Here is a 54,257-nt window from a genome sequence, read left to right as displayed (position 1 = left end):
CGGTCCCTATCCGTCGCGGGCGTAGGAAATTTGAGAGGAGCTGTCCTTAGTACGAGAGGACCGGGATGGACGAACCTCTGGTGCACCAGTTGTCACGCCAGTGGCACAGCTGGGTAGCCATGTTCGGAAGGGATAAGCGCTGAAGGCATCTAAGCGCGAAGCCCACCTCAAGATGAGATTTCCCACCGTAAGGGTAAGACCCCTTGAAGAACACAAGGTTGATAGGTCAGAGGTGTAAGCGTCGTGAGGCGTTAAGCTGACTGATACTAATAGGTCGAGGGCTTGATCAATAATTTGCTGTGCAGCTTTCAAAGAACTACATTAAATAGTTGGGATTTTTAATATTTTACGACGAAGCATTATGATTTATTCGTATTAGTTCTTGCCGAGTCTGACGCAGAAAATCTTAGAACTTTTGCTTGTTTGAGAGAAGCGAGTTTGCAAAAGTTCTTAATTTTCAAGGAAGCGAGGCTTAGAACTAAAGAAGAAATCAGATAGCAAGGAGAAAAATATTAAAACAAATATCTGGTGGTTAGGCATCTATGGTAACACCCGTTCCCATTCCGAACACGAAGGTTAAGCATAGGTGCGCCGATGATACTGAGCTGGAGACGGCTTGGAAAAGTAGGTGGCTGCCAGTTTTTATAATACATGGCCCCTTGGTCAAGTGGTTAAGACATCGCCCTTTCACGGCGGTAACATGGGTTCGAATCCCGTAGGGGTCACCAAATTGAATAAATTAGAAAGGCTATTGGAAAAACCAATAGCCTTTTTTGCATGCATATGTTATACTTTTTATGTCATAGATGGAGGTACTATATACATATATAAATTAAATAATGTTTATAAAAATGCCGGATTTGAAGGCAAATTATCAAAAACATGTATTAAAAGCGGGGATTAAATATGGTTCAAAAATATTACCTTGTGGATGAGAGAGCAGTTCCAGAAATATTTGTAAAGGTTATTAAAGTTAAGGAGCTTTTAAGAACAGGAAAGGCAAAGGATATCTCTGATGCAGTATGTCAGATTGGAATAAGCAGAAGTACATATTATAAATATAAGGATTATATATTTTCAGTATCCGATGGTATGATGGGGCATAAGGCTACTTTTTCCTTTCTTATACATCATAAACCGGGAGCTTTATCTGTAATATTAAATGAAATTGCGGAAAACAAAGGGAATATACTTACCATAAATCAGGACATACCTATTAATAAGGTTGCAAACGTAACAATTACTGTTGATATGTCTAATATGGATATAGAAATTGATGATTTTATAAAAAAAATAAAAAATATAGATTATGTGATAGATGTTAATATAGCAGCTATGGAATAATATAAAAAATGAAGACATATTTATCTTCATAAAGTGGCATGATGATAAATATGATTAAACGATTATAGCGGCATTTTAAGGCTTTTTTAAAGATTATATAAGGTTAGTGTTTTTACTGTCTTCATTATATAATTACTATGTTCTAAATATGCAGATAGAGGAGATATATATGGGCATTTTATATAGGGAGATAGTAGATTATAAGCACAGATTCTTAGCAAAACTTACATTCATACTAACGCTTATTATAATTTCTGTTGATGTAGTTGTTCTCGTTTCAAATCCTAAGGAATTTTATAATGAACTAATATATGCGGGATATGCAATGCTCCCTGTAGCACTACTTATATCTTTGATATTATGGCAAAAATGCAGGATAAGGTATAAATACTGTATTATAGACAATGAACTTATAATAGAGAGAATTAAAGGCACCAAAAGGAAGGTAGAGCTTAATCTTAATGTTAAAAATATAGTTTCAATAGATAAAAACAGCGAAAAGAGAAGCGATATAGAAAAGGTATATAATTTTACCTGCGGATGTAAAAGAAAGGATATATATAGATGCCTTTTTAAAAAAGAAGGAAAGCTATACAGTTTTTATTTTGCACCAAGCGGTAACATGCTTAGCAGGATTGAAGAGATGAGAAGTAAAAATAGTTTTGCTTCATAAAAAAATTTTCATAAAAATTAAATCCCCTACTAATACAGTAAGGGATTTTTATTTTTTATTCTTTTAATATTTCCGGCTTTTGAATTATATCTACACCGGTTATTGACAGCGCAGAGGCAGCCTTTAACATCTGCTCCTTTGCATAGGCAGTTATAGTGCAGTCTGAAAACTCCTTAGAATAATATTTTACAGGAGAGGAGCATATTCCAATGTAGGGATGTATCGTTGGAATTTTATAACTTATATTTCCTAAATCAAGGCTTGCCATTATGTTTAAAGGCCCGTGGATTTCTATGATTCCGCATTCTTTTAAGTTATGGCATGTAAGGGTTGAGAGCTTTTCATTAGTTTTTAATGGCATATATTTATCCTCAAGGTAGCTTATTTCTGCGCTGCAGTTGTAAAGTTTTGATGAAAAGTTTGCGCAGTCTTCAATCTCTTTACACAAAATATCGAGATTTTTAATGTCAACAGCTTTTATCATAATATTGCAAATAATATCATCGGGTATGAGGTTTATATCCTCTCCTCCATTTTTAATAATATAATTTATGAATGTAGAATCAATATGTTTAGATTTAATGCTTTCAATAAGGTTAAAAAAGGTTATGCAGGGGGATAGAGCGCTTATTCCTTCATTGAAATTGATTGATGTATGGGCGGACTTTCCTTTAAATTCTATTTCCATCAAAGCCATCCCAAGGGATGAACCGCTCTCACAGGTTTTATCCATAGCATGACCGCATAGCACCGCATCTATATCATCAAATATGCCCTTTTTCATCATTTCTATTTTAACAGGAGCTCTGCTCTCGGAAGGACAGCCTATTACAGAAACGCTTCCTCCTATCTTATCTAAAACCTCTCTAAGGGCTATTGCAGCGCCAAGGTTTATAGCAGATGTTATGTTGTGGCCGTATACATGCCCTGATTCTTTTGCGTCGTATTCGCAGATATATGCAATCCTTGGTTTCCCTGAGCCGCATACGGCTTTAAATGAGTTTTCTATACCAGCAATGTCAATATCAACTTCAAAGCCTTCTTCTTTTAAAAGGTTTACGAGCATAGATGAAGATTTTTCTTCAAAATAGGCTTTTTCTGGATTTTTATACATAAAATCTACTACATATTCGAGTTTTTCTTTTTTAGAGTCTATAATCTTTCTTATAGAATATCTTATACTGTTTTCCATAGAATCACTCCTAAATCCTTATTAATATTATTATTTACTTAGAAAAATTTTTTAAACTAAATGATTTTCTTTAGATTAAAGATAAAGTCAAAATTGAAGCTCCTAATACTGCACGGTAATATAAGAGGAAGATTGACTGTGCAGTATATTCACTTTATAACCATAAAATATTCATATAAAAGTAGGCTATATTTCAAAGATTTTTAATATAATAAGTAACCTAATTATAGGGATGATGAATGAAGTGATTTTTATTTATCACAGCTTGTTTATAAAAATCTTTAAAGCAGTATTCTTTCGATTAAAGGAAAGCCCATAATACTGCTAAGGGCAATATAAAACGAGTTTTAGAAGCTCTTGCCTCACTGACGCAGAAAACATTAGAACTTTTGGTTGTTTGAGAGAAGCGAGTTTCCAAAAGTTCTTTGTTTTCAAGGAAGTGAGGTATAGAGCTTCTTAATGAGTGAAAGAGATTGACCATGCAGTATATGGGCTTTATATGTTTGATAAAAATATGCCAATTATCTAAGAAGTATTATTAAAAGACTCTTGTGTTTATAATTGCAAAATAAAAATTTTAAAAAACTATGATATAATAAAAATATACAAAAATAGGAGATGATAGAATTGAGCGATATGCCTATAATTGACGGGCTTTTAAAATACATAGAAGAAAAAAATGTATCCTTTCATATGCCGGGGCATAAAAACAACAAAAAAAATTTTAAAGAACTCAGTATAATAAGGGATAACCTTTATAATATGGACAATACAGAAGTTTTTGGACTTGATAACCTTCACATACCGGAGGGAATGATATTAGAGGCACAAAAAAAGGCTGCGGCATGCTATGGAGCAAAGGAGAGCTTCTTTTTAGTAAATGGAAGCACCTGCGGAATATACAGCATGATAATGGGGCTTACAAAGCCGAAGGACAAAATAATAATACAGAGAAACTGCCACCGTTCTGTTTATATGGCATGTTTTCTTGGAGATTTAAATATAGTTTATATAAACCCAACGATTCTTGAAGGATTTGATATACCTGTATCTATTGATAAAGAAGAAATAATAGATTTGATGGATAAAAATCTTGATGCAAAGGCAATAGTTTTAACTTGTCCTACATATTACGGTACCTTATGCGACCTTGAAAGCATTATAAAGGAGGCGGGAAAAAGAAATATAAAAGTTTTAATTGATGAGGCCCATGGAGCCCACCTTTATTTTAATAAAAGGCTTCCTAAAGGAGCAATTCAGTGCGGCGCTGATGCCTCGGTTGTAAGTCTTCATAAAACTACTCCATCCCTGACCCAGACGGCCATTTTAAACATAGGAGAAAACGTTGACAGCGAGGGAATAAAGTTTATGCTAAGGGCTCATCAGAGTACGAGTCCTTCCTATGTTCTTATGGCATCATTAGACAGCGCAAGGCATATAATGCAGGAAAAAGGAGAGGCTATGTTAGATGAGCTTATAGATAACATTGAAGAGTTTAAAAAGAAGATGGAAGGTATAGAAGGATATAATATAATAGATGCTTCTTTAAAGGGCAGTGCAGGTATATATGATATAGATGCAACAAGGCTTACTATATCATCCAAAATAGGAGGAAGGCAGCTTGAAAAAATATTGCGAGAAAAATATCATATACAGGTTGAAATGTCGGATACAAAAAATATAGTTCTTATATGCACCGTTGGGAATTTAAGAGAGGATTTTGAAAGATTATATAATGCATTAAAAGAAATTTCATATCTTGAGAGTGAAAAAAATTATGATGATATAGACTATAAATTTATAAATTATAAGCCTGTTATGAGCTTAAGGGATGCCTATTATAATAAAGGAAGAAAAGTTAAATTAGAGAATGCACAAAACCTTATAAGCAAAGAGATGGTAGTACCCTATCCTCCAGGAATTCCAATTCTTGTTCCCGGTGAGATTATAACTTATGATATAATAGAATATATAAAATATTTAAGGAGGAAGGGTATTGCATTAAACGGAATATCGGATAATACAGCAGAATATATTGACATTGTTGAATTTTAAGGTTATTGTATAGAAAACTAATTGTTGCGGGGGAGAGCATGAAGGGATTATTTATAACTTTTGAAGGACCTGACGGTTCAGGGAAAACTACTCAGATAAATCTTTTAAATGACTACTTAACAAAATGCGGATATGATGTGGTTTTAACGAGGGAGCCTGGAGGAACGCAAATCAGTGAAAAAATAAGGGATGTAATATTAAACCCTGAAAACAAAGGAATGTCACCGGTATGTGAAGCCCTTTTATATGCAGCATCGAGGGCACAGCATGTATATGAGGTTATACTACCATCACTAAAATGCGGCAAGATTGTAATCTGCGATAGATTTGTAGATTCTTCCGTTGTATATCAGGGATATGCAAGAGGGCTTGGAGAGGATTTAATTGAAAACATAAATAACTATGCAACATTGGGTATTGAACCGGATATTACATTTTTGCTTAATTTGCCTGCTGAAATAGGAATAAAAAGAAAAAAAGAGAGCAAAAAACTCGATAGATTAGAGCAGGAGAGCATCATATTCCATGAGAAGGTAAGCGAAGGCTACAATAGGATGAAGGACAGGCACAAAAGAATATTTGAGATAGATGCAGCTATGGAGGTTGACGTGATTCATTCCGTAATAATAGAAAAAATTAAAAATATTTTATAGGAGGTCTTTTTATGAAGCTTATATTTGCCATTGTCCATGACGATGATGCTATTGAGCTTGTTAATACTCTTACCGATGAAGGTTTTGGAGTTACAAAGCTTGCAACTACAGGAGGATTTTTAAAGGCAGGAAATACAACCCTTTTAATAGGAGTTGAAAAGGAAAAACTTGATGATGTAATGAATATAATACAAGATGTGTGCAAGACAAGAAAAGGAGTAATATCTCCTCCATCACCAGTTCTTGGGGCAACAGGAGTTTACATCCCAACACCAGTTGAAGTTACAATAGGCGGTGCAACCGTGTTTGTAGTTGATGTTGACAGATTCGAAAAGATATAATTTTTGAGGTGGTTTTATTGTTTGAAGTTTTAGGGCAGGAATATGCAAAGAATGCAATAAAAAGCATGTATGATAATAATAAAATGTCTCATGCCTTTATAATACAAGGTCCGGATGGCATTGGCAAAAGTATCTTTGCAGATTATATTGCATCAATGATACTGTGCAGAGGCTCTAAAAAACCCTGCAGTGAATGTACCTCCTGCAAAAAAATACAAAGCGGAATCCACCCAGATTATAAAATAATATCATCTTCAAAGAGCATAGGCATAGATGTTATAAGAAAACTTATTGATGATGTGAATATAAAGCCCTATGAAGGGGATAAAAAGGTTATAGTTATAAAGGGAGCAGATAAAATAACAATAGAAGGCCAGAATGCCCTCTTAAAAACCCTCGAAGAACCTTTGAAGGATACTACTATTATAATCCTTTTAGAAAACATAAACTCAATACTTGATACTATAATTTCAAGGTGTCAGGTTTTACGCCTTGGAAGGGTTGAAAGGGATAAAATACAAGAATATTTAATAAAACGTGGAGTTGAATATAAAAAAGCAAAAACTGCTGCATGCCTTAGCGATGGAATTCTTGGCAATGCTTTAAAATATCTTGATGATAAATACGCAGCGCTAAGGATGGAGACTTTAAAAACTTTAAGGGATATAATAAGAGCTGATGAGGTAAAAATATTAGACAGTGTAGATTTTTTTCTATCACAAAAGGAAAATATAGATTCAGTGTTTGATATTATGCTGTCTATTCTAAGGGATATTTCTGTGCTTAAAATTACAAAAAACGAAGATATAGTTATGAACAGTGATATATATGAAATACTAAATGAAGAATGTAAAGTATTATCCATAGATAGAATAAATAAAATCATTAATATAATAAATTCTGCAAGAAAAAATATAGATAATTATTTAAACTATCAGCTGACTATTGAGGATATGCTTTTAAATATACAGGAGGTTTAATATGATAACAGTTGTTGGCATAAGATTTAAGAAGGCAGGAAAAATATACTATTTTGATCCTGATATATATGATTTAAAAACTGGAGATTTTGTTATAGTTGAAACAGCAAGAGGCCTCGAATTTGGAGAGGTTGTTATAGGCCCAAGGCAGGTAGATGATTCTTCTATTGTTTCTCCTTTAAAGAAGGTAATAAGGATAGCAGATGATGAGGATAAACAGAAGAATTTAGAAAACAAAGCAAAGGAAAGGGAAGCCTTTTCTATATGCCTTAAAAAGATTGAAGAACATGATCTTCCTATGAAGCTCATAGATGTTGAATATACCTTTGACAACAACAAAATAATATTCTACTTTGTTGCAGATGGAAGAATCGACTTTAGAGAGCTTGTTAAGGACCTTGCTGCTATATTCAGAACGAGAATTGAACTAAGACAAATAGGCGTCAGGGATGAATCGAAGATGGTTGGAGGTCTTGGCCCCTGCGGAAGGCCTATGTGCTGCTCAACATTTCTTGGGGATTTTGAGCCGGTTTCAATAAAGATGGCAAAGGAACAAAACCTTTCACTGAATCCAACAAAGATTTCTGGAGTCTGCGGAAGGCTTATGTGCTGTCTTAACTATGAGCAGTGTACCTATGAGTGCATAAGGAAAAAGACTCCTATGGTAGGCTCAAAGGTTAAAACCTGCGATGGAGAGGGAGAGGTTGTTGAAAACAATATCTTAAGAGAATGCGTAAAGGTTAAAATAACCTCTGAAGATGAAGCTGAAGTTAGAAACTATCCTATATACGATGTAGAGCTTATATCTGGAGACTATGAGCATAATACTATTTCTGAAGAGGAAATAGAAAAGGAAATAAAACAGGTAAGCGAAGATGAGGATATAGAGTTAATACTTGAAGAAAACATTTCAAAGGATAAATAAAATAAATCTTTTCATAAATAGCATATAGTGTTAAAATGATATAGGAAACACCTTTATAAAATAAAAGGGGGGTGAACAGTGTGGCATATAAGATTACAGACGCTTGCGTAAGCTGTGGTGCGTGCGCTCCAGAGTGCCCTGTAAATGCAATCAGTCAGGGAGATACTCAATATGTTATTGATGCAGCAACATGCATTGATTGCGGAAACTGCGCAAATGTTTGCCCAGTTGGAGCTCCAGTTCAAGAATAATTTGCGATAGTGTTAAAAAAGGCCTAAGGCCTTTTTTAATTTTTTGATATTTTGTTTTTATGATATAATTATCATAACCTGATTATAAGGAGAGGTTTTTGTGCTGAAAGATGGAGAAAGAATAGACGATCTTGAAATAAAAGGGCTTAAAATAATTCAAAACCCTGAGTGGTTCTGCTTTGGAATAGATGCAGTTTTGCTATCGGATTTTGCCTATGCAAGAAAAAAGGAGAAGGTTGTTGACCTTGGCAGCGGCAGCGGAATTATTCCTCTATTGATATATGCAAAATATGAGCCTTCAGAGATTATAGGAATTGAGATTCAAGAGGAAGTTTCCGATATGGCAAGGAGAAGTATTTTATTAAACAACCTTGAGGATAAAATTAAAATTTATAAAGGAGATATTAAGGATTGTTTTAAGGATATAGGTATTAACTGCTATGATGTTGTAGTTTCAAATCCTCCATATAAAAAGGGCAGTACAGGTATAATAAATCCAAAGGATAAAAAGGCAATCTCAAGACATGAGGTTCTTATTACCCTTGATGAGCTTATATTTTCTGCTTCAAGGCTTTTAAAAGGAGGAGGCAGATTCTATATGATTCACAGGCCTGAAAGATTGAATGATATATTTTTAACCCTAAACAAAAACAAATTCTCCCCTAAAAGGCTAAGGTTTGTTCATCCCTATATAGGTAAAGCTCCGAGAATGGTTTTAGTTGAGGCTTTAAAATCAGGAGGAGATTTTTTGAAAATTGAAGAGCCTCTTTATGTATATAATGAAGATGGAAGCTATACCGATGAAATATTAAAAATTTACGGAAGGTGTTAAAATGACAGGTACAATATATCTTGTTGCAACTCCAATTGGAAATCTTGAAGATATATCAATAAGAGCTTTAAATACCTTAAAAAGCGTTGATATAATCGCTGCAGAGGATACAAGGCAGACTTTAAAGCTTTTAAATCATTTTGAAATTAAAAAGCCTCTTATAAGCTATCATGAACATAACAAGATAGAGAGCGGTGAAAAACTAATTAAGGAGGCTTTGAGCGGAAAAAACATAGCCCTTGTTACTGATGCGGGAACTCCGGGAATATCAGACCCAGGGGAGGGACTTGTAAAATTAGCCATTGAAAATGAAATAAAAGTATATCTTATACCAGGGCCTGCTGCGCTTATATATGGTCTTGTTGTATCGGGCATTTCAACGGCAAGATTCGTATTTGAAGGATTTCTTCCAACGGATAAGAAGGGAAGGAGAGAAAGGCTTTCAAATCTTTTAGATGAGGAGAGGACAATAATATTCTACGAGGCTCCCCATAAGCTTATAAGAACCCTCGAGGATTTGTATTCAAATTTCGGAGACAGAAGGATTGCCCTTTGCAGGGAGCTTACTAAAAAGTATGAGGAGATAATAAGATGCACTTTAAGCGAGGCAATTGAAATATATAAAGAAAAAAAGCCCCTCGGAGAATATGTAATAGTTCTTGAGGGAAAGAGCAAAAAAGAAATGGAAATGGAAAAAATGCAGGAGTTTGAAAAAATATCAGTGGAAGAACATATAATGATGTATATTAATGAAGGACTTTCAAAGAAGGACGCAGTAAAAAGGGTTGCAAAGGAGAGAAACCTTCCAAAATCAGAGGTTTATAAATACAGCATAGATATAGAATAAAAAAACTGTGCACTAATTATTTAGTGCACAGCCTTTTATGTAGATTAGTCTTCTTTTAATTCAGCAAGACAAGCTTTGCATATATTCTTGCCTTTGAAGTTTATAACGTCTCTTGCATCTCCGCAGAAAATGCATGCTGGCTGATATTTCTTTAATATTATCTGTTCGCCATCAACGTAGATTTCAAGGGCGTCCTTTTCACCAATTTCAAGAGTTCTTCTAAGTTCGATTGGAATAACAACTCTTCCAAGTTCATCTACTCTTCTTACTATACCTGTTGATTTCATTTTTTCCCCTCCTTCAACATGCTTCGACATATTCTATTAAGATAATAACAAAACTACCAATTAAAGTCAATATCAAAAATGAAAATTTCTATAAAAATTAACATTTTTAAATAAATATACAGACTATTTAGAAAATGGCAATGTTAATTGCAATAAGAGAAAAAATTCTTTTACAAAGGCTGTAAAAAATTGCATTACTAAAAATAAGCCTTCAAATTTCTGACAATATGTGTTAAAATTTCTTAATTAATAGTATAAAATCCAAAAAACTTTAATTTTATTAACAAAAATATACTTAATGAAATTATTAATTTTTTGTATTAAAATGTTGTTATGGGGTGAGAAGATGGATTATTCATTGCTAAAGCAGAAACTTTCTTCAATAGATTATAAATTTAAAGAAAGATATGAGAAAATAGATAAAGAAAAAATTAAAAATGTTTTGTTTGATATAACAGGAAATCCAATAAAGCTTAAAAAGCTTCATGAGGACGAAATAGAAAAGCAGACCTTAGGCTGCGGGATAGTGGGGGTTGACGGCTCTATTAACAGCTATGGAGGACTTTATCCCCATTACATCTCAATAATTCAGGCTCTGTCAAAATCAACTAAGGAAAAGGAAGATATAATTCTGCAGGATGTTTATGTTCCTTTATTTGAAGAGGATGATGGGCAGATAGGGGATGAGGCAAGAAGAAGGGCTATGATGTCGAGGCTCGAGATTGAAGCAGCAACAATTGCTATTGATAAGTTTCAATCTAAGGTTATACTTATGGATGGCTCTTTAATGCACTACAGCATTGACTGCAGCAGCGAATGGGAAAAATTTAAGAGAAAGGCTGTAATAAAAAATAAAATAATAATAGGAGTTACTGAAGAAGTTAAAACAAAGGATATTATAAATATAATAGGAAGCAAAATTAATATAGGCTGCGAAACCTTTTATGACAGGGATTTGCTCTTTGGGCTTTTAAATATGGGAGAGATGCTTTTGCTTGAGGGGAATATAAAAACTAAAAAAACAGAGAGCGGAATAAAATCCTGTTATATAAGGTTATCTGAAGATCCTCAGGTTGCAGGGCTTGACTTTATTGAGGAGCAGTATGAGGAGGCACTTTCCTACTGCGATTTAATATACACCTTAACTCCTCTAAAGGGAAGGGGCATTCCCTTTTGGCTGGATGTTGTGGATAAGGAAGTAAAAATAACCGATGATATGGTAAAATCTTTAGTTGAGAGTGCAATAAGCAGGGATATAAGAGAAAGAATTCTAAATCCTAAGAGGAGCAAAAGATAAGGAGGGATTTTATGAAGGTTGCAGGTATTACAAACCAGCAGGAAGTTTATGTTGTATCAGATAGTAAACCTTTTAAAATAAATCAGATACTTATAATTGAGGATGAAAATTTGGGAAGTCTTTTGGGGGAGGTTGTTGAAACTTCTTCCTATAACAAATATATTCCCTTTAATATAAACGGTGAAATGGGAGACAACAATGTTTTAGAATCCCTCAGGGCCCTTGGGTATAATATAGATGAAAACACTATATATATTGCGAGGCTGAATTTGATAGTTGAGGCTCAATACCCTGTAACTGTCGGCTCTAAGGTCAGATATCCTTCCTTTGATGAGGTAAAGGACCTTTTGGTAAAATCCTCTCCTGAAAGAGGTCTTGTACTTGGGGTTGTAAAAAGTACTGAGGAGCTTGATGATACTATTGATAATAAATACAGGGATTTGCTATGCCTTCTTCAAAATGGGAAAGTAAAAAATCAAAGCGGCATTCCTTTTATATTCGATATAAAATCTATGCAGCAGTATCCCCACATTGGAATATTCGGGGGCTCAGGCTCTGGAAAATCCTTTGGAATGAGGGTAATACTTGAGGAGATTATGAAACTTTCTATTCCTACAATAGTTCTCGATCCCCACTATGAAATGGATTTTTCAACTCCCTTTGACAAATTAGAATCTAAGTATAGAACGGATTTTAAGGATAAATTTAAATGTCTTCAGATAGGCCGCCATGTTGGCATTAAATTTTCAAACCTAAGCGTAAGGGACCTTTCGGCAATACTATCAGCAGCATCCCCTGGAAGCTTTACTGAGCCTATGATGTCGGTGGTAGAGCAGCTCCACAAGAAGGGTGATACTTACTACAGCTTTGAAGAGAGGCTTATGATACTAAAAGAGGCACAGGAAATAGGAAACGAGAGAAGAATAGTAGAACTTTTAAATAATGCTGTGGACAGCGTTGAGCAGGATAGATATAAAAGGATGGTTGATATTTATAAAAAATACGGTACCCTTCCAGCACAGTCGGTAAACGGAATACTTTGGAGGCTTCAAAGGCTTAACAAGGAAGGCCTTTTTACCAATGATATAAGGGAGATAGAAAACTGTCTTATGCAGGGCAAAACTGCTGTGGTGCAGGGGCCGCTTAAAATAATGAATGTATTCTCATCCTATGTTATAACCTCCCTTTATCATAAAAGAAGGGATTACAGGGATGGGCTTCAGCTCGGGGAGTCTCTCGATTATTTTCCTCCTTTTATAATAGCCTTTGATGAGTGCCACAACTTTGTCCCAAAGGGCTATGATACATCGGCAAAATCAGTGATTAAGGAAATCGCTCAGGAGGGGAGAAAGTACGGTGTGTTTTTAATACTTGCAACCCAAAGGCCTGCGCTTTTAGATGAAACCGTTACGGCACAGCTGAATACAAAGCTCGTATTCAGGACCGTCAGGGCTTCGGATATAGATACTATAAAGGAGGAGACGGACATTACATCTGAGGAGGCAAAGCGTCTTCCTTACTTACAATCCGGAGATACTTTTATTTCCTCGGCAATATTCGGAAGAACTGTTGCGGTTAGAATAAGGATGGCAAAAACCACAAGCGTTCATACTGAAAACCCCTTTGATGAGCTTTTAAACATGAATAGCAAAAAGTATGAGGAACTTTTTAAAGATATTAAAGATCATCTGCCTATCTATCCTAATGACCTTTTAAGCGTTCTTAAAAATCTAAATTCGGCAGGAATTAGGGATATTGAAGATTTAAAAAGCAGCCTTGAGGCTTTAGTTGATATGGGCTATATAAGAAAAAGCAGCACTATTTTTGGACAGTGCTATGAAAGTGCGGTATAAAGAATTTCTTTATACCGCTTTTTTGATTTTGCTCTCATTTTTAATTGATATGTTTATAGTAAAATCAGTTTCACTTTTTATGATTTGAAAATTTGAAAGGGTATTTTCTGTATCTGATACAAAATCATAATAATCGATTTCAATATCTTCGTATTTATCTGTCCTTATAAGGGATACCTTTCCATATTCCTGAAACCATTTTAATAAATCCTTAATAGATGATGACTCTGCTATTGAATATATATCCAGCCTTTGACGGGATAGATTGTATAAAGGGAATTTCTTTTTTAAGGAGCCGTATCTGTTTTTAAACAGGTTTAAGTCTTCGAAGTATTCAATTCTTTTATTGTTGTTTTTATGATAAAGCTCATAAACTCCGCAATAATTTCTTCTTAAAATTCTTACATCTCCTTCCTTAATCTCGACATATATTTGCTTGCCCTTTTTTAAGTTAGAGACTTCGTCGGGTTTATAAATCATCATAACACCTCCAAAAAAGATGCCCTCTTTATTACATTACCCTTTTGTTTTTATTGTAACACATAAAATGTTTAGAAACATTAATCAATTGTAAATTGCATATTAATTAAAAAATTTCTACCTATAATATTATATCGTCCTATTACATAAAAATAATTAGAAAGGTGCCACCCAGTTGACAAGTGACAAACTAATTGATTACAGATTTCGTTAAAAATTAGGAGGTTAGGAGGGACAGTTACTTATTATAAATATTTTACAGACAAATTATATATCCGAGTATCCGAGGGACAGTTACTTATTTTATATAAATCATACGTAAATTAGGGGAGATATTTTTTACTCTTTTATTCATCTATGGTTATAGGAACCAAAAAAGGAGAAGAAACATTTTCACACTAATTGTCTACTAAAAATGTATATATATTATCTAAAATAAGTAACTGTCCCTCAAATCAATATAAATTAGGAGGCAAGTGATGATAAACATTATATGGTTTGTGATATTATCGGCAGGGATCTTAACCTTTATGATAAAGGGAGATACGAAAGGTTTATTGCAGGCGATGACCGATTCTGCACAAAACTCTATTGAGCTTTTAATGGCCCTTCTTGGAATTATGGCTGTATGGTCGGGAATTATGAAACTTTGTGAAAAATCTGGAATTGTAGATGCTTTGGCAAAGATTCTCTCACCAGTTATGAGGATTTTATTTCCTAATCTTGAGAAGAAAAACAAAAAAGCCCTCGGAAGCATAGTAATGAATATTGCTACTAATATGATGGGGCTTTCGAATGCTGCAACTCCCTTTGGAATAAAGGCAATGAAGGAGCTTCAAAGCATAAACCCTGTAAAGGAGAGGGCTTCTGATTATATGATAACCTTCATAATAATAAACGGTGCGTGTGTTCAGCTTCTGCCTGCAACCGTAATTTCAATAAGGGCAGGCCTTAATGCAAAGGATCCATCGGATATAATACTCCCGACGATAATCACTACGCTAATAGCCCTTATAGCTGGTCTTGTTTCTAATGCTATATTTAGAAGCAGAAAAGTGCCACATAGTTGACAAGTGACAAACTTTTTCATTCCGTCGTTGTGGCTATTTTTTAGTCATGCACTGTTACTTATTATATTTTATATATGAAAAGATTATAAACTTTTCTCCGACTTTCTTGAAGGACAGCTGCTTATTTCGCATAAATAATGCGCAAATAAGGTATCAAGTGAAGATAAGAGGTTGTGGGGGACAGTTAATTATTATTGATAATTCACAAACAAATTAGGGGGAATGATACCTCTAAAAATAATTAATTAAAATAAATAAGTAACTGTCCCCTGAAAAACCTTAAAAAGTCCCACAAAAATGCTCAGATATTATCTAAAATAAGTAACCGTCCCTTCAGAACCTCCAAAAAAGGCTCACAAATAAATGGTATATATAAAACCCTAAAACTTGTCCTGCAAAAAAGGAGGATAGTATGAACATAGGAGTTTATTTTCTGCCGCTATTAATTCTTTTTATTTTAATCTATTCTTTTATAAAAAAAGTAAAGGTATATGAAACTTTTATAGAAGGAGTGAAGGAGGGATTTTCTTCTGTATACAGTATAGCTCCCTATCTTTTGACTATGCTCTTTGCAATCGATATATTCAGAAAATCCGGTGCAATGGATTATTTTATATATGCTTTAAAGCCGCTTTCAAAAATATTAAAAATACCTGAGGGAGTAATTCCTATGATACTTATAAAGCCTCTTTCAGGAAGCGGAGCTCTTGGAGTAATGACCGACACGATGAAGCAGTATGGAGTTGATTCTATAGAAGGGAAAATAGCAGCGGTTATGATGGGCTCTACGGAGACGATATTTTATACCATATCCATATATTTTGGCTCTGTAAATGTAAAGGATGTAAGACACAGCCTTAAAGCATCTCTTATAGCACATATTATTGGAAGCCTCGCAGCGGTTTATATATGCTACTATTTTTTTAGATAATAAAAGGCAAACTGGGAAAACTATAAAAGATAAGGGGTGATAGAGTGAAATATCTTTTTATAGTTTCAAGGGTTGCCTCTTTTTTAATAGATTATATAATTTTTTATATGCTATACTACTTTCTTGCTCCCTTTAGAATTTCAGGCTACATATCATTATTGCTTATATTTTTCCTCTATAGGACGTTAAGTGCTACTTTTTTTGGCGGCACTATTGGAATGATATCTTTAAAACTTAAACTTTCAAAGCATGACTTTAAAACCTGCCTGAAAAGAGAAATACTAAGATTTGCTTCAGATTTTTTTTATATAGGCTACATATATGCCCTCTTTGACGTAAAAGTAAGAACCCTTCACGATGCAGCTTCAGACACAATGGTAGTATATAAAAATTCTAAGGAAGATGCTTTAGAGACTAAAAAGTATATAAAATCAGCAGCATATATACTACTCATAATATCCTGCATAAGGTGGCTGAGCTTTTTTATACTAAACGATATAGGGCTTGTAGGGCTTAAAAGGATTTATTCCTCCGATGTATATTACCAGAGCTTTGAGGGAGATAAGCTTTTGAGTTTATCACAGGATGAGCTTTACATGAAGACGTTAGGAAGAAAATATACAACCCTAATCGAAAAAGGCGGTAAAAATTATTTAATAAGAATATCAAACAAGCTGAAATATACAGAGGTATACAAACTAAGCATAGAAAAAAACTATCTTTATGGAGAGTATCTTTATACAGTAAATCTTCCTCTTCAGTTCATATGCAGCGGAAAGTTTATAAAATCAAAGGATTTATGCGGCATAAGCCCAACAGGGAAAATAGTACTTGTTGATGAAAACGGGAAAATATACGGAAACAGCGATGTTAAAATATCAAATGTAATATCCTTAAAATGCGGTGATGTAGATAAAGACGGGTTTGATGAAGCACTTATTCTTGGTAAGGATGGAAACATAGAAATATTTAAAATGAAAGGAATTTCTTTAGAGAGATTATATTTTGGTAAATTTGGAGAAGATATAACTCCCATTACCTTTTATATTGACGGAAGCGTAAAGGTTATGGGGAAGGGGGATGGTAAAAGTATACTATACACTTATGAATTTGTCAACAATAAATTTAAATTTTTAAATAAAAAATATATAAATATTGAAAATGCTACTAATATAAAAAAGTTTGATGATTTAATAATAGTATCCCACATAATTAGAAGCAACATGACCTTTAACCGTGGTACTGTACAAAACCTTGAAATCTATGGTTTAGACGGTAAAATAAAAAGGCTATACAACCTTGGAAAGCGCCCGGGAAGAAGATATAACTATAAAGTAAGGTGTCTTGAGGATGTCTGCGATATTGATAACGATGGAGAGGAGGAGATAATATTAAAATCAGTAGATAAAAAGGATGTAATGGGGCAAAAATATAAAATCGAGGTATATAGGCTGGTAAAGCCTCTTTTGTATATAAATAGAATATTAACTATTATAGAGGACATACTATATTAATAATCTATCGGCCTTTAAATAAATCTATTTTTTAAAAGGGTACAGCATTGGTATATTTATATTGTTTATTAGAATGCTTCTTGACAAATTATTATATAAATCATAAAATTGTCGTATAATATAAACAAATAGAAATTATAAGTGCTGTGAAGGAAAGAGTAGCATACAGCAACAATTAAAGAGAGCCGGGGAAGGTGAAAGCCGGTATTGAAGCTTTATGTGAAGATGGCTCTGGAGCAGTGCAGCTGAAACATAGTAAGCTGCAACGGGTACGACCGTTACATCGCAGGGTGATGATTGTCACCTACTAAGGCTCATTCCGCAAGGTATGGGTGAATTAGGGTGGTACAGCGATGCCTCGCCCCTACGACAATGTAGGGACGAGGCTTTTTTGTATATTGAATCCTAATGAATAGACCTCTGCCTTAAAAGCTTCATAGCTGTGAGCATAAAAATCAACTTTCTGAGATATAGAAGTTATAAGCAAATAATATAAAGCCTATTAAACTCAATTTTTTGTTGCATTTTAGGAGGCATTTATCTTCCGCTAAAGGATAATATACTTTTTTCCATATTCCGCTGAATTTATAAAATACAATTAATCTTATGTTTTTATGCGTATCTTACCATTATGATGGTATGGATTACGAATATAAATGACAAAAATTGGAATCTAAATTCAAAAAAAGATTTAGCAAAATATTAGTCTTATAGTTAATTAGGTTAAATTAATATAAAAATATAAACGAAGGGAGAACTTTTATGGAAAAGAAAACCTATTACATCACAACCCCAATATATTATCCAAGCGATAAACTTCACATTGGAAATACCTATACAACCGTTGCTGCTGATGCTATGGCAAGGTTTAAAAGATTAACAGGCTACGACGTAATGTTTTTAACAGGAACCGATGAGCATGGACAAAAAATTCAAAGAATAGCAGAGGGCAAGGGTACAACTCCAAAGGAATATGTTGATAAAATAGTTGCTGGAATTAAGGAACTTTGGAAGATTATGAACATATCCTATGACAGATTTATAAGAACAACCGATGATTACCATGAAAAAGCAGTACAAAAAATATTTAAAAAGCTCTACGACCAGGGAGATATATACAAGGGATACTATGAAGGCTGGTACTGCACACCCTGCGAATCCTTCTTCACAGAAACCCAGCTTGTTGACGGCAAATGCCCAGACTGTGGAAGAAGCGTTGAATGGACAAAGGAGGAGGCGTACTTTTTCAAGCTTTCAAAATATCAGGATAGACTTTTAAAGTATATAGAGGAACATCCAGATTTTATACAGCCTGAATCGAGAAAAAATGAAATGATAAACAACTTCCTAAAACCAGGACTTGATGACCTTTGCGTTTCAAGAACATCCTTTACCTGGGGAATTCCTGTTGAATTCGATCCAAAGCATGTTGTATATGTGTGGGTAGATGCCCTTTCAAACTACATAACTGCAATGGGCTATGGAAGCGGAAGCGATTCTGACTATAAAAAATACTGGCCTGCTGATGTTCACCTTGTTGGAAAGGACATAGTAAGATTTCACACTATAATATGGCCAATTATGCTTATGGCCCTTGGCGAGCCCCTTCCAAAGCAGGTTTTCGGCCACGGATGGCTCTTAGTTGACGGAGGAAAGATGTCAAAGTCAAAGGGAAATGTGGTTGATCCTGTAGTTCTATCTGAGCACTTTGGAGTTGATGCTGTAAGATACTATCTTTTAAGGGAAATACCCTTTGGAGCAGACGGACTTTTCAACAACGAGATGTTCATAAAGAGGATTAACTCAGACCTTGCAAACGACCTTGGAAACTTAGTTTCAAGAACTTTAACCATGGTTGAAAAGTATTTTGAAGGAAAACTTTCAAAGGGAAGTTTTGAGGGTGAATATGATGAGAGCTTAAAGAAAACTGCCCTTGAAGTTGCAGTTAAAGTTGAAGATTTAATGAATAATCTTAGAATAAGCGATGCAATGGATGAGATATGGAGACTTATAGGAAGAGCAAATAAATATATAGATGAGACTATGCCTTGGGCGCTTTCAAAGGATGAAACAAAGAGGGATAGACTTGCAGGAGTCTTATACAACCTTGTTGAGAGCATAAGAATAGTATCGATTCTTATATCATCCTTCCTTCCAGATACAAGTGCAAAGATAAACAGTCAGTTTAATTTCAGCAGCGGCATATTAACATGGGATACAGTTTCAGAATTTGGCAAAACCCCTGATGAAACTGAAGTTAAAAGAGGAGAGATTCTTTTCCCGAGGATAGATGTTGAGAAAAAGCTTTTAGAGCTTGAGAGCTTAAAGGAAGCACAAAAGGAAAGCGAAAAGAAGATAGAAATGGAAAAAATAAAGGACGAAATAACTATAGATGACTTTGATAAAATAGACCTTAGAGTTGTGAAAGTAGTTGAATGTGAAAAAATTAAGGGCTCAAACAAGCTCTTAAAGCTAAAGGTTGAAATGAATGGAGAAATCCGTCAGGTTGTATCTGGTATTTCAAAGTTTTACGAGCCAGATCAGCTTATTGGCAAAAAAGTAATACTTGTTGCAAATTTAAAGCCTGTGAAGCTTAAGGGAGTTGACTCCTATGGAATGATACTTGCAGCTTCAACTCCTGACGATTCAAAGCTTTTTGTTGCAACAGTAGATAACGACATAGAGACAGGAAGTCAGGTGAGATAATTGATATTCGATTCCCATGCCCACTATGATGATGAAGCCTTTGATAAGGACAGGGAAGAGGTTATTGATAAAATTAAAAAAAGCGGCGTTAGTGCGGTTTTAAACTGCTCTTCCAACATGGCATCGATTGAAAAGGTATTTGAAATAGTATCAAAGCACGATTTTATATACGGTGCCCTTGGCATACACCCAGAGTTTCCAAAGGATTTGAAGGGCAACATAAATAAAATCGGGGATTTAGCACAAAACAGAAAAATACTATCAATAGGAGAGATAGGCCTTGATTACCACTATGAAGGATACGACAGGGAAGCTCAGATAAAATGCTTTAAAGAGCAGATGGACCTTGCAAGATGCCTAAACCTTCCTGTTGTAGTACACAGCCGCGATGCCATGGAGGATACCTTAAAAGTTCTTTCTGAGTTTAAAGAAGTTAAAGGGGCTTTGCACTGCTTTTCAGGAAGCTATGAGAGCGCCATGGAGGCCGTAAAGCTTGGATATTACATAGGCTTTACAGGGGTTATAACCTTTAAAAATGCAAAGAGAGCCCTCGAGGTTTTAGAGAAAATACCAGAGGATAGAATTTTAATTGAAACTGACTGCCCCTATATGGCGCCCGTGCCCTATAGAGGAGAGAGAAACGATTCCTCCTATCTTCCCTATGTAATAGAGAAGGTTTCAAATATTAGAAATATAAGCTATGAAAAAGCCTGCAGCATAACCTATGAAAATGCAGCAAGGCTGTTTAATCTAAAGGTGCAGTAATGCACCTTTTATTTTGCTTTTAAAGAAGATATAATGTTAAAAATTAACAAAAAATATCCATGAAATGGAATATATTTTGTCGAAAATATAGCAATCTGAATTTTAATTAAGCTACATGAAGCTATAGTAAGAATAAGAGGCATAATTTGCTAAAACAAAAGAATTTATTTGAATATAAACATATATTGTTATATATAAGGCTAATAAAAAAGTGATATATGTTATATAATAGTTATGATTTTACTCTCCGAAGCTGGCGATGAATAAAGGAATCATATTTGGTTATAATTTATTATATAAGCGTATATATGCCAATTGAGGCATTTGTTATATTAAGTACCAGCAGGATTGGAATACTCCAATCTGGAAAGGAGGTAAAATATTGGAAAACGATAGAAGACTTGCATTGCTAAAGCTAAGAAAGCTATTAACAGAACCTGCGCTAATAGCCTCTGTCCTTTTAACTTTAGTGATTTTTTTTGTTTCCATGGAAAGAATGAAAAAAGATGTTTATGTTGAAGTAGATGGCAAAACAATAAAAATAACTACTAATGCTTCAAAGGTTAAAGATGTTTTAAATTCAGCTAATATTAAAGTTGGTCAGTGGGACAGGATATTACCAGGCCTTGACAGCTCAGTTAAAAAAGACATGAAAATTTCTATAAAACGTGCAGTACCTGTAACTGTCAGGTATGATGGAAAGGTTGAGAAAATTTATACTGCCTATGACACAGTTAGTGAGGTTTTAAAGTCTAAAGGAATAGCTTTAAATCAAAGCGACAAGGTAGTTCCAACCCTATCATCAAACATCATTGAGGATTTAGACATTAAAGTAACGAGAGTTAAAGAGGAAACTATTGTTACAACTGTTGAAATTCCCTTTAAGACAGTTAAAAGAAGCGATGACAATCTTGCAAAGGGAACCGTTAAAGTGCTTAAGGAGGGTGCTGCAGGAGAAAAGGACATAATAACGAAGGTAGTTTATGAAGACGGCGTTGAGGTTTTAAGGGTTAAGACTGATGAAAAGATTAAGAAAACGCCTATTGATAAACTAATTGCAGTTGGAACCCTATCTTGGTTTATCCCTTCCCGTGGAGGCGATAAGGTATACTATACAAGAAAGCTTGTAATGAAGGCAACATCCTATACTGCTGATTATGCTTCAACGGGCAAAAATCCTGGAGATCCTGGTTTTGGAATTACAAGATCAGGAACAAGGGTAAGAAGGGATCCTGATGGATACAGCACCGTTGCGGTAGACCCAAGAGTTATTCCCCTTGGTACAAAGCTTTACGTTGAAGGCTATGGATTTGCTATTGCCGAAGATACAGGGGGCGCAGTAAAGGGCAAAATTATCGACCTTTATTTTCATCCAGGGACTAAAGAATATAGGAACTGGAATACAAAATATGTAGATGTATATATTATAAGATAAGGCGGTTTGCGCCTTATCTTTTTTTGGTATAATATAAATTACAAAGAAATTAAGCGGAGGTAAAAATGATTAAAGAGATAATAGTAGTTGAGGGCAGGGATGATATTACTGCTGTAAAAAGAGCAGTAGACGCAGAGCTTATCGCAACATCCGGCTTTGGAATTACAGATAAAACTATTGAAAAAATAAAGACAGCATCGCAAAAAAGAGGAGTTATAATATTTACCGACCCCGATTATGCAGGAGAGAGGATAAGAAAAACAATAAGCGAGAAGGTACCAGGCTGTAAACATGCCTTCCTTCCCAAAAACAAAGCAACAAAAAACGGGGATATAGGAATTGAAAACGCCTCCCCTGAGGATATAAGGGATGCTCTATCAAAGGTTAAAACTGAAGTTTCAGGAAGAGAAGAGTTTACTATGGAGGATTTATATAAATACGGCCTTAATGGAGATGAAAAAGCTTCAGATTTAAGGGATAAGGTAGGTGCAGAGCTGGGAATAGGATATGGAAACGCCAAGCAGTTTCTAAGCAGATTAAATAGATATGGAATAACAAGGCAGGAATATGAAACGGCTATAAAAAAAGTAAAGGGGAATTGATATGAGTCTAACATCTAAAACTTTGGATATAATAAACCACTTCGGATTTAAATTCAATAAAAACCTTGGACAAAATTTTCTTATAGATGAAAACATTTTAAACAAGATTATAGAAGGGGCGCAGATACAAGAGGAGGACTGCGTAATTGAAGTAGGGCCTGGAATTGGAACCCTCACTCAGGCAATGGCAAAACACTGCAAAAGGGTTGTATCTGTTGAAATAGACGATTCCCTTATTGAAATTTTAAAGGAAACCTTGGGAAATTATGAAAATATAAAAATAATACACGGTGATGCCTTAAAAGTTGATTTTAAAAGATTGATTGAAGAGGAAAATCTTGAAAATGTAAAGGTTGCGGCAAACCTTCCCTATTATCTTACAACACCTTTTATAACAAACATTTTAAGCCAGAAAACTAACATAAAAAGCCTGACGCTTATGATACAAAAGGAAGTTGCCGATAGAATAATTGCAAAGACAGGAAGCAGCGAGTACGGCTCCTTATCCCTTCTTTGCAGCTACTACTGCGATGTAAAAAAAATAGCAAAGGTTTCTAAAAACTGCTTTATTCCAAAGCCTAAGGTTGAATCTATGATTATAAGGATGGATATTAAAGATAAACCTTCAATAAAAGTTCTTGACGAAGCACTATTATTCAGGGTTATAAGGAGCGCTTTTAACATGAGAAGAAAAACTCTTTGGAATGCTTTAAAACCCTTAGGACTTGGGGATGAAAAATTAAAATGCGCCCTTAAAAATTCCGGAATTGACTCCTTAAGAAGGGGAGAAACCTTAAGCCTCGAGGAGTTTGGAAAACTTTCTGATGAGATTAAAAAGCTAATTTGAAAAATTTAGTTCACATTCCTTCCTGTTCTTCATATATTATAATGATAAGGAGAATTAGGAGGGAAAATAGTGACAAGTAAAAAATACAATCGCTATTTTATAATATTTCAGGAAGAAGATAAGGGGTTTGGTATTGCACTTGACAAGCAGCCCACAGGATATACAAAAATAGAAACAAGAAACGGGAAATGTAAAATCACAGTTTATGTTCAAAATCTTATAAAGGCAAAGGGTCCATATATATGCTGCATGATAGATGTCAGCAAAAACCCTGCAGTTGTGGCAAGGCTTGGGGAGATAAGCGTTGATGAAACCGGAAGAGGAGAGACCTTTTGGGAATACAAAGAAGAGGATATTGCAGGGACAGGTATGACCATAGATAAATTTTTAGTTTCAGCGGTAATAGTAGAAGGGCACAATATATTATCACCCCTTACAGGATATGCGAGCAAGGAAAAAATAGAATGGAGAGATAAGCTGCCAAGGGAAGATAAAAAGGATGTTGAAGAAAAAATAGAAAAAGCAGAAGAAATTAAAGAGGTAGAAATAGATGATGATGCAAGAAAGTTTATAGAATATGAAGAAAAAATAAAAATTGATGCTCAAAGGGAAGAAACCAAGGAAGAGGATAAAGAAGAAGATAAAAGGGATGAAGAAGAGAAAAAAGATGACCAAAAGGACAATATAATAAATGAAGAAAATGAGGATAGAGAAGAAATAAAAGAGGAAAAAGATTATGATGATGAAGTATATGAATTTACGAGAGGGGATAAAGGGAAAAAGAGAAGAACCCATGCACAATCTTTTCATAAAATTTTAAAGGAATATGAAGAAGCCGGTGATATGTGCGAAGATTTAAAGGGCTGCAGATGGTGGAAGATACCCTTTAAAGAGGATTACGAAACGGTGCAGGATTCTAATTATCCATATTACTGCACAATATATCATCCTTTAATGGCATATCCTTATATCAACTATATAAAATATATTAAAAAGGCTGGACACTATTATTTCGGAATAAAATACGATAACACTGGAGAAGTTAAGGCAATTGTCTATGGAATTGAAGGAAAACCAACTTCTGATGAACAGCCCTACATGGGAATGACAGGCTTTGCAAAATGGTTCGCTATAAAAGGAAAGGATGCTGGAATTTGGACGATGTTTTACAATCCCTATACAGGATGTATAATGATTCCAAAACCTTAAGGCGGAAAAACCGCCTTTTAATAATGCTTTTAATTTTACTTATTTTATGTATAGTGCTATAATAAAATTAAAAAAAAATTATTTAACCCTTATTAAACTATGGACAAATAAAAAAAAATAGTATAAATTATAAGGGAATAGGGTTTATAAATCGGGGGTTTTATTATGCATCCTATACTTTTTAAAATAGGCAATTTCCCTATATATTCCTACGGAGTTTTAATGGCAACAGCAATCGCCTGTGCCCTTTTACTCGGACTTTTTAGAGGCAAAAAAAGAGGATTTAATACTGATTATTTAATAGATATAGCTCTATACGGCATAATAGGGGGACTAATAGGTGCTAAGCTTTTATTTTTTATAGCTGAAATGCCTACTATTTTTAAAGATCCATCCTCTATAAAATATATGATTACAGAGGGCTTTGTTGTATATGGAGCTATAATAGGAGGAGCTGTTGCAGCATATATATACTGCAGGGTAAAGAATATAAGCTTTATAAAGCACTTTGACCTTTTAGCCCCTTCAATTGCATTAGGACAAGGCATAGGAAGAATTGGATGTTTTTGCGCAGGCTGCTGCTACGGCAGTGAAACTCATAACTTCCCCTTTGCAGTTATATTTAAAATATCCGACTATGCGCCAAATAACATACCCCTTTATCCAACACAGCTGATGTCGAGTTTTGGAAATTTCCTTATAGCTGCTGCTCTTTTGTTTTTTGCATCTAAAAAAAGAGATGACGGAAAAGTTGCAGGGCTTTATATGATACTATACAGCATTGGAAGATTTGTAATAGAGTTTTTACGAAATGACCCAAGAGGAAATGTTGGTATTCTGTCAACCTCCCAATTCATATGTATTTTTGCACTTGTTGGAGGTATAATAATATATAATTTTGATAGAATAATTAAGTCTCCTGCCTCTCATGACTAAAGTACAGCTAGTCTGTACTTTTTTTGTTTTTTTATATACACTAAATATGGAGGGGTATATATGATATATGATTTAAAAAACGGAAAAACTTTAACAGTAAGAAGGGCAAGGGAAGAGGACGCATGGGAAATTGTCTGCCTATCAGACAGGATAGGAGGAGAGACGGACAATTTAACCTTTGGAATAAATGATTACTATTACGGAGAAGAAGAGGAAAGAATACTAATAAGAAACATAAGGCACAGAAACAACTGTCTTTTAATAGTTGGAATAGTTGAAGGAAGGATAGTTGGAATTTTAAGCTTTATAGCCTCCCATAGAAAGAGAATAATGCACAGGGGAGATATGGGGATATATATACTAAAGGACTATTGGAACCTTGGAATAGGCTCCTGTATGATTGAATATTTTTTAAAATGGGTCAAAGAACATGGCGCGATTAAAAAAATAGCCCTCGAAGTTAGGACTGATAACGAAAGGGCGATTAATCTTTATAAAAAGTATGGCTTTGAAATAGAGGGGCATCTTAAAAAATCGCTTTTTATAGATGGCAAATATTATGATACCTATTACATGGGAAAAATAATAGAAGGGTGAGCTTATGAAAAAAATAATCCTTTTGCTTATTATACCTTTTTTATTTACATCCTGTATTGGAGGTAAAAAAAATCAAAATCTTATGTCCTTAGGGCTGAATAAAGACATAGAAAGAATAACTGTAACAAACAACAAATATGCAGGCAAGTACACAATTATAGATAAAAAAACCATAGAAAGATTCAGCAATACAATACTTGAAGCTAAAGATGCAAAATCTGACAGCGGACTTGAAAGCGACTTTACCTTTGAATTTTACAGCGAGTCTAAGTCCATTGCAAGCTTTAAGTACATCGCAGGAATTGATGATGAAAGTACAGCAAATCTTTACGATGATAAAGGAAGGCTCTATCATGTAGATAATTCTATTGAAGATGAATTTATAAACCGTCTTATGAAAAAAGGAAACTTTAAGCATGTATCTGAGTATTATGAATCTCTGCTATCTTTAATATTCGAAAAAACAAACATACAAAAGGGGCAAATAGCTGTTGTTGATATTAGAAAAGACTTCCTTGTCACAAAATATATAACCTCAATAGAACAAAAAAAGATGATAGAAAGTATTGATAATAAGGGCATAACAGTAAAATTTCCTAAGGAAGCTGAAAAATATGATTACTATATATTGATAGATACAAGAAAGTACAACGACAATACATGCAAAACCTATGTTACAGTAACTGACAGCCTTGGCTCAAAGGTAATTTATGTTTTAGAAGGAAATTATATTGATTCGAAATGGAGTTATTATATAAAATTCAAATAATCATTTTAAAGATAAAAGCTTCATATATTTTATATGGAGCTTTTATTTATGGTGATAAATTTGAAGAATTTTAAAGTTTTTATTATAGCTGTTATTGCTGTTTTTACTTTTTTATCAATACTTTATCTTTCCATTATAGCATTAAGAATTCAAAAATACGCTTTTAAAGAAAATAAACCCTTAGGAATTATTTTCTATACTAAAACTCCTTCTAATAAATTAAATTCCTCTCTAACATATGTTAAGCAAAAGATTAATGAATACGGATGGGATGCAGTCATAATTGAATATAATGATGAATATGAAAAAGATGAAAAAATATTAGAGAGCATAAAAAAATATACTAAGTATTATATATTTGAGATAGACGAAGGAAGGAGCGTCATAAACAGCAATACAATTCTTTTAAGGCTTAGAAAAAACGACGAGAGGGAATATGAAAGGGCTTTAAAGATTAAAAATAATTTATCAGATAAAAATATAAAATTAAACATAGTTACAAATACTTTAGAAAAAACAAAGGGGTATAATGTTATAAAACTTGAAATATCTGATAAAAACAGCTACGAAAGCGCAAGAGATTTGATTTTAAATGCTGTAGTATCCTTTTCTAATGATTATACTGACTGATGTTTAAAATATATTTATATGGAAAAAATATAACTACATGGTTATATAAAAATATAAGGAGTTGATAAAGTGAAGGCTAAGGTTGATCAGGATGCTTGTATAGGCTGTGGTCTTTGCCCATCCATTGCCCCTGAGGTTTTTGAGATGAGGGATGATGGAAAGGCTCATGTTATCGGCGATGAAGTGCCGCAAAACGCAGAAAACGATGCGAAGGAGGCAGAGGGTAGCTGCCCTGTAAATGCAATAACTACTGAATAGGCGGGAAACCGCCTTTTTTATTTTGCCTAAAAAATTTTTTTAAAATTTTTTTGTTTTTGATGAAACTTTTTATAAACTTCTATCGTCATAAATAGTGATTGAATTCCATATATTCTATATAGAGTTTGTACAATGGGAAATGTGGATAATGTGAATAACTTTTTACATTATTTAATAAAAAATAAAGTTATAAACAAGGAATTTAACAATTAGCGAAGAATAATAGTTTATACTGATTAACATTAATTTAACCTTATAGGAAATTATATACAAACAATGAAAAATATATAGATTATTGGTATGAATTTATATATTTACAAAGTTTAAATACCTGTGCTAAAATATGAATTACAATACAGGTTTTGATAAAATTAGATATTAAAATATAAGTTGAATATATATGATTTAATAGGAAATAATTACTTATGAAGTACATAGGAAAAAGGTTTAAATTTTACTACAAATTCTTTTAACTACTTGAAAATGGTTTATGTTTAGTATATTATGTATACTAGGTGCATTACCAAAATTAACTAACTTCGCAGATGATTTATTCATCTATATAAATCAAACAAAATTTTTAAAATTCGAGAGGAGGAGAAAAACTATGGCAAAAGCCAAGAAAGTGCTCAGCACTGTATTAGTTGCTTTATTTACAGTATTCACAGTGCTCAGCTATGTACCTGCACAGACTACAAAGGCTGCAGCAGGACCAACAAAAATCACTATCGTTGCCAAACCACAAGCTGAATACAAGGTTGGTGACAGAGTAATCGTTAAATTCAATTCAGCTCCTTATAAAGGAAAAGTTCAGTACAGAGCATTCCTTTGGAAAGTAGGAGTAGGTAAGGTTAAGGAACTTTACCCAGGCTATTCAAAGGACTACTTCTACAAAGCAGTATGTCCTGGAACATCAACATTCACAATTGATGTATTATATGTAACAGAACCAGGAACATACGAAATAGTTGTAGGAGTTAAAGCAAGTGGAGCTAAGGCTTCAACAGCTAAATATGTTAATGTTGGAAGATTTGTTGTAAAGGCTAAAGAAGAAGCTAAAGTAGAAATTAAGGAATTAGTTAACCCAGCAGACGTAACAGTTGACGAAGGTGCAGTAGCAACTCTTCCAGCAACTGTAAAGGCAGTTATGACTGACGGAACAGAAAAAGAAGTTGCAGTTAAGTGGGATGCAGTTGATACAACTAAAGCTGGAGAATATACTGTAAATGGTACAGTTGAAGGAACAACATTAAAGCCAGCTGTAAAGGTAACAGTTAAGGCAGTTGCACCAACAGCTACTGTAAGTGCGGTTGGAGTTAAAAAATTAGAAGTTAAATTCAATAAAGCTGTTGATGATACAAAGGCTAAATTTGAAGTTAAGAAAGATTCAATATTAGTTAATACAGAAAAAGTTGAATTCGCAGCAGATAAAAAATCAGCAGTTATTACAATGGCAACTAATTTAACAAAAGGTGAATATACAGTTTCAGTATCTGGTTTAACAGAAACTGCAATAAGCGTAAAAGTTACTGTTGATGATGTAAAAGTTGCTAAAATAAATATTTTATCAACAAAAGCACCAAGATTGTCAGGAAATGACAAGAGAGCTTTAGTTTCATATGAGGTTCTTAATCAATATGGCGAAAAGATGACAGGACAAACAATTAGCTGGACAATTTCAACAGGAAAGTCAGTTTATAATGAAAATACAATAGACGGAACATTTGAAATTGAAGCAGCTGGTACTTCAGATTTTATACCTGGACAAATAGTTTATATAACAGGTGTTCATGCTGCAAGTGCAACTGTTGTAAATGCTCAGGTTGAAATAGCTTTAGAAGCTCAAGCAAATGAAGTATTATTTAAGGGTGTATATGATACTACAAATTTAAAATTAGTAGATCTTCCAGCAGGATTTACTGATAACAGATATGTATTATTATTCCAAGTAAAGGATCAGTATGGCAATATAATGTCAAGCCCAAATTTAAGTAAATTAGTATTTACTTCAAATAATCCTTTATTTGTAAGTTCAGACACAGCTAACGGAGCTTTTGCTGTATCTTCTGATGTAACTCTTGATGGTGCTACTTATAAAGCAGTTGCATTAAAGGCAGGAAGTTCTGTTAATAATGGTGGAACAGTAACAATTCAAGCTATATCATCTGTAACAGGAAAGATTTCAACATATACAGTTGAAGCTAAGGCATTAGCTGCAGTTAAGACATTCACAATGTCAGCACCTTCAAAGATGATTGCAGAAACTGAAAAAGTAGAAATACCATTTACAGCTGTTGACCAATATGGCAATGCTGTAACAAAATATTCTCAGTTAAATGGTAATGTAACTTTATCACCATTGTATAATGGTACAGGTACTTCAGGATTAAAATTTGAAGAACAAAATGATGGCACAGCAAAATTATATTACTATGCTCCAGCAACAGGTGCAAGTGATAATGTTGATTTACCAGTTTATTTAACATCTATAGTAACTAATGGCGGAAACTTCTCAAGCTTAATGGTAAGCGTTAAAGAAAAAGCAAGACCAACAACAATAGTTGGATTAGATTCAACTAAATCAACATATATTGCTAAAGGAAACTATGTTGATATAGAAGCAGCAGATTTAATAATTCAAGATCAATATGGTAGAACAATGACAGATTCAGCTGTTAATGCTTGGGTTGATGCAGCTTCAGAAAACAGCATAGTTGTTGAATCAACTTCAACAAATTCAGCATTCCAAGTATTACTTAATAATAGTGATTCTGTTACTCAAGTAATTTCAACAACAAATTCAGCAGTAAGAATATTTGCTGAAAATAATACAAATAAAACAGAAACAATTAAGTTTACTTTAGCAACTGGAGATAACGGTGCAAATCCAGTAACAGTAAGTACTAAGTCAATAGTATTTACAAAGGTTAGCAAATCAGAATATGTAAGCTTCGAAGTTGCTGACTTTGGTAAGATGTACAATAATGGAAATGCTTCAGCAGCTACACCATCAACTCATAACAAGACTGTAAAAGTTTATGGAGTATTAGCTAATGGTACAAAAGTATTATTGCCAGCAGCAGACTACTCATTAGCTTTAACTACAAGCAAGTTAACAACAAGTGGAAGTATTATTGTAGATGTAACTTCAGGTGGATATGCAGCAGCTGATTTTGTTGATAATTTAGGAAATGCAAAGGATGTTAAAACAACTGTTATAGTAACTGTTAACGGTGATTCAGGAGAAGCATTACAGATTCTTGAAAAGGAATTAGTAGTTTCTAATGAGGCACTAAAGGTTGCAACAGTAACATTAGATGAAGATCTTGTAGCTGATGGAAAAGCAGTAATTAATCCAACAACAGGTGGAGTAATTGATGCAAATAAGTTAAAATCAGTTATTTATGAAGTAAAAGACCAATATGGTGTTGATTTTACAGAAAATCCAGTGATAATAATTACTAACTTAGTAAAAGTTGATGGTTCAACATTTACAGTAACAAATAATGGTACAAATAGTGTATCAATAGCGAATGCTACTATGGGAGATAAATTCACTGCTACATTCAAGTATGCAAGTGGCTTAACTGTAAAAGTTGATTTCACAGTTGGATTAACACAATAAGATAACGTAACATGAATGCCACCCAGTTGACAAGTGACAAACTTGCCGCTGGGCGGCATTTTTATTTGGCTCTTTGCCAATAGTTGGGGCGGATATTCGATTAGAATGCCTGTCCTTTCTTGTTTGAGAGTGATTTTAGAAAGATAGGTTGGGTTGTATAGAGTATCCCCTAAAAAATTGCACGACAAAAATACCAACGGAAGTTGGATTTCTAAAATATGGGAAAGTAAAATTTTAATTACAGCAATGAAGAATTCTATTTCTAAACCTATCAAAGTTTTTAAAGCCGAAGGCATTTCTTTTAATAACTTTAATTTTGTTGTTAAAGCCTTCAGTACAAGCATTTGTATATGGTATATCAAAAGAATTCACTATTTCATTAAAATACCTTATATAAGTATTAGCACATCTTTCAAATTCTTTAAGACCACTATTTTGTGCAAACTTTATCCATTCCTTAAATAAAGTGCGAACTTCTTTGGAAGAAGAGGCAGTTTCAATTATTTTTAATAGTTTTTCTTTTGGTTCTATAATAAATGCTGGGGCTACGCCTCAACATTTATTATAGAACCAGAATAAAAAACAGCCGTTTAGGCTGTTTTATTTGTTTAGCTGGTTTTCTAAGCTTTCTACTGATAAAACATATTGATTTATTGCTCTTTGAAATTTTGTCTGCTGCTTTAAAAGAGCTATATGACTGCTAATTTCATCGACACTTAGAGATGAATTTAAACTTACACTCGCTTTTGTAATATCATATGTGATTTGAGCTATTTCAAGATTTAGCTTTTCTATTTCTATATTATATTCAAGATTTTTAAGGTTGTTATAGCTGCTCCAAAGGTTTGCCTCGAGGGAGGTCTTTGCATTTTCAAGGCTTGCCTCTTTAGTGTTTATTGAGGCTTCGAGGTTTAAAAGGGTTGAGTAGTTGTTTTCTGATTCTTCATCGGAGCTTTTGTTTGAATTCTCATCGACTATTTTATATTCGAGTTTTGAAAGTTCAAGGTCTAAAGCCTGTTTTTTGATGTCATAGCTGTTTTCTATTGTGTTTTTTATTTTGTTTTCTATATCGCTGTCGTCGAAGGTTTTTACTGCTATATTAACAGGTTCAATATCTATTTGCTTGTTTATATCTATATTCAATATTCTTTTTATGTTTAGAAATGCAATATTAAGCTGTTTCTGAGATGTCCAAAGCTGAGCTTCAAGCTGGCTTTTTTGGGTTTCATAGTTTTTTAAATCGGAGGATTTCATTTTTCCTACATTAATTTTTGCATTAACAATACTTATATTTTTGTTTAGGTTATTGATTTCTTCCTGATAGTTTGATATATCTTCCTTTATCATGAGAGCTTCATAGTATTGTTTTTTAATATCCTGTATTAGGGAATTTAACTTATCATCCCTATCATGTTTTGCGTTTTCTAAAGTAAGCTGTGATTTTTTCCAGTTTAAAAGTTCTGTTTTTCTAAGGTTTATGTTGCTTTGTATATTTGTGCTCGTATCCGTTTTTGCCTTTTCAGCATTATCGAGGGCAGTTTTATATTGTTTTTCAAGTATTGCTATCTTTTGATCCATAAGTTTAATTTCTGTATTTTGTTTTTCTATATTGCTAATCGCATCTTGTAAAGTTAATTTTATTATTCCGTCTTCTTCTTTAAAAACTGTATCAGCTAAACATGGGGAAGATAGACTTAAAACTAATGAAAATGTAATTATAAATGCTATAAGCTTTTTCAATTTTAATCCCTCCTAATAATTTATACTTTATGCAGCAGGGCCTATACCGCATGCAAAATTAAGTTTTAATTCGTTTATATAAAGGGTTCGCTTTGCTTGGTTTAATTGTATCTGCGCCTGCAAAAGATTAAGATTTGAATTTTCAACATCAAGCCTGCTTATAAGCCCGAAGCTGTATTTCTTTTTAGCAATTTCATTATCATATTTTGCCGCATCATATTTTTTTTGATAGTTATTAATGTCTTGTATATTTTTTTCAATATCCTTATATAGAGTAGTAATTTCTATTTTAATATCTTCCTTTGATTGTTCAAGTTTGTTTTGAGCATCTTCCATATCGTATTTTGCCTGCTGTGTATTATCATTTAAATCTGAAGGGTAAACTTCATAGGTTATTTCATATTCTCTTTTTTTAATATCATAATACTTCTGATTGCAAATTATTTCTGATCTATATGTAAGAGCCGTATTTATATATTCATCAAGACTTTTAATATCTAAATATGGTGTCATTCCACTGTCTGAAAACTCATCATATTTAGTTAAAAGAGGCTTATTTATAGCCTGATTTAATGTTATAACGAGACTGTTCATATTGTTTTGCATCTTTAAAAGCTCAAGTTTTGATTTCTTAAGGCTGCTTTCTAAAGTTTTATAATCCTTATTTGATATTAGCCCGTTGTCATATTGTATTTTAGCTGTATTAAGCCTGTCTTCAAGTATTTTTATATTGTTATTTTGAAGTTTTATTGAGTCCTGCATATTTAAAATTGTATTGAACTGCTGTGAAATCGATAGTATTGAGGAATTTTTTGCAATTTCCATATTGTTTTTATTTTGAAGTATAGCATAATCAGCATTAGGAACGGAGAGCTCCTTGATTTTTGTAAACTGCAGCTTATCATCTATAGTCATAATAATATGCATTCTTATTAACATAGTAACTTGCATTTTCTCAGCAGGACTTAAAGATGAATAATTTTTAAGTAAATCCTTCAAAGCTTCATTAGTATCCAACCTTTGGGCAGCGTCTTTTGAAGCTTCCTCTGCATCGCTTTTTGATTTTTCGAGGGATTTTACCTTATTGCTTAAGGATTTTAATGTTATTGAATTTTCTATTGCGTCATCTATTATATTGTTTAGGAATAATGTGCTGCTTTCAGCATAGGCTGTTGAGGAAAATATAACTAAAAAAATTAATGACAGCAATAATAGTTTATGTTTCTTCATATGTATTCACCTTCTCATTCATTTTATTTCCTCCTTTTAATAATGCCAAAATTAGCTAATATATCATAATTAATTATACATTAATTATATATTAAAATCTTCGCTAAACTGTGGCAAAATATCGATTCATTATCAAAAATATTATATATTGCAATTATGAATAAAATATGGAGAAGATTATTAAAAATATATACCACTAATATAGACGAAAGAAATTTACAAATCCCATACAAAAGTGCCACCCAGTTGACAAGTGACAAATTCCTTCTGATAGGACGCTTTTTAGTTTTTATGGCATTTCTGTGTCGTTAATGATAAAATATTGGTATATATGAACAATATTAGTATAATAAGCGTCTTATATATAATGGAGGGATAATATGGGAAAGAATAAGAGAATGAGCATTGTTTTTTTATCATTTATTTTTTTGATTTGTGAAGTCTTAGGCTATATAGGTGCTTTTGCAGCTCCAAAGGTTTCTGTAGTTCCAGTGGTTGCAGCAATTAGTACAAACTATGAAACAGGAGATAAATTGAATTTAAGCATAACATCTACAGGAAACACTAAGGTGCAGTACAGGGTTATATTAAGCAATGAAAAGACAAAGAAAACTATAGATATTACAAAGGGATTTACTAAAACCTATTACAACCCTAAAAGCCCTTATAAAATAAGCTATGCATTAAATGAGGGAGGAAGCTATGTATTAATTGTTTACTCAAAAATAGCGGGATCCTCAGATAAAAACAGCAAAAGTATTGTTAAAAGGTTTAACGTATGGGATAAGAGTGTGATAATACAAAATATTAATCCTGTTAATATTACAGTAAATATTGATGATGAGGTAAAATTCCCTGATAAGGTTAAGGCATTAATGAAGGATGGAACGGAGAAGGAGCTTGAGGTTGTATGGGATAGTCAGGAAGTAGATACTTCAACTCCTAAAACCTATACAATAACAGGAGTGGTTAAAGGATATACATATAAAGTTACAATGAACATTAATGTATTAAACGAAAAAATAGTTGAGGCAAGCGATGTAAACCTTGAGCTTAATGAAGATGATGAATGTGAACTGCCAAAGACATTTAAGGTAAAGCTTAGCGATGGTACAATGAGAGATGTACCTGTTAAATGGAATGCAGATAAAATAGATACATCAAAACCTGGAGAGTATACATATTTTGGAGAAATAGATGGTTATAAGGATAAGGTAAAGCTGAATTTAAAGGTAAAGGAAGTAGGTTTAAGCCTTGTTAGTATAACTTCAAATAATTTAAAAGAAGTTATATTAAAGTTTAACAAAAAACTTGACATTACAACGGTTTTAAACAGCAATTTCAGGCTCTTTAAGGGGACAACCCCAATAACATCAACGGTTCAGCTTTTAGATGATGATAAAACTGTTGTAGTAACTCCAGCCTTTAGTTTAGATAAAGGTGCTCTTTATACTATTGCTGTTGATAATGTCAGGGATTTAAAGAGTAAAAAAATAGAGAAAACAGTTAAGGATTTTACAGCTCTTGATAACAGCAATCCTGAAGTTCTATCTGTAAAGCCCTATGGAGCTTCAAACATTTGCATAAGTTTTAGTGAGCCTGTCAAAAACATATCGGGCGGTACGGTAGAGGTTAGAAAGGGTGGAAACCTTATAGCATCGGGCAGCACATATACTGGATATGACACAAATACTATATTAGTATCTTTATATTCTGCAATGACAGAGGGCAGCCAGTATGATGTTACGGTAAAAGGCTTTAAGGATTTTGAACTTAAAGAAGCCCCATCAAAAACATTAAGCTTTGTTTATAAAAATGAAACTTCGCCTATAACAGCAAAGGTTAAGGCGGTTAATCAGTCGGTTGCGGTAGTTGATTTTAACAGACCAGTAGCAAACCTTACAAATCTTAATTTTTATCATACAAATGCAGCATATACTGCCCTTGGCATATATAAAGATGCTGATATGACTGTAAGCCTTGATTCAAATCCTGTAAGCAGGGTATTTGTAAAATTTTATGACAACTCTTTTAAGAAGGGATACCCTATAACTTCTTCTGTAAACAGCATAAACATATTAGGAAAGGTAGGAAACTTAGAAGTAATAGATAAATATAACAATAAATTTCAGAGCGTAAACCTTCCAATATCTATAAATACAGAGGCTGAGCCTTTAAAAGTTTTATCAATAACGCAGGAGAGCGACACATCCCTTTTAGCCCAGTTTAACAGAGAAGTTAATTTTACAGCAGCTAATGTTGATTTAATAGATAATAGAGGAGAGAGAATTTTAGTAAATGCAATATCAAACCTTGGAGACAATATAAAATACAGGATAAATTTTAAAAAATCTGATTCAGCAGTAAACATCATAGTAAAACTTTTAGGCATTGAGGATAAATTTAATTCTTTAAATAAAATCGATATATATACTCAAAGTATAAACCTTACAGATAAAACCCCGCCTAAGGTAGTAAAGGTTACTAAAAAGTTTGTTGCAGGGCTTGAACAGTGCCTTTATGTATTCTTCAGTGAAGGGGTAAATAATACAGCCCTCGATGCATCAAACTATTATCTTCAAAATGCAGCAGATGGAAGCATGAGAAAAATAACAAAGAATCCTATCTTTGAAGATGGAGATAAGATTATAAAGATAAGCCTTACTGATTATGAAAAGTCCCTAATAGATGCAGGATACAACCTTTTTGTAAAGGATGTTGAGGACAGTACTAAAAATGCAATAGTAGGGCAGATACTCTTAAACAGCAGCTTTACAGCATTTAATTCGCAGGAGAGCAAGCCTAAGGTTATAAAAATAGAGGCGATATCCAAAAATACTGTAGTTGTTACCTTTGACCAATATTTAAAGTATGTTGATGACAGCGCATTTAAAGTAAACGGTGCGCAGGTTTTATCAATGGATGTATCATTAAACAGCGAAGGTAAAACCGTTGTAACTCTAACTTCAAACTATGGTACAGAAAACGGGATATATCTTTTAAACATAGTTCCCGATTCTAATAATAAGCTTCAAAACAGCTTTGGAGAGAGCGTTGATATTGGGGTTTATACTTCAAGCACTCCAATAAAAATTCAGGATAAAATACCACCTCAGGTTAAATATGTAAATGGAATGGCTCAGATTACTGCTATTAAGGGGGCAAATGATATTATAGATTCTCTTTGCATAGAATACGATAAGGATATAGATGCAACAAAGCTGTCAGCCCTATCCTACAGCGTAACGGGAAGAGCTATAAAAAGGGTTTATACTAACAGTGTGCCTTTAAAATCAGCATTATCACAGACAGGAAGATATGTTATAATTGAGCTTAAAACTGACGGGATAGTTGATGAAATGAAGAAGATGCCTCAGGTTATACAGCTTCTTGATATATACGATATGAGTGAAAACAAGCTTTCGCCAACAGGAAGGGCTTATTAGTGCAATTTAAGTTTAATGTTTTAGTTAGTATTAAAAAACAATTGAATTTGTTAAATATTTGATATAAAATTATTATGTGCAAAAAGGAGGGGTAAAATGGGGAAAAACAATAAAAAAAGCAGAAACAATGTAAAAGAAAATATAATATTTATTATTCCAATATGTTTGATTTTAATGATAGTACCTTTAATAGTGAGATTGAAGATTGTAGAACTAAATAGTGATGTTGCTTTTTTTTGGACAGGCAGCACTAATTTTGATTTTTTTTCATATAACAAAGCAAAAGTGTTTATATTTTTAGTTATTGCAGCGGTAATAATAAATTTATTTAATAAAGGATTTAAACTAAAAAGCAATAAGTTATTATATATTTTCTCTTTTACATATATTTTATCAGTAGTAATATCAGCCTTATTATCTAAAAACAAATCCGTTTCTCTTTTTGGATTTCCTGATAGATATGAAGGTGTATTCGCTCTTATATCGTATATTATAATAATGCTATTAACCTATAACTTAATTAATTCATACAAAACCATAGATTCTTTTTTAAAGTGCCTTTATATTTCAGCAATAATAATTGGTATTATAGGATTATTCCAATATTTTAACATGGATTTTTTTAACACTCAGCTGGGTAAAAGGCTTATTGTGCCTCTTAGCAATTCAAATTTATTAGAAGGATTAAAATTCACATTGGGTGAAAGGGCAGTCTATGGAACATTATACCACACTAATTATGTAGGAAGCTTTATGGCGATACTTTTTCCTTTGACTTTGAGCCTTGCTATACTTCATCATAATAAATATTTAAAAATTTTATTTTCTCTTTTATCAGTTCTTTTCCTGTTCAACGCAATAACATGTCATTCAAGAGCAGGAATACTTGGTATTATTTTCTCTTTTGTATTGCTTATTATTCTATTTAGAAGCTATATTATAAAGCATTACAGATTGTTTTCTATTATTCTTGTTAGTTCAGTTATTTTAGTCATAGGAGCTAATAAAGTATGGAATAATTATCTCTTTTCTAAAATTGGAACACTTTTTAGTGATGCCAAAAATCTTGTTTCTAATGAACAGACTAAGGATAATACTCTTCTAAAGGATATATCATTAGACGGAAAAAGATTAAAAATTAACTATAATGATGCAGTTTTAAATTTTGAAATAAAAAATAACACCATATTTATTTATGATGATAAAAATAATGAATTAAAATATGACATGGATTTTAGCAATGGGAAAATAACAATAAAAGATGAAAGATATAAAGATAAAGATATATTGTTTGGTTTGTTTGATAATAAACCGTTAATTCAGCTTCAAATAAGCACGGCAAAATTATATTTTATTTATGATAATGATAAGTTTAAGATACTTAGGAATAAAGGACAATATTATGAAATAAGTAAAATCGAAAAACTCGGATTTGAGGGGAAAGAGAATTTAGGATCCGCCAGAGCATATATATGGTCAAGAACTTTTCCTTTAATAAAAAAATCACCTGTATTTGGATATGGACCAGATAACTTTGCAATGTATTTTCCCCAAAATGATGTTGTAGGAAAATTAAATGTCTACGGCGATCCTTACATAATTGTGGATAAAGCTCACAACATGTATCTGCAGACCTTGGTTAATACAGGCATTATATCCTTAATTTCACTAATTGGTATATTCTTGATTTACCTTATACAGAGTTTTAAAATATATATGAAATCTAAATTTGAGACAAATTATGAAATAATTGGGATTTCGGTATTTTTGGGCATATGTGCCTATTTTATAGCCGCTCTATTCAATGACAGCGTCGTATCTGTTGCACCAGTATTTTGGATACTTCTTGGAATTGGTTTTGGAGTAAATGAGAGGGTAAATAATTAATTTTCAATTATTAAATGGAGGATAAGAAATGGTATCTATAGTTATTATGGCAGGTGGAAAAGGAGAAAGGTTTTGGCCAAGAAGCAGACAAAGCCTTCCTAAACAGCTTATAAGTCTAACAAATGATGGTAAGACGATGATACAATTGACATACGAAAGAGTAAAAAAAATAACTGATAAAGAGAATGTATTTATTGTTACTAATGAAAATTATTCAAATATAATAAGGAAGCAGCTTTTCGAAATACCTTTTCAAAATATATTAATTGAACCATTAGGAAAAAATACAGCACCATGTATTGGGCTTTCTGCGGTATACATAGCAAAAAAAGATCCTGAAGCTGTAATGATAATATTACCTTCGGATCATTTGATAAAGAATAATGACATCTTTATAAATACTTTAGAAGCTGCTGCAAAAATGGCACAAGAAGGGGATAATTTAATTACTATTGGAATTATTCCATCATATCCAGAAACGGGTTATGGCTACATAAATTACAGTAATAAAGTATGTGACATTGATGGTAATAGTATATATAAAGTTAAACGATTTGTAGAAAAACCTGATATAGACAAGGCAAAACAGTATTTAAAAGAAGGTACATATTTATGGAACAGCGGAATGTTTGTCTGGAAGGCATCAACAATATTAAAAAATATACAAAGATATATGCCTAATTTATATGAAGGTTTAATGAAAATATCTGATGCTATTGGGACTGATAATGAAATTAAGGTATTGAGAGAAGAATTTAATAAATTTGAATCTATATCAATTGACTATGGTATTATGGAACATGCAGAGAATATTTATACTATACCAGGGAATTTTGGATGGGATGATGTTGGAAGCTGGACAGCACTTGAAAGAATTCAAAATACTGATGAAGATGGGAATGTTAAATCAGGAAATGTTATAAGCATCGATACTAAAAAGTGCATTATACAAGGGAATGATAAGCTAATTGCAGCAGTTGGTATAGAAGATATTATTCTTGTTGATACAGATGATGCAACATTAATATGCTCGAAAGATAAATGTCAAGACATTAAAAAGCTTTTAAATAAAATTAAAGCAATGAATAAGGAAAATTATTTATAAAAACTACAATAAATATTGAAAGAAAGGATAATATTTATGAAAAGTGCGTTAATAACTGGAATTACTGGACAAGATGGATCATATTTAGCAGAACTTCTTCTTAGTAAAAACTATAAAGTATATGGATTGGTAAGAAGAAAGAGTAAATTAGATTTTGGTAATGTTGAACACATAAAAGATAAAATAGAATTTATATATGGTGACTTAACAGATCAAATTTCGTTAATAAATGCCATGAGAATATCACAAGCTGATGAAGTTTATAACCTTGCAGCACAATCATTTGTAGCAACATCATGGGAACAGCCTATTGCAACAGCTAATATAGATGCATTAGGTGTAACTAATATGCTTGAAGCAATTCGTATTGTTAAACCTGAAGCTAAATTCTATCAAGCATCAACTTCAGAAATGTTTGGCCTTGTACAGGAAACTCCTCAAAAAGAAACAACACCGTTTTATCCAAGAAGCCCATATGGGGTTGCCAAGCTCTATGGACACTGGATAACTAAAAACTATAGAGAAAGCTACAATATTTTTGCTTGTTCAGGTATATTGTTTAATCATGAATCAGAAAGAAGAGGCAAAGAATTTGTAACAAGAAAAATTACTGATGCTGTTGCAAGAATAAAGTACGGTTTATTGGATGTTTTAGAGCTTGGTAATATGGATGCAAAACGTGACTGGGGACATGCCAAGGATTATGTAAAAGCTATGTGGCTTATGCTTCAGCATGAAAAACCTGACGATTATGTTATAGCAAGTGGTGAAACACATACAGTAAGAGAATTTGTTAATTTAGCGTTTAAATATGCAGGTATTGAGATCGAATGGATAGGAAAAGGAGTTAATGAAAAGGCAATAAATAAAGAAAATGGGAAGGTTGTTGTAGCAGTAAATCCTAAATATTTTAGACCGGCTGAAGTTGAACTTTTGCTTGGAAATCCTGAAAAAGCAAGAAGTGTTTTAGGTTGGCTGAATGAAATTACTTTTGAAGAGCTTGTAAAAATAATGATAAATGAAGACTTAAATAGAGTTAAAAATAGTTTAAGCTATGAAGAGTTTATTGAAGCAGCAGCTGCAAAAGAAATAATGGAGTGATAATATTGAGAGCTTTAATAACAGGAGTAAATGGATTTGTTGGCATATATTTGTCAGAATATCTTATTAAGAATGGCATAGAAGTTTGGGGTACAAAGTTACCTCATACATCTATGCCGCATCAAATAAGCAGCAAAATCATTGTACGGGATATGGACATTATTAATAAAGAAAATATTTTTGAAATAATTAAAGAATGTATGCCTGATTATATTTTTCATCTTGCTGCACAGAGTTCTGTTGCTTTATCATGGGAAAATCCACAGTTAACAATAAATATAAATGTCAATGGGACATTAAATCTTTTAGATGCAGTTAGAAAGTCTAATAAAAATATAAGAATTCTTTTAATAGGCTCAAGTGAAGAGTATGGTATAGTAAAGTCCGAAATTATAAGTATAGATGAAGATTATCCTTTGAATCCAACTAATCCTTATGCTGTAAGTAAAATGGTTCAAGAATATTTCGCCTTGCAGTATATTAATGCATATAAAATGGATATTATTATGGTACGTGCTTTTAACCATATAGGACCTGGTCAAGCACCAACATTTGTTGTTCCTGATTTTGCAAAAAAAATAGCACAAATTGAGAAGGGGCTTATAGAACCAGTTCTTTTTGTTGGTAATTTAGAAGCAGAAAGAGATTTTACAGATGTTAGAGATATTGTAAGAGCATATTTTGATATAATTACGGCGGGAAAAAGTGGACAAGTATATAATGTGGGTTCAAATAAAACATATAAAATAAGTTATATATTAGATTTACTTCTTTCTATGTCGAATAAAAAAATAATTGTTAAAAGTGATCCCTCAAAAATGAGACCATTAGATGTACCTGTAATCAGGTGCGATAATAAAAAACTTGTAAAACTTACATCTTGGAGTCCTCAATATAAAATAGAAGATACAATAAAAGATGTTTTAAATTATTGGAGAATTAATATTTAATAGAGGTATGCATATGATTGAAGATATAATGGAACTATTTAAATATAAAGAAATGTTAAAAAATTTGGTAAGAAAAGATTTAAGAACTAGATACAAGGGTTCTTTTCTTGGTTTTTTATGGACTTTTATTAATCCATTATTAATGTTATTAGTATATTCGATAGTATTTCCATATTTATTGAGAATTCAAGAGAAAAACTATGCAATGTTTTTATTTGTTGCTTTAATACCATGGATGTTTTTTTCTACATCATTACAAAATGGTGTAAATAGTATTGTATGGAATAATGGATTGATTAAAAAAATATATTTTCCAAGGTTAATACTTCCAATTGCAACTGCAACGAGTGGATTAATGAATTGTATTTATTCAATGATTGTAGTTATTATAAGTCTTATGATAATGGATGTAAGTATTAAATGGTATGTAATTTTTTTACCATTGTTGCTGTTTATTCAATATTTATTAGTATTAGGATTTTGTATTATATTTTCATGTATAAATGTTTATTTTAGAGATTTAGAACATATATTAGGCATAGTTTTGCAAGCATGGTATTTTTTAACACCAGTTCTTTATAGAGTAGATGTATTGCCGAAAAATTTGCAATTTGCCTTAAAATTGAATCCAATGTCTGCACTTATTATATCGTATAGAGATGTTTTATATGATGGTAAATTTCCAAATGTGATGAGTTTAGTGTATGTGTTTATATTTTCTATTTTTTTATTAATATTTAGTATTTTGATTTTTAATAAGTTGAAAATAAGGTTTGCGGAGGAAATATAATTATGGTAGCTATTGAAGTAGATAGAATAACAAAAAATTTTAGGATTTATCAAGACAAACCAACAACATTTAAAGAAAAAATATTGAATATAAAAACAAATAGTTATCATGATATTTGTGTCCTTGATAATGTAAGTTTAAAAATTAATAAAGGAGAAACAGTTGGAATAATAGGGCAGAATGGTTCGGGTAAAAGCACACTTTTAAAATTATTAGCTAAAATTATATATCCAGATAAAGGACATATAAAAATAAATGGTAGAGTAGCCAGCTTGCTTGAATTAGGTGCGGGATTTCATCCGGATTTTACAGGAAGAGAAAATATATATACAAACGCATCAATCTTAGGTTTAAATAAACAAGAGATTGAACAAAGAATTAATGATATAATTAAATTTTCAGAATTAGAAAATTTTATAGATACTGCTGTTAGAACTTATTCTTCAGGAATGTATATGAGATTAGCTTTTTCTATTGCAATTAATGTTGATGCAGAAATATTATTGATTGATGAAATCCTTGCAGTAGGAGATGCAAGTTTTCAAAAAAAATGTTATGAAAAAATGTATGAGTTAAAGAAAAAGGGAGTTACAATAATTTTTGTTTCTCATGACGTAGGTGCAGTAAGGAAGATATGTGATAAAGGTATATGGATAGATAATGGAATTATTAAAAGTATAGGGAATGTTGAAACTGTAATAAATAATTATTTAGAATGTATATCTAAAAAAGATGAAGTTAATAATTCAAAAAATAAAGTTATTAAAAAATATACAAAAAATATTGAAGAAGATAATAATATGAATATCAAAATTTCTAAATATCTAAACAATGCATCAACCAGATGGGGAAATAAAAAAGTTGAAATAGTCGATGTTAAAATAATTAATGAATCAAATGAAATAGTAAATACAGTTACAACTTGTAGACCAGTTGTAATTGAAATAGATTATAAAATAAATTCCAATATTAATAACTGTGTATTTGGTATTGCGATTAAAAGAATTGATGGGTTTTATTGTTATGGTACAAATACTTTTATTGATAATATCGATATTAATAATTTATCCCGAGAAGGCAAAATAAAATTTAGTATTAAATCGGTTGATTTGTTAGAGAATACTTATCTTATTGATGTCGCAGCACATTCAATTTTTGAGGAGATTTATGATTATAGATGTGATATATATAAAATTAATGTTATCGACCCACAAATAAGAAAAGAACAGGGGTTAATAAAATTACATCATGATTGGATTTTTTAATATTTGGAGGAGAAAAAATGAACAAAATTGATGAGAATTATGTTTTAAGTAAAATCGAAAATATTGAATTCCCAAATAAAAAAAATACGAATAAAATCTTAACAATTAATTCAGATGATGAGCTTACACAAAAGGTAATCAATTCACTAACTGTTAATATAAATAATAATAAAGAAAATATTGAAAGTATTTATGATGCTGATAATATAAAAAATATTTTTAATGATCCCAATATTAATTTTTTTATTAACGAGGCTAATGAATCTATTGAGTCTGATTATATAGAAAAAATTACGAGATTGAAGTGGTTAAAAAAAATTGTTAATACTTCTATAAGATTTCATACAAGAATACAAATAAAGTTTAATCGAAGTATAGTGAATTTATTAAATATTATAATAAATAAAATTAAGGAAATTATAGATTTATATGAAAATGATAGATTAAACGTGAAGAATGAACTTGAATATATAAAAAATAATATAGACTTTTTACAGAAAGATAATGATAGAAATATAAAAATAGGGCAACAATTTGATGATATTTTGAACAAATATAAAGAGTTAATAAATATATGCGAAAATGATAGATTAAACGTGAAGAATGAACTTGAATATATAAAGAATGTTGAAATAAATCGACAAATATTTGAGGCTATTAGTAATAAAAATAATAATAAAGATAAAGAGATATATAATATAATAAATACTTTAGATACACGTATTTTGAATCAAGAAAAGTGGTTAGCATTAATCAGTAAGAGAATAGAGGATTATGAATATAATTTTATGAATTTAAGAAAAGAGCTATTCTATGAAGTTTCAAAAAATGTTAAACAAAATAATAAAAAAGTAATTGTACCCAAAATTGCAAATTATATAAGTTTTAGCAATAAATTAAAAATCATGAAAGGAAAATTAAAATTACAGCTTGGTGTGGGAATGACAGACAATAATGAATATATAAATATTGATAAGAGAGAATTGCCTACGGTAGATATAATTGCGGATATAACAAATTTACCGTTTAACAACAATACGATTTTTGAAATATATAGCTCTCATTTAATTGAACATTTTACAAAAATGGATTTAAAGCAGACGATTTTACCTTACTGGTATAATCTTTTATGCAAAGATGGTTTTTTAAGGATAATTACACCTAATATTGAAGAAATGATTAATAGATTTAATGATAAAGAAATAGATTTTAATACTTTATCTGAGGTCATTTTAGGAGGACAAGAATATGAAGAAAATTATCATTACACTATGTTTAGTGTAGAATCATTATCAAAATTATTAATTGAAGTAGGATTTTCTCAAATAAAGATTATTGATGAAAAAAGACTAAATGGGATGTGCTATGAGATGGAAATAATAGCAATAAAATGATTAATATATATGATTGTGTTAAATAAATATGAAAAATAGCGTAGATATTCTTATAATTACACAAAATTGCACAGTTTTTTAGTTAATTTCAATTAATGAAGTTTAATCATACTGGAGTTATGAAAAAAAGGCATGCAGAAGGCACCTACTTAAAACTTAAAAATGTAGGTGTGTTGAGAGTATATACTTTATTTCAATAATTAAGCAGATAGAAGATATTTATTAATATTTTTTTCATCATCTAAAATACAAGCAACTTGTACAGGAATTAGATTGTTTAAAGAATAGTGAGGTCTTAAAAAATTATAATGGAAAATGAACATTGTTATTAGCGTGTTTGCACTCTCAAATGATTTAAAACCTCTTTTACGTTTATACCAGTCTTTAAATGTATCATTAAAAGCTTCTATCAAGTTGTTGGATATATCGTCTTTAAATGATTGAACTTTTATGTGTTTTGAAGTATTAAAAATAGTTTTAGTAGCAAGATTATATGAGCCTAATCTATCGGTCACGATAGCTGATGGGCATCCAAATTTACTTGCAGATTTAAACAAAGCAAAAGCTTGAGAAGCATCTCTTGAAGGAGATAAATTAAAACCAAGAACCATTCTATTTTCTGAATCTATGATTAACCAAAGATAATGTTTCTTACCATTAATGAAAACGACAGTTTCGTCGGCATGCCATTCATCAGAGGCACTTAAATCAAGATTTTTAGTAAGTTTATTAGCTATGCTTAGAAAAATTGGAGCGAATTTTTTGCACCAAGATGCAATAGTTACATGAGAAACTTTGACATTGTAGGTTATTTTAAAGAATTGAGCTATTCTTCTGGTTGAAGAAGCATTTAGATAATAGAGGTTAAGTGCAGTAAGAATTAAAAATAAGGGGAATCTCATTCTTTTAAAATCTGTCTTTCCATTAATTAATTCACAAGATGCAGAGGGGATATTAATAGGTTTTGCAACATAAATAGAATGACCACATTTTTTAGAGTTACAAGTGTAATGGGAATAGTACTCATAATCATGGTGCAAATAAGTACCACTTCCACAAACAGGACATCGAGGATATCCTCTCAATATACGATTTTTCTTACCCTTACAATCTTCAAGAGTGAACTGACGTCTACAATCTTTACATTGATATTTTTGATTACCTGCTTTGTCTTTACCAAAGCGATAAAGATTCTGACTATGGCATCTTGGGCATGAAATTTTATTCAATGATTTGCACATAATTTCATCTCTCCTTCGGAGGTATTTTACTTTTGCAATATATAAGATAACTCAAAGGGGAGATGAAATTCAAATATCATATAACTTAACAAAACTATATATATTAGAAGGAGGACAAATATGAATGTACACCAAGCAATGGATGCAATTGACTATGGGGATGCTGTTAGTAATAGTGTAATTAACTTGAAAGAATTATTAGAAGAAGCAGGATATAATTCTTTAATATATAGCAAGTGGTTTCATCAAAAAGTACATAAATATTATAACCCTATAGAAAAATTAGATGTAAAAAATAATGACATTGTTTTTTACCATTTTTCCGGCAAAAGTGATATATTTAACCAAATTATAAAATTAAGAAGTAAAAAAATTTTAGTTTATCATAATATTACTCCTCCGCATTTTTTTAAGAATAATAAACAATTTTTCAATTTATGTCAGATGGGACTTAATCAATTAAAAGAAAATATCAATCGCTTTGATGGAGCAATAGCGGATTCGGAATATAATAAATTAGATTTAATAGATTTGGGAATGGATGAAAAAAAAATTGATGTAATTCCAATTGTATTTAATTTTGATTTAATTTCTCTGGATAAAACAAATAAAGTTTTATTTTCTAATTATGCAGATAGTAGATATATTAATTTTTTATATGTTGGTCGTATAGCTCCAAATAAAAAAATTGAGGATGTAATAACAATTTTTGAATACTATTATAAAAATATAAATAGAAATTCTAGATTATTTTTAGTTGGTAATTTTGATAATTATTTAGATTATTATAATGAGTTAAAAAAATATATTGATTTATTATTATGTAAAAGAAATATATTTTTTACAGGAAAAGTATCTGATGAAGATTTATATACTTATTATAAATTAGCAAATATATTTATTACAATGAGTGAGCATGAAGGCTTTTGTGTTCCTATTATTGAAAGTATGTTTTATGGAATACCTACAATTGCTTTTAATAGTGGTGCTGTTAAATATACAATGGGTAATGCTGGTATACTTGTAAATGAGAAAAAACATGAAGTTATTGCTAAATTATGTGATAAAATCTTAAATGATAATGACTTAAAGGATGCAATAATATTAGCACAAAGAAATAGGGTATTAGAATTTGATACAAAGAATATATTCTTAAAAATTACAAATATAATAAGAAAATACAATTATTAAGAGAGGTGTTATATGGGAAAAAAGGTTTCTATTGTAATTTGTACATATAATAGAGGATCATTTATAGTAAAAACATTAGAATCTCTTTCAAATTTAAAATATAAAAATTTTGAAGTAATAGTAGTTAATGGACCTTCAACTGATGAAACAAGAGAAATTTTACAGTTGTATAAACATTGTATAAAGATTAGAAATAATAATATTAGGAATTTATCTGTTTCAAGAAATATAGGTATAAGAGCATCGTCTGGCGACATAATAGCGTTTATTGATGATGATGCAATTCCAGATCCATATTGGTTAAATGATATTATATCGTATTATGAAGATGATACTGTTGGAGGAGTTGGTGGGAAAGTTTATGGACCAGGTGCAACTCATTTTCAATTTACTAATGGAACAATAAATTTGTGGGGTGAAACTGAACCGTTAAGGAGCGTGTCAAGAGAGTTTAATGATCCTAATGGCGAAATATTCAATATAATGATGGGGACTAATGCAACATTTAGCAGAAAAGCATTAGAAAAAGTTGGCGGATTTGACGAATATTATGAATATTATCACGATGAAAGTGATGTTGCAGTAAGGCTTATAAGGGCTGGATATAAAATTCTTCATCATCCAAATGCATATATACATCATGAGTTTGCTAAAAGCCATATAAGAACAACTCAATATAAGCTTAATTGGTATCCAATAGTAAAAAATACTGTATATTTTGGATTGAAAAATTCAGAGGGCTATTTTAACTTGGATGTAAGAAAGAAACAAGTTAAGAAGACAGCTGAAAAATGGAAAAATAATTTTAGAAAATGGTATAATAGTAAAGTTATAACTAAAGAAGAATATTCATCATTTATGGATATGTGGGAAAAAGGATTTTCTCAAGGTATGATAGATGGATTAAATACTGAAAGACAGTTAGCAAAAGATTTATCACCAGATTCAGATTTTGTAAAATATGATCCAATTAAAATAAGCATAAAAAAGGACAGATTAAATATTTGCTTATTATGTAAAGATAATCCAATGGTTTCGTATGGAGGAGTAGCTACTTATTCTAAGCAATTAGCTTTAGGGTATAAAGATAAAGGGCATACGGTGCATATTATAACAAGTGGTCAAAAATATGAAACGAAACTTTATAATGATATATATATTCATACGGTAAAAGAAGATGATATTAAGATTAAATTTTTAGAATTACAAGATTATAATATTACTGCTAAAAATATTAATTATAGCTACTTGTTATATAAAACTATATATGAGTTAAATAAAAAATATGATTTTGATATTATAGAATCGCCACTATGGGATTTTGAAGGAATCATACCAGCAAAATTAATAAATATTCCCGTTGTAACCAGATTGCAGACGCCTTTACTTAAGGTGATTGAGACGCAAAAATGGAATATGAATGATGATTTTGCATTAGCATCAAAGTTTGAAAAGAAGCTTATAGAGATGTCTTCTGGTATAATAGCGATAAGTGAAAATATAAAAAAGACAATATCAGAGTTATATAATATAGACTTTGATGATAAATTTGTTAGAAAAATTTATTTGGGAATAGATAGAGATATTGAAAAAAATAAAAATAAGGTTAATAATAATTTTATTACTGTGCTATTCGTAGGAAGATTAGAAAGAAGAAAAGGTATTCATCTAATATTAGAAATAATACCTGAAATATTAGAAAAGCATAAAAATGTTAGATTTAAATTTATTGGAGATGACAGTATAGTTGCAGAGAATGGGAAAACATATAAGGAAATTTTTTATGCTACAAATAAAAATAAAAATATAATAAATAATGTTGAGTTTTTAGGTAAAGTGAATTCAGAAATTCTTAAGAATGAATATAGAAATTGTGATATATTTATTTCGCCGTCTTTATATGAATCTTTTGGGATTATTTTTTTGGAAGCAATGAGGGTTGGCAAACCTGTAATTGGTGGAAATGTTGGAGGTATGAAAGAGATAATAGTAAATGGAGAGAATGGATATTTAGTAGATGTAAATTCATCAAATGATTTACTCGACAAGTTGAATATACTTATTAATGATGAAAATAAAAGAAAAGAAATGGGACAAAAAGGATATCAAAGATTTAATGAATTATTTACTATTAATAATATGTTAGATGATTCAATAGAGTTTTATAAAGATGTTATTTATAGATTTTCACAACAATATTGTAATGTAAGCAAAATTAAAGAAAGTATTGAAGATATATTAATGAGAAAGCAGCCTTATAAATTAAAAAGTGAAGATTTAAAAATCATAGGTTGGAGTCATACTAAACTTCAACAGTGGGGGGATACAGATGTTTTGATGAGTTCAAATAAAGGTGATTCTATTGAATTTTCATCAGAAAAAACAATTAAAATACGATTTTTGAAACATGGTTGGTCGGGAATTGTTAATATTTATAAAGATAATGAAAAATTAGAAATACTTGACTTATATAATAAAGATATAGATTATGATTATTATTATGAAATTAAGAATGATGAAAATATTAAACATTATTTTAAAATAGAGGTATCAGGGGATAAAAATATATGTTCTAATGATGTGGAAGTATGGGTAGGAGATATATATGAATACTAGGTGAATGTATAAGTTTGTAATTTATTTTAGTTTTTTTATAATAATTTTATCAAATTAGAGAGTTTTTCACGATTTTGTTATTAATGGATAGTGTTAATAATATGAAAAGCTTAAATATAGTTGTTAGTATAATTTTGTAGACATATTAACTCGAACAAATTAAAATAAAATTAGAGAGAGGATGTGTCTACAAAATGGCAAGAAATCAAAGGAAATATACCGATGAATTTAAAGATACAATAGTAGAGCTATATAATTCAGGAAAAAGTTTATCAGAGTTCAGTAGCGAATATGGCATTTCAAAATCTACTGTTAACGGTTGGATAAAAAACTTAAGGCCTGTTGTTATTGATGAAGGTTAAATTGTAACTATGAAAGAATATAAAGCATTAAAGCAGGAGATGGCAAGAATTAAGGAGGAAAATGAAATACTAAAAAAAGCCATGGCCATATTCGCAAAAAAGTAGATTTTATCTTTAAATTCATAGATGATAATAAGGACAAACATGATGTTAAGCTAATGTGTAAACTGCTAAAAGTTTCAAGAAGTTCTTATTACAAAAGCCTTAACCAAGTTAAAAGTAAAAGAAGTATTGAGAATAAAAGATTAAAAGAAGAAATTCTTAAAATATATAATGATAATAAAAAAGATTCAACAATGAATTTTGTGATAGGTAGTACACCTACCCCGTCCAGACAAAAGCCTTAGGAAAAATATTCAAGTATTTTTCCATAGTAAGGAAGTATGAATTAACCTATGATGCATGATAATGTATAAAGTTTAATAATATACCTTTACAGGATTTTTAAGTAAAGCGACGTGTTTAGACTACCCCTGTATAGTTAAACTTAAGATTTTAAGCACATTCAAATTCCATCTTCACCCTAAGTTCAAAATTATTATGGTTCCTATATCCATAAGCTCTTCTTTTGATATTTTTAATCTTATGATTATTACCTTCGGTAGGACCATTGGATATAGGAAAATCATAATAGTTTAGTATATATGGCATCCAGTTATCTATGGTTTTGCAAAATATCTTTAGTTCAGGAATATCGTATTCATAAACAAAGTCTTTGTAATACTCGTGGAATGCGATAGCATCTTCTTTTGATGTAATATTAAAGAATTCCCTGAACTCTTCCTTTAAATAGTGGAGTTCATAGATTTTCTCATATTTTGTGCAGGATAATATTAGCCGTAAGGCTTCATCATGTTTGAGATCTTCTACATTTTTAAGAAGAGCCCAGCGAATTTTAAATACTTCGTTCTTTTTACTATTTTTCTTAATATGATTCTGAATGTGTTTTCTTGCATCATCTACATTTTTATGAAGTTGTTGTGATATGTGGAAACGATCAATTACTGGTTTGGCATTAGGGAAACACTCTAATACAGAATGGCAATATCCTCTGCTCATATCCATAGATACCGCCTGAATACCTTCTCTTACGTCCATAGGGATGGTATGAAGGTAAGATATAACATCCTCCTTCTTGCGTCCAGTAATTACAGCAACTACGTTGCCTGTTTCATGGTTGTATATAACGGTATCATAGTTATGGCCCTTTTTTGTAGCTATATCATCGATACCAAGGAGTCTGAGGGACTCAGGGTTCCTATTCTCTAAGATACTATTTGCATAAAAGTTGTATATACTCTGACATGTTGCTTCACTGATGCCTGTAATTTCATGAGCATTCTTCACAGTGCTTTTAAGCATTAGAGAAAATATATACTTCTCATATGGGGTAGTAATCCTTTGATATCTCCTTATGAAACTAAAGGATTCATCAAAGGGGTGTTCAGGATCACAACTGCAGACATAACGCTTTTTAGTAAGAATAATAATAGTTTCCTTATCCCATACAGGAAGGTGTTTATAAGGCTGACGCCTTGAATCATGAACAGTTTGGGTTATTTTCTTACATTTAGGACATACAGCAAAATTATGTTTAGACTCAGCATAAATATAAACAATTCCATCAATTACATTAGCAGAAGTTACCTCTAAATCTTGCAATCCAATCAGACTTTGGATAAAATTTAAATCTAAAGTCATTTTGATACCTCCTTTTTGGTTGTGTTTGCAAGATAATCATAATAGAGGTATCGGGTGACTTTAAACTTTTTTACCATGGAAATTCCAATGTAAATTATGGAACAGTTTTTAAATCACAAAATTTGTTGTTGAACCAAAAATTATGTATTTTTTTAATAAGTTTTTCTCTAATTTTAACAGGGTGTTCAAGTAAAAAAGTTCAAACTAATAGTATTAGTTCTGAAAATGCTTTTAATCAGCAACAAAATAATAAGAATAAACAATGTACTAAAATTGTGAAATTTAAGCCTCAATATAAGGAGTGGTATAAAAGAGAGTTTAACGGTTGGCAACA

Annotated in this window: 48 protein-coding genes, 1 tRNA gene, 2 rRNA genes and 1 other annotated feature (1 of these 52 only partly in view); of the genes, 43 read left to right on the top strand and 8 right to left on the bottom strand. The window is 31.6% G+C overall.

Features of this window, described 5'->3' with window-relative positions:
• The 6 genes from B5D15_RS01350 to B5D15_RS01330 form a co-directional block, all read left to right on the top strand.
• A 23S ribosomal RNA gene (locus tag B5D15_RS01350) occupies positions 1–290 on the top strand; the annotation flags it as partial.
• A gap of 234 nt (positions 291–524) precedes the next feature.
• Positions 525–641 (top strand): 5S ribosomal RNA (gene rrf, locus B5D15_RS01345).
• 12 nt (positions 642–653) lie between these two features.
• A tRNA-Glu gene (locus B5D15_RS01340) sits at positions 654–728 on the top strand.
• Positions 729–730: 2 nt separating this feature from the next.
• The gene (locus tag B5D15_RS15340; RefSeq protein ID WP_179122142.1) at positions 731–904 is read left to right on the top strand and encodes a hypothetical protein; all 174 of its coding nucleotides are present in this window, start codon (positions 731–733) and stop codon (positions 902–904) included.
• Positions 905–906: 2 nt separating this feature from the next.
• On the top strand, positions 907–1,344 hold the full coding sequence (locus B5D15_RS01335) for an ACT domain-containing protein (protein WP_078695301.1): 438 nt from the start codon (positions 907–909) through the stop codon (positions 1,342–1,344).
• Between the two features lie 169 nt (positions 1,345–1,513).
• Positions 1,514–2,017 carry a hypothetical protein gene (locus tag B5D15_RS01330; RefSeq protein ID WP_078695300.1) on the top strand — a complete coding sequence of 168 codons (504 nt, stop codon included), beginning with the start codon at positions 1,514–1,516 and terminating at the stop codon, positions 2,015–2,017.
• 55 nt (positions 2,018–2,072) lie between these two features.
• Here the strand turns inward: B5D15_RS01330 and B5D15_RS01325 are convergent, their stop codons facing one another.
• Positions 2,073–3,209 (bottom strand): peptidase dimerization domain-containing protein, encoded by a 1,137-nt coding sequence (locus B5D15_RS01325; protein ID WP_078695299.1) that lies wholly within the window; start codon positions 3,207–3,209, stop codon positions 2,073–2,075.
• A 636-nt stretch (positions 3,210–3,845) separates the two neighbouring features.
• On the opposite strand from B5D15_RS01325, the gene B5D15_RS01320 reads away from it, so the two are divergent.
• From B5D15_RS01320 to rsmI, 8 genes are all read left to right on the top strand, one after another.
• Positions 3,846–5,264 (top strand): aminotransferase class I/II-fold pyridoxal phosphate-dependent enzyme, encoded by a 1,419-nt coding sequence (locus tag B5D15_RS01320; protein WP_242948664.1) that lies wholly within the window; start codon positions 3,846–3,848, stop codon positions 5,262–5,264.
• Between the two features lie 38 nt (positions 5,265–5,302).
• A complete protein-coding gene (gene tmk / locus B5D15_RS01315) occupies positions 5,303–5,917 on the top strand; it encodes a dTMP kinase (RefSeq protein WP_078695297.1) in 615 nt (204 codons plus the stop codon).
• A gap of 11 nt (positions 5,918–5,928) precedes the next feature.
• On the top strand, positions 5,929–6,258 hold the full coding sequence (locus tag B5D15_RS01310) for a cyclic-di-AMP receptor (protein ID WP_078695296.1): 330 nt from the start codon (positions 5,929–5,931) through the stop codon (positions 6,256–6,258).
• A gap of 17 nt (positions 6,259–6,275) precedes the next feature.
• The gene (locus B5D15_RS01305; RefSeq protein WP_078695295.1) at positions 6,276–7,238 is read left to right on the top strand and encodes a DNA polymerase III subunit; all 963 of its coding nucleotides are present in this window, start codon (positions 6,276–6,278) and stop codon (positions 7,236–7,238) included.
• 1 nt (position 7,239) lies between these two features.
• Positions 7,240–8,163: a PSP1 domain-containing protein gene (locus tag B5D15_RS01300; protein ID WP_078695294.1), complete on the top strand. Its 924-nt coding sequence runs from the start codon at positions 7,240–7,242 to the stop codon at positions 8,161–8,163.
• 80 nt (positions 8,164–8,243) lie between these two features.
• Positions 8,244–8,414: a DUF362 domain-containing protein gene (locus B5D15_RS01295; RefSeq protein ID WP_078695293.1), complete on the top strand. Its 171-nt coding sequence runs from the start codon at positions 8,244–8,246 to the stop codon at positions 8,412–8,414.
• A 100-nt stretch (positions 8,415–8,514) separates the two neighbouring features.
• The gene (locus tag B5D15_RS01290) at positions 8,515–9,246 is read left to right on the top strand and encodes a tRNA1(Val) (adenine(37)-N6)-methyltransferase (protein ID WP_078695292.1); all 732 of its coding nucleotides are present in this window, start codon (positions 8,515–8,517) and stop codon (positions 9,244–9,246) included.
• A gap of 1 nt (position 9,247) precedes the next feature.
• Positions 9,248–10,093 carry a 16S rRNA (cytidine(1402)-2'-O)-methyltransferase gene (gene rsmI / locus B5D15_RS01285; protein ID WP_078695291.1) on the top strand — a complete coding sequence of 282 codons (846 nt, stop codon included), beginning with the start codon at positions 9,248–9,250 and terminating at the stop codon, positions 10,091–10,093.
• Between the two features lie 44 nt (positions 10,094–10,137).
• Here the strand turns inward: rsmI and B5D15_RS01280 are convergent, their stop codons facing one another.
• A complete protein-coding gene (locus B5D15_RS01280; RefSeq protein ID WP_078695290.1) occupies positions 10,138–10,380 on the bottom strand; it encodes an AbrB/MazE/SpoVT family DNA-binding domain-containing protein in 243 nt (80 codons plus the stop codon).
• Between the two features lie 346 nt (positions 10,381–10,726).
• Between B5D15_RS01280 and B5D15_RS01275 the strand changes: the two genes are divergently transcribed.
• Both B5D15_RS01275 and B5D15_RS01270 read left to right on the top strand, forming a co-directional pair.
• The gene (locus tag B5D15_RS01275) at positions 10,727–11,677 is read left to right on the top strand and encodes a DNA double-strand break repair nuclease NurA (protein ID WP_179122140.1); all 951 of its coding nucleotides are present in this window, start codon (positions 10,727–10,729) and stop codon (positions 11,675–11,677) included.
• 11 nt (positions 11,678–11,688) lie between these two features.
• Positions 11,689–13,530, top strand: a complete 1,842-nt coding sequence (locus B5D15_RS01270; RefSeq protein WP_078695288.1) for an ATP-binding protein — start codon at positions 11,689–11,691, stop codon at positions 13,528–13,530.
• A gap of 9 nt (positions 13,531–13,539) precedes the next feature.
• Here the strand turns inward: B5D15_RS01270 and B5D15_RS01265 are convergent, their stop codons facing one another.
• Positions 13,540–14,010: a hypothetical protein gene (locus B5D15_RS01265; RefSeq protein WP_078695287.1), complete on the bottom strand. Its 471-nt coding sequence runs from the start codon at positions 14,008–14,010 to the stop codon at positions 13,540–13,542.
• 479 nt (positions 14,011–14,489) lie between these two features.
• Here B5D15_RS01265 and B5D15_RS01260 point away from each other — a divergent pair, with 479 nt between their 5' ends.
• From B5D15_RS01260 to B5D15_RS01190, 15 genes are all read left to right on the top strand, one after another.
• Positions 14,490–15,080 (top strand): nucleoside recognition domain-containing protein, encoded by a 591-nt coding sequence (locus B5D15_RS01260; RefSeq protein ID WP_078695286.1) that lies wholly within the window; start codon positions 14,490–14,492, stop codon positions 15,078–15,080.
• Between the two features lie 412 nt (positions 15,081–15,492).
• Complete coding sequence (locus B5D15_RS01255) at positions 15,493–16,011, top strand: spore maturation protein (protein ID WP_078695285.1); 519 nt, start codon at positions 15,493–15,495, stop codon at positions 16,009–16,011.
• A 44-nt stretch (positions 16,012–16,055) separates the two neighbouring features.
• The gene (locus B5D15_RS01250) at positions 16,056–17,525 is read left to right on the top strand and encodes an RDD family protein (protein WP_078695284.1); all 1,470 of its coding nucleotides are present in this window, start codon (positions 16,056–16,058) and stop codon (positions 17,523–17,525) included.
• A 137-nt stretch (positions 17,526–17,662) separates the two neighbouring features.
• Positions 17,663–17,894 (top strand) — a binding site (T-box leader).
• Between the two features lie 393 nt (positions 17,895–18,287).
• On the top strand, positions 18,288–20,231 hold the full coding sequence (metG, locus tag B5D15_RS01245) for a methionine--tRNA ligase (RefSeq protein WP_078695283.1): 1,944 nt from the start codon (positions 18,288–18,290) through the stop codon (positions 20,229–20,231).
• Positions 20,232–20,996, top strand: coding sequence for a TatD family hydrolase (locus tag B5D15_RS01240; protein ID WP_078695282.1), 765 nt, complete (start codon positions 20,232–20,234; stop codon positions 20,994–20,996).
• Positions 20,997–21,378: 382 nt separating this feature from the next.
• On the top strand, positions 21,379–22,431 hold the full coding sequence (locus B5D15_RS01235) for a ubiquitin-like domain-containing protein (protein ID WP_078695281.1): 1,053 nt from the start codon (positions 21,379–21,381) through the stop codon (positions 22,429–22,431).
• Positions 22,432–22,496: 65 nt separating this feature from the next.
• The gene (gene rnmV / locus B5D15_RS01230) at positions 22,497–23,033 is read left to right on the top strand and encodes a ribonuclease M5 (RefSeq protein ID WP_078695280.1); all 537 of its coding nucleotides are present in this window, start codon (positions 22,497–22,499) and stop codon (positions 23,031–23,033) included.
• A 1-nt stretch (position 23,034) separates the two neighbouring features.
• Positions 23,035–23,880 carry a 16S rRNA (adenine(1518)-N(6)/adenine(1519)-N(6))-dimethyltransferase RsmA gene (gene rsmA / locus B5D15_RS01225; protein ID WP_078695279.1) on the top strand — a complete coding sequence of 282 codons (846 nt, stop codon included), beginning with the start codon at positions 23,035–23,037 and terminating at the stop codon, positions 23,878–23,880.
• A 69-nt stretch (positions 23,881–23,949) separates the two neighbouring features.
• Positions 23,950–25,089: a DUF7922 domain-containing protein gene (locus tag B5D15_RS15225; RefSeq protein WP_143287163.1), complete on the top strand. Its 1,140-nt coding sequence runs from the start codon at positions 23,950–23,952 to the stop codon at positions 25,087–25,089.
• A 165-nt stretch (positions 25,090–25,254) separates the two neighbouring features.
• Positions 25,255–26,025 carry a prolipoprotein diacylglyceryl transferase gene (gene lgt / locus B5D15_RS01215; protein ID WP_078695278.1) on the top strand — a complete coding sequence of 257 codons (771 nt, stop codon included), beginning with the start codon at positions 25,255–25,257 and terminating at the stop codon, positions 26,023–26,025.
• Between the two features lie 60 nt (positions 26,026–26,085).
• Entirely contained in the window at positions 26,086–26,622 is a 537-nt protein-coding gene (locus B5D15_RS01210) for a GNAT family N-acetyltransferase (protein ID WP_078695277.1), read from the top strand.
• A gap of 4 nt (positions 26,623–26,626) precedes the next feature.
• Positions 26,627–27,391, top strand: a complete 765-nt coding sequence (locus tag B5D15_RS01205) for a YhfM domain-containing protein (protein ID WP_078695276.1) — start codon at positions 26,627–26,629, stop codon at positions 27,389–27,391.
• A gap of 48 nt (positions 27,392–27,439) precedes the next feature.
• Complete coding sequence (locus B5D15_RS01200; RefSeq protein WP_078695275.1) at positions 27,440–28,021, top strand: hypothetical protein; 582 nt, start codon at positions 27,440–27,442, stop codon at positions 28,019–28,021.
• 69 nt (positions 28,022–28,090) lie between these two features.
• Positions 28,091–28,279, top strand: a complete 189-nt coding sequence (locus tag B5D15_RS01195) for a ferredoxin (protein WP_078695274.1) — start codon at positions 28,091–28,093, stop codon at positions 28,277–28,279.
• A gap of 607 nt (positions 28,280–28,886) precedes the next feature.
• Entirely contained in the window at positions 28,887–31,904 is a 3,018-nt protein-coding gene (locus B5D15_RS01190; protein WP_179122139.1) for an Ig-like domain-containing protein, read from the top strand.
• 234 nt (positions 31,905–32,138) lie between these two features.
• On the opposite strand, the gene B5D15_RS15335 is transcribed toward B5D15_RS01190, so the two are convergent.
• From B5D15_RS15335 to B5D15_RS01175, 3 genes are all read right to left on the bottom strand, one after another.
• Positions 32,139–32,435, bottom strand: coding sequence for a transposase (locus tag B5D15_RS15335; RefSeq protein ID WP_341427601.1), 297 nt, complete (start codon positions 32,433–32,435; stop codon positions 32,139–32,141).
• Between the two features lie 69 nt (positions 32,436–32,504).
• Positions 32,505–33,644 (bottom strand): TolC family protein, encoded by a 1,140-nt coding sequence (locus tag B5D15_RS01180; RefSeq protein ID WP_078695271.1) that lies wholly within the window; start codon positions 33,642–33,644, stop codon positions 32,505–32,507.
• Positions 33,645–33,671: 27 nt separating this feature from the next.
• Positions 33,672–34,874, bottom strand: coding sequence for a TolC family protein (locus tag B5D15_RS01175; protein ID WP_078695270.1), 1,203 nt, complete (start codon positions 34,872–34,874; stop codon positions 33,672–33,674).
• Positions 34,875–35,254: 380 nt separating this feature from the next.
• On the opposite strand from B5D15_RS01175, the gene B5D15_RS01170 reads away from it, so the two are divergent.
• The 8 genes from B5D15_RS01170 to B5D15_RS01135 all read left to right on the top strand — a co-directional run bounded on the left by B5D15_RS01170 (position 35,255) and on the right by B5D15_RS01135 (position 46,812).
• Positions 35,255–38,320, top strand: coding sequence for an Ig-like domain-containing protein (locus B5D15_RS01170; protein WP_078695269.1), 3,066 nt, complete (start codon positions 35,255–35,257; stop codon positions 38,318–38,320).
• 96 nt (positions 38,321–38,416) lie between these two features.
• Positions 38,417–40,207, top strand: coding sequence for an O-antigen ligase family protein (locus tag B5D15_RS01165; protein ID WP_078695268.1), 1,791 nt, complete (start codon positions 38,417–38,419; stop codon positions 40,205–40,207).
• Positions 40,208–40,235: 28 nt separating this feature from the next.
• Positions 40,236–41,312 carry a mannose-1-phosphate guanylyltransferase gene (locus B5D15_RS01160; RefSeq protein ID WP_078695267.1) on the top strand — a complete coding sequence of 359 codons (1,077 nt, stop codon included), beginning with the start codon at positions 40,236–40,238 and terminating at the stop codon, positions 41,310–41,312.
• Positions 41,313–41,348: 36 nt separating this feature from the next.
• On the top strand, positions 41,349–42,413 hold the full coding sequence (gmd, locus tag B5D15_RS01155; RefSeq protein WP_078695266.1) for a GDP-mannose 4,6-dehydratase: 1,065 nt from the start codon (positions 41,349–41,351) through the stop codon (positions 42,411–42,413).
• Positions 42,410–43,363, top strand: coding sequence for a GDP-mannose 4,6-dehydratase (locus tag B5D15_RS01150; protein WP_242948659.1), 954 nt, complete (start codon positions 42,410–42,412; stop codon positions 43,361–43,363). The genes gmd and B5D15_RS01150 overlap by 4 nt, the downstream gene beginning before the upstream one ends.
• Before the next feature lie 13 nt (positions 43,364–43,376).
• A complete protein-coding gene (locus tag B5D15_RS01145; protein WP_242948658.1) occupies positions 43,377–44,153 on the top strand; it encodes an ABC transporter permease in 777 nt (258 codons plus the stop codon).
• A 2-nt stretch (positions 44,154–44,155) separates the two neighbouring features.
• Positions 44,156–45,418: an ABC transporter ATP-binding protein gene (locus tag B5D15_RS01140; RefSeq protein WP_078695264.1), complete on the top strand. Its 1,263-nt coding sequence runs from the start codon at positions 44,156–44,158 to the stop codon at positions 45,416–45,418.
• A 17-nt stretch (positions 45,419–45,435) separates the two neighbouring features.
• Positions 45,436–46,812, top strand: a complete 1,377-nt coding sequence (locus B5D15_RS01135) for a class I SAM-dependent methyltransferase (RefSeq protein ID WP_078695263.1) — start codon at positions 45,436–45,438, stop codon at positions 46,810–46,812.
• A gap of 200 nt (positions 46,813–47,012) precedes the next feature.
• Here B5D15_RS01135 and B5D15_RS01130 read toward each other — a convergent pair whose 3' ends face one another.
• The gene (locus B5D15_RS01130) at positions 47,013–48,053 is read right to left on the bottom strand and encodes an IS6 family transposase (protein WP_078695262.1); all 1,041 of its coding nucleotides are present in this window, start codon (positions 48,051–48,053) and stop codon (positions 47,013–47,015) included.
• A gap of 120 nt (positions 48,054–48,173) precedes the next feature.
• Between B5D15_RS01130 and B5D15_RS01125 the strand changes: the two genes are divergently transcribed.
• The 3 genes from B5D15_RS01125 (at position 48,174) to B5D15_RS01115 (ending at position 52,222) form a co-directional block, all read left to right on the top strand.
• Positions 48,174–49,244, top strand: a complete 1,071-nt coding sequence (locus B5D15_RS01125) for a glycosyltransferase (RefSeq protein ID WP_078695261.1) — start codon at positions 48,174–48,176, stop codon at positions 49,242–49,244.
• Between the two features lie 12 nt (positions 49,245–49,256).
• Entirely contained in the window at positions 49,257–51,860 is a 2,604-nt protein-coding gene (locus B5D15_RS01120; protein WP_078695260.1) for a glycosyltransferase, read from the top strand.
• A gap of 194 nt (positions 51,861–52,054) precedes the next feature.
• Entirely contained in the window at positions 52,055–52,222 is a 168-nt protein-coding gene (locus B5D15_RS01115) for a transposase (protein ID WP_078695259.1), read from the top strand.
• Positions 52,223–52,717: 495 nt separating this feature from the next.
• Here the strand turns inward: B5D15_RS01115 and B5D15_RS01105 are convergent, their stop codons facing one another.
• Complete coding sequence (locus B5D15_RS01105) at positions 52,718–53,923, bottom strand: ISL3 family transposase (RefSeq protein ID WP_078695257.1); 1,206 nt, start codon at positions 53,921–53,923, stop codon at positions 52,718–52,720.
• A gap of 128 nt (positions 53,924–54,051) precedes the next feature.
• On the opposite strand from B5D15_RS01105, the gene B5D15_RS01100 reads away from it, so the two are divergent.
• Positions 54,052–54,257 carry the 5' portion of a hypothetical protein gene (locus tag B5D15_RS01100; protein WP_078695256.1) on the top strand. It continues 292 nt past the right edge of the window, so only the first 206 of its 498 coding nucleotides appear in the window; it begins with the start codon at positions 54,052–54,054; its stop codon lies off the right edge, out of view.

The organism is Caloramator quimbayensis (assembly GCF_900167605.1).
Lineage (GTDB): Bacteria > Bacillota > Clostridia > Clostridiales > Caloramatoraceae > Caloramator_B > Caloramator_B quimbayensis.
This window is presented reverse-complemented; position numbering and strand designations above follow the sequence as displayed.

Bases quoted from the DNA above. Each gene is read 5' to 3' on its own strand.
- B5D15_RS01145 (WP_242948658.1), top strand. From the start codon at position 43,377: ATGATTGAAGATATAATGGAACTATTTAAATATAAAGAAATGTTAAAA.
- B5D15_RS01135 (WP_078695263.1), top strand. From the start codon at position 45,436: ATGAACAAAATTGATGAGAATTATGTTTTAAGTAAAATCGAAAATATT.
- B5D15_RS01325 (WP_078695299.1), bottom strand. From the start codon at position 3,209: ATGGAAAACAGTATAAGATATTCTATAAGAAAGATTATAGACTCTAAA.
- rsmA (WP_078695279.1), top strand. From the start codon at position 23,035: ATGAGTCTAACATCTAAAACTTTGGATATAATAAACCACTTCGGATTT.
- B5D15_RS01130 (WP_078695262.1), bottom strand. From the start codon at position 48,053: ATGTGCAAATCATTGAATAAAATTTCATGCCCAAGATGCCATAGTCAG.
- B5D15_RS01265 (WP_078695287.1), bottom strand. From the start codon at position 14,010: ATGATTTATAAACCCGACGAAGTCTCTAACTTAAAAAAGGGCAAGCAA.
- B5D15_RS01125 (WP_078695261.1), top strand. From the start codon at position 48,174: ATGAATGTACACCAAGCAATGGATGCAATTGACTATGGGGATGCTGTT.
- B5D15_RS01255 (WP_078695285.1), top strand. From the start codon at position 15,493: ATGAACATAGGAGTTTATTTTCTGCCGCTATTAATTCTTTTTATTTTA.
- B5D15_RS01330 (WP_078695300.1), top strand. From the start codon at position 1,514: ATGGGCATTTTATATAGGGAGATAGTAGATTATAAGCACAGATTCTTA.
- B5D15_RS01115 (WP_078695259.1), top strand. From the start codon at position 52,055: ATGGCAAGAAATCAAAGGAAATATACCGATGAATTTAAAGATACAATA.
- B5D15_RS01300 (WP_078695294.1), top strand. From the start codon at position 7,240: ATGATAACAGTTGTTGGCATAAGATTTAAGAAGGCAGGAAAAATATAC.
- B5D15_RS01160 (WP_078695267.1), top strand. From the start codon at position 40,236: ATGGTATCTATAGTTATTATGGCAGGTGGAAAAGGAGAAAGGTTTTGG.
- B5D15_RS01275 (WP_179122140.1), top strand. From the start codon at position 10,727: ATGGATTATTCATTGCTAAAGCAGAAACTTTCTTCAATAGATTATAAA.
- B5D15_RS01105 (WP_078695257.1), bottom strand. From the start codon at position 53,923: ATGACTTTAGATTTAAATTTTATCCAAAGTCTGATTGGATTGCAAGAT.
- tmk (WP_078695297.1), top strand. From the start codon at position 5,303: ATGAAGGGATTATTTATAACTTTTGAAGGACCTGACGGTTCAGGGAAA.
- B5D15_RS01205 (WP_078695276.1), top strand. From the start codon at position 26,627: ATGAAAAAAATAATCCTTTTGCTTATTATACCTTTTTTATTTACATCC.
- B5D15_RS01260 (WP_078695286.1), top strand. From the start codon at position 14,490: ATGATAAACATTATATGGTTTGTGATATTATCGGCAGGGATCTTAACC.
- B5D15_RS01200 (WP_078695275.1), top strand. From the start codon at position 27,440: ATGGTGATAAATTTGAAGAATTTTAAAGTTTTTATTATAGCTGTTATT.
- B5D15_RS01140 (WP_078695264.1), top strand. From the start codon at position 44,156: ATGGTAGCTATTGAAGTAGATAGAATAACAAAAAATTTTAGGATTTAT.
- B5D15_RS01335 (WP_078695301.1), top strand. From the start codon at position 907: ATGGTTCAAAAATATTACCTTGTGGATGAGAGAGCAGTTCCAGAAATA.
- B5D15_RS01165 (WP_078695268.1), top strand. From the start codon at position 38,417: ATGGGGAAAAACAATAAAAAAAGCAGAAACAATGTAAAAGAAAATATA.
- lgt (WP_078695278.1), top strand. From the start codon at position 25,255: ATGCATCCTATACTTTTTAAAATAGGCAATTTCCCTATATATTCCTAC.
- B5D15_RS01175 (WP_078695270.1), bottom strand. From the start codon at position 34,874: ATGAAGAAACATAAACTATTATTGCTGTCATTAATTTTTTTAGTTATA.
- gmd (WP_078695266.1), top strand. From the start codon at position 41,349: ATGAAAAGTGCGTTAATAACTGGAATTACTGGACAAGATGGATCATAT.
- B5D15_RS01190 (WP_179122139.1), top strand. From the start codon at position 28,887: ATGGCAAAAGCCAAGAAAGTGCTCAGCACTGTATTAGTTGCTTTATTT.
- metG (WP_078695283.1), top strand. From the start codon at position 18,288: ATGGAAAAGAAAACCTATTACATCACAACCCCAATATATTATCCAAGC.
- rsmI (WP_078695291.1), top strand. From the start codon at position 9,248: ATGACAGGTACAATATATCTTGTTGCAACTCCAATTGGAAATCTTGAA.
- B5D15_RS01170 (WP_078695269.1), top strand. From the start codon at position 35,255: ATGGGAAAGAATAAGAGAATGAGCATTGTTTTTTTATCATTTATTTTT.
- B5D15_RS01210 (WP_078695277.1), top strand. From the start codon at position 26,086: ATGATATATGATTTAAAAAACGGAAAAACTTTAACAGTAAGAAGGGCA.
- B5D15_RS01120 (WP_078695260.1), top strand. From the start codon at position 49,257: ATGGGAAAAAAGGTTTCTATTGTAATTTGTACATATAATAGAGGATCA.
- B5D15_RS01320 (WP_242948664.1), top strand. From the start codon at position 3,846: ATGCCTATAATTGACGGGCTTTTAAAATACATAGAAGAAAAAAATGTA.
- B5D15_RS01310 (WP_078695296.1), top strand. From the start codon at position 5,929: ATGAAGCTTATATTTGCCATTGTCCATGACGATGATGCTATTGAGCTT.
- B5D15_RS01280 (WP_078695290.1), bottom strand. From the start codon at position 10,380: ATGAAATCAACAGGTATAGTAAGAAGAGTAGATGAACTTGGAAGAGTT.
- rnmV (WP_078695280.1), top strand. From the start codon at position 22,497: ATGATTAAAGAGATAATAGTAGTTGAGGGCAGGGATGATATTACTGCT.
- B5D15_RS01270 (WP_078695288.1), top strand. From the start codon at position 11,689: ATGAAGGTTGCAGGTATTACAAACCAGCAGGAAGTTTATGTTGTATCA.